This window comes from Streptococcus halitosis, assembly GCF_003143695.2.
Classification (GTDB): Bacteria; Bacillota; Bacilli; order Lactobacillales; family Streptococcaceae; genus Streptococcus; species Streptococcus halitosis.
Genome location: NZ_QEMY02000002.1, coordinates 57,672 through 115,342 on the forward strand (window position 1 = coordinate 57,672; position 57,671 = coordinate 115,342).

General features: G+C 41.2%; 50 protein-coding genes, 1 tRNA gene and 1 riboswitch (2 of these 52 cut by a window edge). Of the genes, 10 read left to right on the plus strand and 41 right to left on the minus strand.

Features of this window, described 5'->3' with window-relative positions:
- The 3 genes in view from DB729_RS06840 to DB729_RS06850 are tightly spaced (at most 30 nt apart) and all read left to right on the plus strand, a layout consistent with a single transcriptional unit that may run on beyond the window.
- A protein-coding gene (locus DB729_RS06840) for an RpiB/LacA/LacB family sugar-phosphate isomerase (protein ID WP_109289870.1) crosses the window boundary here: on the plus strand, nt 1-262 show its final stretch. The gene continues 380 nt to the left of window position 1, outside the view; 262 of the gene's 642 nt are visible here — the last part of the coding sequence; its start codon lies beyond the left edge, outside the window; the stop codon is at nt 260-262.
- A 30-nt stretch (nt 263-292) separates the two neighbouring features.
- Nucleotides 293-1,294, plus strand: a complete 1,002-nt coding sequence (locus DB729_RS06845; protein WP_109289871.1) for a sugar kinase — start codon at nt 293-295, stop codon at nt 1,292-1,294.
- Nucleotides 1,295-1,303: 9 nt separating this feature from the next.
- Nucleotides 1,304-1,933 (plus strand): bifunctional 4-hydroxy-2-oxoglutarate aldolase/2-dehydro-3-deoxy-phosphogluconate aldolase, encoded by a 630-nt coding sequence (locus DB729_RS06850; RefSeq protein WP_000167290.1) that lies wholly within the window; start codon nt 1,304-1,306, stop codon nt 1,931-1,933.
- 126 nt (nt 1,934-2,059) lie between these two features.
- On the opposite strand, the gene DB729_RS06855 is transcribed toward DB729_RS06850, so the two are convergent.
- Nucleotides 2,060-5,263 (minus strand): LPXTG-anchored hyaluronate lyase, encoded by a 3,204-nt coding sequence (locus DB729_RS06855; protein WP_165442244.1) that lies wholly within the window; start codon nt 5,261-5,263, stop codon nt 2,060-2,062.
- 222 nt (nt 5,264-5,485) lie between these two features.
- On the opposite strand from DB729_RS06855, the gene DB729_RS06860 reads away from it, so the two are divergent.
- Together DB729_RS06860 and DB729_RS06865 are read left to right on the plus strand one after the other, a co-directional pair.
- Entirely contained in the window at nt 5,486-5,962 is a 477-nt protein-coding gene (locus DB729_RS06860; protein ID WP_033585815.1) for a glutathione peroxidase, read from the plus strand.
- Nucleotides 5,963-6,304: 342 nt separating this feature from the next.
- Nucleotides 6,305-12,346 carry an alpha-L-fucosidase gene (locus DB729_RS06865; RefSeq protein WP_125080841.1) on the plus strand — a complete coding sequence of 2,014 codons (6,042 nt, stop codon included), beginning with the start codon at nt 6,305-6,307 and terminating at the stop codon, nt 12,344-12,346.
- A gap of 143 nt (nt 12,347-12,489) precedes the next feature.
- Here DB729_RS06865 and DB729_RS06870 read toward each other — a convergent pair whose 3' ends face one another.
- The 17 genes from DB729_RS06870 to DB729_RS06950 form a co-directional block, all read right to left on the minus strand.
- Entirely contained in the window at nt 12,490-12,645 is a 156-nt protein-coding gene (locus tag DB729_RS06870) for an ADP-ribosylation/crystallin J1 (RefSeq protein WP_109289874.1), read from the minus strand.
- Between the two features lie 63 nt (nt 12,646-12,708).
- Nucleotides 12,709-13,002, minus strand: a complete 294-nt coding sequence (locus DB729_RS06875; RefSeq protein WP_000196996.1) for a DUF5960 family protein — start codon at nt 13,000-13,002, stop codon at nt 12,709-12,711.
- Nucleotides 12,995-13,357, minus strand: coding sequence for a hypothetical protein (locus DB729_RS06880; RefSeq protein WP_009730658.1), 363 nt, complete (start codon nt 13,355-13,357; stop codon nt 12,995-12,997). The genes DB729_RS06875 and DB729_RS06880 overlap by 8 nt, the downstream gene beginning before the upstream one ends.
- On the minus strand, nt 13,354-14,769 hold the full coding sequence (locus DB729_RS06885; protein WP_109289875.1) for a Y-family DNA polymerase: 1,416 nt from the start codon (nt 14,767-14,769) through the stop codon (nt 13,354-13,356). The genes DB729_RS06880 and DB729_RS06885 overlap by 4 nt, the downstream gene beginning before the upstream one ends.
- A 3-nt stretch (nt 14,770-14,772) precedes the next feature.
- Entirely contained in the window at nt 14,773-15,459 is a 687-nt protein-coding gene (locus DB729_RS06890) for an XRE family transcriptional regulator (protein WP_109289876.1), read from the minus strand.
- A 404-nt stretch (nt 15,460-15,863) separates the two neighbouring features.
- Nucleotides 15,864-18,506, minus strand: a complete 2,643-nt coding sequence (locus DB729_RS06895) for an AAA family ATPase (protein WP_109289877.1) — start codon at nt 18,504-18,506, stop codon at nt 15,864-15,866.
- Nucleotides 18,503-19,198, minus strand: a complete 696-nt coding sequence (locus tag DB729_RS06900) for an ABC-three component system middle component 1 (protein WP_109289878.1) — start codon at nt 19,196-19,198, stop codon at nt 18,503-18,505. Before DB729_RS06900 ends, DB729_RS06895 begins: the two co-directional genes overlap by 4 nt.
- Nucleotide 19,199: 1 nt before the next feature.
- Entirely contained in the window at nt 19,200-20,579 is a 1,380-nt protein-coding gene (locus DB729_RS06905; protein WP_109289879.1) for an ABC-three component system protein, read from the minus strand.
- Between the two features lie 623 nt (nt 20,580-21,202).
- Nucleotides 21,203-21,595 carry a 30S ribosomal protein S9 gene (gene rpsI / locus DB729_RS06910; protein ID WP_000075969.1) on the minus strand — a complete coding sequence of 131 codons (393 nt, stop codon included), beginning with the start codon at nt 21,593-21,595 and terminating at the stop codon, nt 21,203-21,205.
- A gap of 18 nt (nt 21,596-21,613) precedes the next feature.
- Nucleotides 21,614-22,060 (minus strand): 50S ribosomal protein L13, encoded by a 447-nt coding sequence (gene rplM, locus DB729_RS06915; protein WP_002876943.1) that lies wholly within the window; start codon nt 22,058-22,060, stop codon nt 21,614-21,616.
- Between the two features lie 210 nt (nt 22,061-22,270).
- Nucleotides 22,271-23,470: an ABC transporter permease gene (locus DB729_RS06920; protein WP_109289880.1), complete on the minus strand. Its 1,200-nt coding sequence runs from the start codon at nt 23,468-23,470 to the stop codon at nt 22,271-22,273.
- Nucleotides 23,467-24,360: an ABC transporter ATP-binding protein gene (locus DB729_RS06925; RefSeq protein WP_109289881.1), complete on the minus strand. Its 894-nt coding sequence runs from the start codon at nt 24,358-24,360 to the stop codon at nt 23,467-23,469. Before DB729_RS06925 ends, DB729_RS06920 begins: the two co-directional genes overlap by 4 nt.
- A gap of 250 nt (nt 24,361-24,610) precedes the next feature.
- Nucleotides 24,611-27,016: a phenylalanine--tRNA ligase subunit beta gene (gene pheT, locus DB729_RS06930; protein ID WP_000961539.1), complete on the minus strand. Its 2,406-nt coding sequence runs from the start codon at nt 27,014-27,016 to the stop codon at nt 24,611-24,613.
- A 129-nt stretch (nt 27,017-27,145) separates the two neighbouring features.
- Entirely contained in the window at nt 27,146-28,192 is a 1,047-nt protein-coding gene (gene pheS, locus DB729_RS06935) for a phenylalanine--tRNA ligase subunit alpha (protein ID WP_007519670.1), read from the minus strand.
- Between the two features lie 273 nt (nt 28,193-28,465).
- On the minus strand, nt 28,466-29,116 hold the full coding sequence (locus DB729_RS06940) for a phosphatase PAP2 family protein (RefSeq protein WP_109289882.1): 651 nt from the start codon (nt 29,114-29,116) through the stop codon (nt 28,466-28,468).
- Nucleotides 29,106-29,669, minus strand: coding sequence for an ECF transporter S component (locus DB729_RS06945; protein ID WP_000185817.1), 564 nt, complete (start codon nt 29,667-29,669; stop codon nt 29,106-29,108). The genes DB729_RS06940 and DB729_RS06945 overlap by 11 nt, the downstream gene beginning before the upstream one ends.
- 153 nt (nt 29,670-29,822) lie before the next feature.
- A riboswitch (FMN riboswitch) is annotated at nt 29,823-30,040 on the minus strand.
- A gap of 40 nt (nt 30,041-30,080) precedes the next feature.
- Complete coding sequence (locus tag DB729_RS06950; protein ID WP_000181354.1) at nt 30,081-30,584, minus strand: tRNA (cytidine(34)-2'-O)-methyltransferase; 504 nt, start codon at nt 30,582-30,584, stop codon at nt 30,081-30,083.
- Between the two features lie 401 nt (nt 30,585-30,985).
- Here DB729_RS06950 and trkA point away from each other — a divergent pair, with 401 nt between their 5' ends.
- The gene (gene trkA, locus DB729_RS06960; RefSeq protein WP_109289883.1) at nt 30,986-32,335 is read left to right on the plus strand and encodes a Trk system potassium transporter TrkA; all 1,350 of its coding nucleotides are present in this window, start codon (nt 30,986-30,988) and stop codon (nt 32,333-32,335) included.
- 3 nt (nt 32,336-32,338) lie between these two features.
- Complete coding sequence (locus DB729_RS06965) at nt 32,339-33,778, plus strand: TrkH family potassium uptake protein (protein ID WP_033585524.1); 1,440 nt, start codon at nt 32,339-32,341, stop codon at nt 33,776-33,778.
- 88 nt (nt 33,779-33,866) lie between these two features.
- Here DB729_RS06965 and DB729_RS06970 read toward each other — a convergent pair whose 3' ends face one another.
- From DB729_RS06970 to DB729_RS06990, 5 genes are all read right to left on the minus strand, one after another.
- Nucleotides 33,867-34,796, minus strand: a complete 930-nt coding sequence (locus DB729_RS06970; RefSeq protein ID WP_001291314.1) for an ATP-binding cassette domain-containing protein — start codon at nt 34,794-34,796, stop codon at nt 33,867-33,869.
- Between the two features lie 10 nt (nt 34,797-34,806).
- Nucleotides 34,807-35,874 carry an ABC transporter ATP-binding protein gene (locus DB729_RS06975; protein WP_000159803.1) on the minus strand — a complete coding sequence of 356 codons (1,068 nt, stop codon included), beginning with the start codon at nt 35,872-35,874 and terminating at the stop codon, nt 34,807-34,809.
- An 8-nt stretch (nt 35,875-35,882) separates the two neighbouring features.
- Nucleotides 35,883-36,809 (minus strand): oligopeptide ABC transporter permease OppC, encoded by a 927-nt coding sequence (gene oppC, locus DB729_RS06980; RefSeq protein ID WP_000103693.1) that lies wholly within the window; start codon nt 36,807-36,809, stop codon nt 35,883-35,885.
- Nucleotides 36,809-38,305 carry an ABC transporter permease gene (locus DB729_RS06985; protein WP_000759887.1) on the minus strand — a complete coding sequence of 499 codons (1,497 nt, stop codon included), beginning with the start codon at nt 38,303-38,305 and terminating at the stop codon, nt 36,809-36,811. The genes oppC and DB729_RS06985 overlap by 1 nt, the downstream gene beginning before the upstream one ends.
- 66 nt (nt 38,306-38,371) lie before the next feature.
- Nucleotides 38,372-40,348 (minus strand): peptide ABC transporter substrate-binding protein, encoded by a 1,977-nt coding sequence (locus DB729_RS06990; protein ID WP_109289884.1) that lies wholly within the window; start codon nt 40,346-40,348, stop codon nt 38,372-38,374.
- Between the two features lie 306 nt (nt 40,349-40,654).
- On the opposite strand from DB729_RS06990, the gene DB729_RS06995 reads away from it, so the two are divergent.
- Nucleotides 40,655-40,725 (plus strand) — tRNA-Cys (locus DB729_RS06995).
- A 134-nt stretch (nt 40,726-40,859) separates the two neighbouring features.
- Here the strand turns inward: DB729_RS06995 and DB729_RS07000 are convergent.
- The 11 genes from DB729_RS07000 to DB729_RS07050 form a co-directional block, all read right to left on the minus strand.
- Entirely contained in the window at nt 40,860-42,191 is a 1,332-nt protein-coding gene (locus DB729_RS07000) for a hemolysin family protein (RefSeq protein WP_109289885.1), read from the minus strand.
- Between the two features lie 135 nt (nt 42,192-42,326).
- Nucleotides 42,327-43,151: a DNA/RNA non-specific endonuclease gene (locus tag DB729_RS07005; protein ID WP_045616474.1), complete on the minus strand. Its 825-nt coding sequence runs from the start codon at nt 43,149-43,151 to the stop codon at nt 42,327-42,329.
- 40 nt (nt 43,152-43,191) lie between these two features.
- Entirely contained in the window at nt 43,192-43,386 is a 195-nt protein-coding gene (locus DB729_RS07010) for a DNA-directed RNA polymerase subunit beta (protein WP_000739701.1), read from the minus strand.
- Entirely contained in the window at nt 43,373-44,656 is a 1,284-nt protein-coding gene (gene murA, locus DB729_RS07015; protein WP_084852082.1) for a UDP-N-acetylglucosamine 1-carboxyvinyltransferase, read from the minus strand. The genes DB729_RS07010 and murA overlap by 14 nt, the downstream gene beginning before the upstream one ends.
- Before the next feature lie 23 nt (nt 44,657-44,679).
- The gene (locus DB729_RS07020; RefSeq protein ID WP_080619411.1) at nt 44,680-44,910 is read right to left on the minus strand and encodes a DUF1146 family protein; all 231 of its coding nucleotides are present in this window, start codon (nt 44,908-44,910) and stop codon (nt 44,680-44,682) included.
- Between the two features lie 55 nt (nt 44,911-44,965).
- Nucleotides 44,966-46,003 (minus strand): SepM family pheromone-processing serine protease, encoded by a 1,038-nt coding sequence (locus DB729_RS07025; protein ID WP_096753361.1) that lies wholly within the window; start codon nt 46,001-46,003, stop codon nt 44,966-44,968.
- Nucleotides 45,987-46,475 (minus strand): pantetheine-phosphate adenylyltransferase, encoded by a 489-nt coding sequence (gene coaD / locus DB729_RS07030; RefSeq protein WP_109289886.1) that lies wholly within the window; start codon nt 46,473-46,475, stop codon nt 45,987-45,989. Before coaD ends, DB729_RS07025 begins: the two co-directional genes overlap by 17 nt.
- A complete protein-coding gene (gene rsmD / locus DB729_RS07035; protein WP_109289887.1) occupies nt 46,465-47,004 on the minus strand; it encodes a 16S rRNA (guanine(966)-N(2))-methyltransferase RsmD in 540 nt (179 codons plus the stop codon). Before rsmD ends, coaD begins: the two co-directional genes overlap by 11 nt.
- Nucleotides 47,005-47,068: 64 nt before the next feature.
- On the minus strand, nt 47,069-48,061 hold the full coding sequence (gene asnA, locus DB729_RS07040; RefSeq protein WP_109289888.1) for an aspartate--ammonia ligase: 993 nt from the start codon (nt 48,059-48,061) through the stop codon (nt 47,069-47,071).
- A gap of 109 nt (nt 48,062-48,170) precedes the next feature.
- Nucleotides 48,171-48,854, minus strand: a complete 684-nt coding sequence (locus DB729_RS07045) for a Bax inhibitor-1/YccA family protein (RefSeq protein ID WP_084932852.1) — start codon at nt 48,852-48,854, stop codon at nt 48,171-48,173.
- Between the two features lie 54 nt (nt 48,855-48,908).
- Complete coding sequence (locus DB729_RS07050) at nt 48,909-49,649, minus strand: TrmH family RNA methyltransferase (protein ID WP_084852076.1); 741 nt, start codon at nt 49,647-49,649, stop codon at nt 48,909-48,911.
- 33 nt (nt 49,650-49,682) lie between these two features.
- Here DB729_RS07050 and DB729_RS07055 point away from each other — a divergent pair, with 33 nt between their 5' ends.
- Nucleotides 49,683-49,961, plus strand: a complete 279-nt coding sequence (locus DB729_RS07055; protein ID WP_001174619.1) for an acylphosphatase — start codon at nt 49,683-49,685, stop codon at nt 49,959-49,961.
- 77 nt (nt 49,962-50,038) lie between these two features.
- Entirely contained in the window at nt 50,039-50,968 is a 930-nt protein-coding gene (yidC, locus tag DB729_RS07060; protein ID WP_109289904.1) for a membrane protein insertase YidC, read from the plus strand.
- A 71-nt stretch (nt 50,969-51,039) separates the two neighbouring features.
- Here the strand turns inward: yidC and pflA are convergent, their stop codons facing one another.
- From pflA to rpe, 7 genes are all read right to left on the minus strand, one after another.
- The gene (pflA, locus tag DB729_RS07065; RefSeq protein ID WP_001288284.1) at nt 51,040-51,834 is read right to left on the minus strand and encodes a pyruvate formate-lyase-activating protein; all 795 of its coding nucleotides are present in this window, start codon (nt 51,832-51,834) and stop codon (nt 51,040-51,042) included.
- A 121-nt stretch (nt 51,835-51,955) separates the two neighbouring features.
- Nucleotides 51,956-53,212: a diaminopimelate decarboxylase gene (locus DB729_RS07070; protein WP_109289889.1), complete on the minus strand. Its 1,257-nt coding sequence runs from the start codon at nt 53,210-53,212 to the stop codon at nt 51,956-51,958.
- 66 nt (nt 53,213-53,278) lie between these two features.
- Complete coding sequence (purR, locus tag DB729_RS07075) at nt 53,279-54,106, minus strand: pur operon repressor (RefSeq protein ID WP_109289890.1); 828 nt, start codon at nt 54,104-54,106, stop codon at nt 53,279-53,281.
- 104 nt (nt 54,107-54,210) lie between these two features.
- The gene (locus DB729_RS07080; RefSeq protein ID WP_109289891.1) at nt 54,211-55,152 is read right to left on the minus strand and encodes a 3'-5' exoribonuclease YhaM family protein; all 942 of its coding nucleotides are present in this window, start codon (nt 55,150-55,152) and stop codon (nt 54,211-54,213) included.
- Nucleotides 55,142-56,398 carry a DNA recombination protein RmuC gene (locus tag DB729_RS07085; RefSeq protein ID WP_000450907.1) on the minus strand — a complete coding sequence of 419 codons (1,257 nt, stop codon included), beginning with the start codon at nt 56,396-56,398 and terminating at the stop codon, nt 55,142-55,144. The genes DB729_RS07080 and DB729_RS07085 overlap by 11 nt, the downstream gene beginning before the upstream one ends.
- Before the next feature lies 1 nt (nt 56,399).
- A complete protein-coding gene (locus DB729_RS07090; RefSeq protein ID WP_109289892.1) occupies nt 56,400-57,062 on the minus strand; it encodes a thiamine diphosphokinase in 663 nt (220 codons plus the stop codon).
- Nucleotides 57,025-57,671, minus strand: the 3' portion of a protein-coding gene (gene rpe / locus DB729_RS07095) for a ribulose-phosphate 3-epimerase (protein ID WP_109289893.1). 10 nt of this gene lie beyond the right edge of the window; 647 of the gene's 657 nt are visible here — the last part of the coding sequence; the start codon falls outside the window, past its right edge; the stop codon is at nt 57,025-57,027. The genes DB729_RS07090 and rpe overlap by 38 nt, the downstream gene beginning before the upstream one ends.

Below are 57,671 nucleotides of genomic sequence, written 5' to 3' on the forward strand. Positions count from 1 at the left end.
CAAATTGATGTTTGAACGCTTATTTGCTGAAGAAATGGGTGGTGGCTACCCAAGAGAACGTGTGATCCCTGAACAACACAACGCTCGTATCTTGAACGAGGTGAAACAAATCACCCACAATTATTTGATGACCATCCTTAAAACAATCGACCAAGACTTCCTCAAAGACACCATCTCTGGCAAATACTTCCAAGAATACTTCTTTGAAAACTGCCAAGATGATGAAGTCGCTGCTTATTTGAAAGAAGTATTAGCCAAGTAAAGCTATTCTAAACCAGAAAGGAACTAATGGATGACGAAAATCTTACTGTTTGGCGAACCATTAATTCGAATCTCACCATTAGATGCCACCAGTATCGGCGATCATGTTGCCAGTTCGACTTATTTTGGCGGATCAGAAATTAATATCGCTTGTAATTTGCAAGCTCTGGGTATCTCAACGAAAGTCTTTACCGCACTCCCTGCCAACGAGATTGGAGATCGTTTTCTCACATTCTTGAAACAGCACCAAATCGATACCAGTTCAATCTATCGGCTTGGCGATCGAATCGGCCTCTACTATTTGGAGAACGGCTTTGGTTGTCGTCAAAGTGAAGTTTTCTACGATCGTAAGCATACGAGTATCAGCCAGATTCGGCCAAACATGCTAGATATGGATTCTCTCTTTCAGGGGATTAGCCATTTTCATTTTAGTGGAATCACCGTAGCTATCGGTCAAGAGGTTCGTACGCTCCTTCTCCTACTCTTAGAAGAAGCCAAGCGCCGAGGGATTATCGTTTCAATGGATCTCAATCTGAGAACAAAGATGATTTCAGTCCTAGAAGCCAAGTATGAATTTTCTAAGTTTGCTCGTTTCGCTGACTATTGCTTTGGTATTGATCCTCTCATGATTGATGACCGAAATCTAGAGATGTTCCCAAGAGACAGTGCCAGCCTAAAAGAGGTGGAAAATCGCATGCGACTTTTAAAAGAAACCTATGGTTTCAAGGCCATTTTCCATACCCTCCGCTCTAGTGATGAGCAAGACAAAAATGTCTATCAAGCCTATGCTCTGGGAGAACGATTTGAAGAGTCTGTCCAACTAAAAACTGCAGTCTATCAACGAGTTGGTAGCGGGGATGCCTTTATCTCTGGTGCCCTTTACCAACTACTCCATCATTCCTCCCTAAAAACTAGCATTGACTTTGCAGTTGCCAGCGCAACTCTCAAATGTACTCTTCCAGGAGACCATCTCTCCACTCCCGCAGCTAGTATTGAAAAATTACTGGAAAATGCACAAGATATCATTCGTTAGGAGAATTACATGACCAAATCAGATACGATTATTGAACTAAAAAAACAAAAAATTGTCGCTGTCATTCGAGGAAATACAAAGGAAGAAGGACTACAAGCCTCGATTGCTTGTATCAAGGGCGGTATCAAAGCTATTGAAATTGCCTATACCAATCAGTATGCAGGGCAAATCATCAAGGAACTTGTAGACTTGTATCAGGACGATCAGAGTGTTTGTATCGGTGCAGGTACTGTGCTTGATGCCGTAACTGCTAGAGATGCCATTCTAGCCGGAGCAAATTACGTTGTTTCTCCATCTTTCCATGCTGAAACTGCAAAAATGTGCAATCTTTACAGCACACCGTACATTCCAGGCTGTATTACCCTCACAGAGATAACGACTGCACTTGAAGCCGGTAGTGAAATCATCAAACTCTTCCCAGGTAGTGCTCTCAGTCCATCATATATCTCTGCAGTCAAGGCGCCAATCCCACAAGTTTCCGTAATGGTAACCGGAGGAGTCGGCCTAAATAACATTCCTCAATGGTTCGCTGCTGGTGCAGACGCCGTTGGAATTGGTGGCGAACTCAATAAACTCGCTTCCCAAGGCGACTTTGACCGCATCAGCGAGATTGCCCAACAGTATGTTACACTCAGATAAAATGAAGTGAAAAAGGATAAGTGTTAACTTACCCTTTTTTAAAAGAAAAATCCGAAGATGTTTGACCTTCTTCGGATTTTTTCTATTTTCCACAGTTTCATGTGATTCATCTAGATGATGAACAAATCAGTTGTTCTTTCCTCTGCGGAACAGATAAACCGCCCCAAGTAGCAAGAGCCCTAGACTTGCTAAGACTGACTGATCTTCTCCTGTATGAGGGAGATTCTTTTGATCCGAATGGTTCTTTTCTTCTTCAGATTTTTCCTTTTCTTTTGAATCCTGAGTTTGTGGCTGAGCTGCTTGTTCTAACTTTTTAAAGACTTCCTGATCTGGCGCTGATTCCTGGGTTTCAGGATTGTAGTAGGCAATCTTATAGTTCTCCCCTTCTTTTCGAATGGTATAGACTCCACGTTTCAAGACTTGGAATTGGTTGGAAATAGTAGAGACAGAATCATCATATTTCACAATGCCCCAAACTCCTTGTTTGGCATCATAAACAGACTGAAGGGTTTCGTTATTTTCGATGAGGCTACTTTCTAACTCTTTTACCATTTGATTGAAGGTGGCACGATCCACGTTAGGGATGAGCATATAGCCATAAGAATCCCCATTTTGCTTATGAGCCTGACTAATCGTAAGAAATTCATTTTCAACTTCCTTGTCTGACTGTCCTTCATTGATATCCTTCCAAGATCCCTTTTGGACAGCCTTACTCATACTGATTGAACTCTTCTTAAAGAAAAAGTAACCAATATTCTTTTTCGAATTGGACGATTCTAAAAAGACACTTTGGGTTTCAGGATAATCCTTTTCTTGTTCTGTAAAGGAGGTTTCTTTATCATTGACATAGACTTTATATGGATCACTTGATTCCAGTTTTCTCTGGTCAATTATAGTTGCAGCAGCATCTGTTGAAGTGTTTTGAATATTGCTTCCTAAAAAGGCGATCTTATCCTTCAGCATAAACCAGCTCTTATGAGCAGTCAGTGTTTGATTCCAGTTGGTGAAATCCATGGTTGCTGTTGCATTGGTCTCATCTAGTTTGCTCGTTCCAACGAAAGCAGACGGTAGAACTTTACCTGTATCGCTATCCGATCTCTTAGCGTCCGTCTCTGTCGTACCAGGCATCTTATACGGATTGACTGTTGGCCAGTAGCCATCGCTATAGTGACCCAAATCACCATTGTAAAGATAGAACATCCCATCACTCGTATACCAACCACGTTTGTTTTCCTTGTTCATGTGCTCGTAATTCAAGGTACGACTGGAAAAGAGCGACAAGCCAAATCCAAACCCTTTCTCTGCATTGTACATGGCTGTTTTATCCATCTTATTAAAGGCAGATAGGTAACTTGTTCTTGGAACACTTGCGACTCCTGCATCACTTAATACGGATTGCATCAAACTGATATCCTTATAAGTCTTCAAATTCTTAAAGACATCATAATAAGTATCCGATTGAACAATGGTCTTCACAAGACTCTGCAAACGTTGTTTGGTTTCTCCTTCAGACATATCCGCTATCCGGTGAATCCCCCTTAGCACTTCTACTGCGGCAACATGCCCCTCGCTATTTACACGACTGATAGAGCGTCCACGACTCATATCCATCAGCTCTCCATTCACTAGTAAAGGAGCAAACGATTTATCAATCCAGTGGTACATGGTTTGCATTTTATCTTTATCGATTGGGCTCTTGGTCTTTTGAATGACTGGCAATAGTTGAGACAGGCCATCAATCAAGACATTCCCATAAGCACCCGTATAGGCAACATTGGTGTGGTCGATATAGGATCCATCCTGATAAAAACCTTCACCTTGGTCTACCAACTTAAACACTTGCTCAATCGAACGAATGGTCGAAGAAATTTCTTGATCATCCTTGCGCAGTAAACCAGCTATTACTTTTACCCTTCCCATATCCACTAAGTTTCCACCTAGGGCCTTAAATGGGTTATCAGTCGTCTTTCGGAAATGTTCGGGATCTGGCACAAATTTTTCAATCACATCTGTATATTTTTTTATTTCCTCATCAGAGAAGTATTCTTTCATCAGAGACAAGGTATTGTTGATGGCACGAGGTGTACCGATTTCATAATCCCACCAGTTCCCAACAATGCTCTTTTCACTATTGTAGACATGTTTATGCATCCATTCCATGGAATCCCTAACTGTTCGAATGACGGTTTCATCTTGATAATAACGAGAAGAAGGATTCGTCACTTGCTTGGCCAGCTCCTCCAATTTGCGGTAGGTAGCAGTCAGATTTGCAGAAGTTTTATAATTTGAAAATTTCTCCCACAAATAGGTACGATCTGCTTGAGTAGAAAGACTGGCTAAGCTATCTGCCACCTTTCCTTCTAGCTCCTGGTTTAGTTTGGCCATCTGTTCATTTTTAGAATCATAGTATTGATTCCCAGCGATGATGCCATTCCAGTCATCGAGACGGTCTGTATACTCATCTCTAACAGACGACAAAACCTTCAAAGGAACCTTTTTCACTTCCTTTCCATCTTTGCTAACAATGACATTAGTTGTCCCTTCCTTAAGAGGTTCTAACATTCCATTTTTGACTGAAGCAACGTCAGGATTTTCTACCTTATAAGTATAGTCCGCAAGAGCAAAAACATGTTTTTTCCCAATTGGTAAATCAATCTTTTCCTCAAGCTGTTTATCTATTTGAGAATCCTCAGAAGGCTGGTCCGCTACCTCTACCAGCTCAATATCCTTAAAGGAAACAGTCCCAGTTCCTGTTTCATAGAATAACTCCAGCTTGATTTTATCAACATCTAAAGTCGGGCTATAGTCTGCTTCAATGGTCTGCCAGTCCTTTGTTCCTGACGTCGTTGCAGAATTCCACAATTGCTTGTCCTTACCACTTTCCTCAATGATGCGAACCTTGGCAATCCCGACTTTATTATCTGTTTTAATCTTGAAACGCAGTTTATACTTTTTCTTAGCTTCAATAGGGACCATACGGTGAATCACTGCCCTTAGTTTCTCAGAACTTGAGATAGTGACAGCCCCATCCTTGGCTTCAATGACTCGAGTTGAGGCACCTGAAGAACTATTCTTCTGGTCTACCCAAGCTGACCACCCCTGGGCTTTGCTTCCTGTCCAAGGATTGCTTCCGTTCTCCGTCTGACTAAAATCACCATTTTCAACTAAATTCTTGGCATCCCTTTGCTGATACTGAACTTCCTTCTGGCTTTGCTGAATGGTATTCGTAGTCGTTTCTTCCGCTCCAACTGTCATATAATGGTTTAATAAAAATCCTGATAAAACAAGTGAAGACAAACTCACAATGAGTTTCTTTGTTTTTGTTTGCATGTATACACTCCAATAAACATATTGTAAAATCAATAGGAACTAAATCTCAAATTAGAGATTTATAGCAGCTAAGTAAACCGGTTTAATTAAATCATACCATTTTAAAAGTTATTTGTAAACGATTTCTATCATATCAGGGGCCTATTTTTCAACAACTTCTTCCATCCGACTCGACGAAAAGGGTAAAAACTGTTACAATGTAGAAAAAGAAAAGAGGCCCTCATGACCAGTATATATGATTTTTCCGTTTTGAACCAAAACAACCAAGCAACTCCCCTGGAGGGCTATCGTGGCAAGGTTCTCTTGATTGTCAACACTGCTACAGGATGTGGTTTAACGCCCCAGTACCAGGGACTTCAAGAACTCTATGAACGCTATCAAGATCAGGGCTTTGAAATCCTAGATTTCCCTTGCAATCAGTTTATGGGACAAGCACCCGGCAGCGCAGAGGAAATCAATAGCTTCTGCAGTCTACACTACCAGACCACTTTTCCTCGCTTTGCCAAGATCAAGGTCAACGGCAAGGAAGCAGATCCTCTTTATGTTTGGCTAAAAGACCAGAAGTCTGGCCCGCTAGGAAAACGAATCGAATGGAATTTTGCTAAATTTCTCATTGGTCGAGATGGGCAAGTCCTTGAGCGCTTCTCCTCCAAAACAGACCCCAAAACTATTCAAGAGCCTCTCCAAAAGATCCTCTAATTTCTTTTTAAAACGTGTCCTTTCATTTAGTTTGAGACTTGAAAGGATGCTTTTTTTCTTTAAAAAGTAACTGATTTTCTTTAATTTATACTTATTTTTTGCTTTTTCGCTATTGCAATTCTTTTATTAATTTAGTATATTTGTTATATTAAAAGTTTTCAGTCATTTTAAGGGAGAAATGACCTTTTAAATTTTTTTATCTTAAAATGAAAGCGCTTTATAAACAGGAGGTAAGGTGGCTTACAAATTATCAGAGAGTTTTTTCATTAAATCAAGTTGTAACCAAGTCAGACTTGGGCTTGGGCAGTAGCTGACTGCCTTTCTAAAAACTAGGAGTATATTATGAATCGATACCTTTTTGAAAAAGGGCAAACATTTAGCATTCGGAAGTTGACTGTAGGTGTGGCCTCTGTTATCGTGGGACTGGCATTTTTTGCTTCTGGAACCGTGCGTGCAGACGAAATGTCTCCTGCCACGACATCCAATTTAGATCAGCAAATGAAACAAGTCGCAGATATAGAAGAGACCAAGGCTGAACCAGTCAAAAAAGAGGGTCGTGTAGAAGCTGAAAAACAAGAAACACCTGTTGCCGATACCAACAGTGCTGACTTGCTCCCTGAAGACATTCAGGACCGTGCCTATCCAGACACACCTGTCAAAGAACTCGATACGGCTACTATCGTTGATCAGAAAGCTAGTCCAAGAGTAGAAACTAAGAGCATTCTAAAGAACAAGGAAGAAGCTCCAAAAGAAACTGAGAACGGAAACCGGGCTATTATTAACGGTGGTCAAGACCTCAAACATATCAACTACGAGGGACAACCTGCTACTGCTGCTACTATGGTTTACAGCACTTACAATGCAGGGGAACAACGCTACCTCGTTTCAGGCTCCGGAATCTTTGTAGCCCCTAACCTGATCCTTACCGTTGCTCATAACTTCCTAGAGGCCAATAAAGAAACGGGCGAAGGCCACATTCGTGGTGGAAAATCTGCCCAATTCTACTATAACGTTGGTTCAAACAGCGAAAAGAAAAACTCACTGCCATCTTCTGGAACTACGGTTTTATTCAGAGAAAAAGACATCCATTTCTGGAACAAGAAAGAATTTGGAAAAGGCTATAAGAACGATCTTGCTCTTGTAGAAGCTCCTATTCCTCTTCCGATTGCTAGTCCAAACAAAGTAGCAACCTTTGCGCCTTTAGCGGATCATAAGACGCATCAGCCTGGAGAAGCCATCAGTACGATTGGCTACCCAACTGACTCGAGCTCAAAAGAACTGAAACAGCCTATCCTAGCCGGTCAGCTTTACAAGGCAGATGGGACCATCCGATCTGTTGAGTCCTATGATGATAAGGGAACGACTGGTATCACCTACAAAACCACTTCTGTATCTGGTTTGTCTGGTGGCGGGATTGTCGATAGCCAAGGAAAAGTTCTGGGGGTTCACCAACACGGAACCGTCGACAATGGTGTCGCTGAAAAGGATCGCTTTGGTGGCGGACTCGTCCTTTCACCTGAACAACTGAAATGGGTTAAGGACTTGATTGCCAAACATGGTGTGAAAGGCTGGTACCAAGGTGATAACGGAAATCGTTACTACTTTACCGATGAAGGACGTATGCTTCGGAATGAGAAAGCTGTTATCGGAAGTAACGAATATTCCTTCAACCAAGATGGGATTGCTACCTTGACCAAGGGAGTTGAATACGGACGTGTGGTTATCCAACACGAAGACGAAGAAGGAAATCCTGTCAAAGATAATGACACCTTTATCGAACAGACAGCTGTTGATTCGCCATTTGACTATAATTTCAAAAAAGAAATTGAGAAGACGGACTTCTATCAGAAGAATAAAGACAAATACGAAATTGTATCCATTGATGGCGTAGCAGTCAATAAACAGCTAAAAGATACTTGGACTGAAGATCACAATGTTGTCAGCAAAGCGCCTGCCGGTACACGTGTCATCAAGGTGGTCTATAAAGTCAACAAAGGCTCCTTCAAAGTTTACTACCGTCAAAAAGGAACCACTACTGAACTAGCGGAAGCGACAGTTGATAACAATGAAGGCCAAGAATATGAGGTTTCCTTTGTCAACACCTTCCATGCAAAAGACATTGCTGGCTACCGTCCAGTTAAAGCTAGCTTGGAAGCAAGGATCCAGCAAAAAGGTGTGAATGAGGTCGTCTTTGAATACGAACCAATCGCTGATACAGCCAATCCAACAACTCCGACTCCTCCAGTCGCTCATCCAGAAGATAAAGAAACTGAGATTGGCAACCATGGACCTCTTCCAAGCAAGGCCCAACTCGATTACCACAAGGAAGAATTGGCAGCCTTCATCCACTACGGAATGAACACTTATACCAATTCTGAATGGGGAAATGGGAAAGAAGACCCTCGATACTTCAATCCAACCAACTTGGATACAGACCAATGGATTCGCACGCTGAAGGAAACTGGCTTCAAACGGACCATTATGGTTGTTAAACACCACGACGGTTTCGTTGCTTACCCTTCTAAGTATACGGATCATACCGTAGCTGCTAGCCCATGGAAAGATGGAAAGGGTGACCTTCTCGAAGAAGTTTCCAAATCTGCTAGCAAGTACGACATGAATATGGGTGTTTACCTATCACCATGGGATGCCAACCATCCTAAATACCATGTCGCAACCGAAAAGGAATACAACCAATACTATCTCAACCAACTGAAAGAAATCCTTGGAAATCCGAAATACGGAAATAAAGGCAAATTCATCGAAGTTTGGATGGACGGTGCGCGTGGTAGCGGTGCCCAAAAAGTAACCTACACCTTTGATGAATGGTTCAAATACATCAAAGAAGCTGAAGGAGATATCGCCATCTTCTCTGCTCAACCGACAAGCGTTCGCTGGATCGGAAATGAACGTGGCATCGCAGGTGACCCTGTCTGGCATAAAGTCAAGAGAGCCAACATCACAGACGATGTGAAAAACGAATACCTCAACCATGGTGACCCAGATGGTGATATGTACTCTGTAGGGGAAGCTGACGTTTCGATCCGTTCAGGCTGGTTCTACCATGACAACCAACAGCCGAAATCACTCAAAGAGTTGATGGATATCTACTTCAAGTCTGTTGGTCGTGGAACCCCACTCCTTCTCAACATTCCACCAAATAAAGAAGGAAAATTTGCAGATGCGGATGTGGCTCGCTTGAAGGAGTTCAAGGCAACTCTAGACCAAATGTATGCAACTGATTTTGCCAAAGGTGCCACTGTAACAGCAAGTTCTACTCGTCAGAACCACCTCTACAAGGAAAGTCACCTGACAGACGGTAAAGATGATACCAGCTGGGCACTCTCAAATGATGCCACAACTGGTAGCTTTACAGTCGATTTAGGGCAAAAGAGACGCTTTGACGTCATTGAACTCAAGGAAGACATCGCCAAAGGTCAACGTATCTCTGGTTTTAAGATTGAAGTTGAAATCAACGGACGCTGGGTGACTTACGGGGAAGGTTCAACTGTTGGTTACCGTCGCTTGATTCAAGGTAAGCCTGTAGAGGCACAAAAAATTCGTGTGACCATCACAGGAGCACAAGCTACACCAATCTTGAACAACTTCTCTGTCTACAAAACACCAAGTAGTATCGAAAAGACAGACGGCTACCCTCTTGGACTTGAATACCACTCAAATACAACAGCGGATACAGCCGGTACAACTTGGTACAATGAATCTGAAGGTGTTCGTGGCACTTCTATGTGGACCAATCAAAAAGATGCCAAAGTAAGCTATACCTTCACAGGAACCAAGGCCTATGTCGTCTCTACAGTCGATCCAGGTCATGGAGAAATGTCCGTTTATGTTGATGGCCAAAAAGTTACGGATGTGCAAACTAAGAATGCTAGCCGTAAACGTAGCCAAAAGGTCTTTGAAACAGATGATTTAGCTCCTGGACAACACACCATTACTCTCGTTAATAAAACAGGTGAACCAATTGCTACAGAAGGGATCTACACCCTAAACAATGATAGCAAGGGAATGTTTGAACTCGAGTCTACCAACTACGAAGTCGAAAAAGGAAAACCAGTCACTGTTAAAATTAAACGTGTTGGTGGAAGCAAGGGAACTGCTACTGTTCGCTTCATCACGGAACCTGGAACTGGGGTTCACGGTAAAGTTTACCAAGATACAACTCAAGATGTGACTTTTGAAGATGGAGAAACAGAAAAGACTGTGACCATCCCAACGATTGACTTTACAGAACAAGCCGACTCTATCTTTGACTTTAAAGCCAAGCTCACTTCTGTTTCTGATGGTGCCTTGCTCGGTTTTGCTACCGATGCAACAATCCAAGTGATGAAAGCTGAATTGCTGATTAAGGATCAAACAAGCTATGATGACCAAGCTAGTCAGTTGGATTACAGTCCTGGCTGGAACCATGAAACCAATTCCGCAGATAAGTACCAAAAGACGGAGTCTTGGGCTTCCTTTGGCCGCTTAACTGATGAGCAAAAGAAAAAGACAACCGTAACAGCTTACTTCTACGGTACTGGTCTTGAAATCAAGGGCTATATCGATCCAAATCATGGTATCTACAAAGTCTTTCTAGATGGCAAAGAAGTTCCTTATCAAGATGGCATGGGAAATGCTTCAACTATTGAGGGCAAGAAATACTTTAGCGGTCGTGCAGCCCAACGCCAAGGCAATCAAACTCTGGTTAGCCTAAAAGGTCTGGACGAGAACTTGCACGCAGTCACCCTTCAACTCGATCCTGATCGAAACGATTTGTCTCAAAATATCGGTATTCAAGTGGACCAATTTATCACTCGTGGCGAAGGTAGCGAACTCTACAGCAAGGCAGATATCATCCAGTCTATCTCTAAATGGAAAGACGATCTGTCCAACTTTGACCCAGCAGGCTTGAAAAATACGGCCACTGCACGCCAAGCTTTCCAAGCAAATCTAGAAAAATTGAGAAACCAACTCAGTGCTGATGCAGTGGATGTTCAAGAAGTCATGTTGACAGTCAGTGCCCTACAAGATATCCTATCCAAGGATGAGAACTATCAAAGAGGCCAAGAGGAGCCTAGTCCAGAGCAACCGGAACAGCCAGAAGAACCTGAGAAACCTGACCAGCCTGAGAAACCTGACCAGCCTGAGCAACCAGCCGAACCAAAACAACCGGAAATTGAGTACGATAAGGCTATGGACAGCTTGACGAAAGCTATCGAGAAAAAAGTCGCTGAACTTGGATCCAACAAGGAAGCTAAGAAGCAATTGTTAGCAATTGCTGACCAAGCCATTGCTGCAATCCAAGAAGCTAAAACTCAGGAAGCAGTCAATCAAGCGCTAGAAACTGCTCTCGAACAAATCAGCAAGCTCGAAGCAGCTCAGCCTGAGAAACCTGCTCAACCTGAAAAACCAGTTCAACCTGAGAAACCTACTCAACCGGAAAAGCCTGCTGAGCCCGAAAAGCCTGCTCAGCCTGAGAAACCGGCGCAACCGGAAAAGCCTGCTCAGCCTGAAAAACCTGCTCAACCTGAGAAACCTGCTCAGCCTGAAAAGCCAGCTCAACCTGAGAATCCAGTTCAACCTGAAAAACCTGCTCAACCGGAAATTCCAGCTCAACCGGAAAAGCCGACTCAACCTGAGAATCCAGTTCAACCTGAGAATCCAGTTCAACCTGAACAACCTGCTCAACCGGAAATTCCAGCTCAACCGGAAAAGCCGACTCAACCTGAGAATCCAGTTCAACCTGAACAACCTGCTCAACCTGAGAAACCTGACCAGCCTGAAAAGCCAGTTCAGCCTGAGAAACCTGCTCAGCCTGAAAATCCGACTCAACCGGAAACTCCAGCGCAACCTGAGAAACCAATTACTTCTTCAAGTCCTGAGGAAGGAGTTAAAGACCTTGTCTTTACACTTCCAAGCTTGGAAATCGTCAATAAGGTCGTACCGTTTAAGACGATTCGTCGCGAAAACCCACAATTAGACAAAGGAAAAGAGCAAGTTCTATCAGAAGGGAAAGACGGTCTCTTAGTCGAGTATGTTGAAGTGAACGGTAACAATCGCAAGGTTCTCCAAACAGAAGCAACTCCAGCACAAGATCGAGTGATTGAGGTAGGTAGCAAACAAAGCTCAGTTGGAACAGAAGCGCCACCAGTTGTGACTCTTCCTGAGTATATTCTCCCAAGAGAGACTGAAAAACCTGCTCCAGTCGTAACAGATAATTCACCAGCAAAAGATGAAAAAGCTCCTGTTACAACTACAGTCAAAGAAGACAAGGAAAGACAACTTCCAGCAACTGGGGAACAAGAAGCAACTGCCTTCCTCTACTTGGCAGCAATCACTTCTATCTTGTCTCTCCTTATCTTCCAAAAGAATTTCAAAGACTAATAACCCTCTTTGATTGATTCTTTCTAATTATTCAGTTCCCCCGTAGAGAAGACCATTTGGTCTTCTCTTTTTCTATCTGTAAAATTAAAAAACATCCACAAATATACATGGATGTTTTGGTATGACTCTATAAAGTAAGATGATCATTGAGAATAGGTGTTCTCAAATCCAACCACATTTTCAAATAAACGCTCATCCAAAAAAGAGTGTGCCCCTTGCCTTATCTCATCAGAACATCCATCATAAGTTCCTGCAAGAACTCCACAGATATAGGATGGTGTTTCGAATTCCAATACCATGAGATTTTCTGACGCTCACAAGCAATCTCCCCTAAGTCAGACTTCCCTCTCCCACATCTAGATCTACTGACTACTATTTTTGAGTCCAGCGTACGCATAGGTTCGATTTCTGGGGCACTCTTTTTCTGTCACTAGCCTAAAATAAAAGCGATGCTCCCGCCCATCCTTGGCATTTTCCTTGTTCAAGACGAAGTAGTTCTTCTGATTCATTGCCATGGTTCGTAGGATATCATCGATCAAAAAAGTCAAGGGAACATTCATGGCAGAGTATTTTTGGAAATCCTCTTCAAAGCGGATGTAACTATCTGAAAAATAATCCATCTGTAGTTTGTTTTCATACAGCTCTTTTCTAGTCATAAACTTCCTCCTCCCACAATCGAATTTCGAGGACATCTACAATCTCTACCAGCCTATATCCCTCATTTGTCCTAATAGATAGAGTTTGAGGTGATAATTCGCTCACCTTACCGATGATCGTCATTTTTTGCTTTCTTTCCTTGACAACAAAACATCCCTTTAATTGACCAACATAAAGCTGAGAAAGCAAGCGTAGCTTCTCAACTAAATTCAAATTCGTCGAAAAATCAACACGATTTTTTTCTTCACCAAGCGAGCTAGTATGCTCTGAGAGGAAAAAGCCCATCCACTTCTGCATCCCTGGATCTTGATAGTCTCGCGCAGATTGAAAAGGTAAATAAGAACGATCAATCATTGTAATCCATCTAATCCTCCAGCAGAATGCCCACCAATCAGCTTGCTTCTGGCAAGACTCCTAGAGGCTTCTTCCAGTGCATTGGCCTTTAAGAGAGAGGTAAAACCAAATTGTTCCCGAATGGCATCAATAGCCGTCTGGAGCCTTTCTTCTTTTTCTAACTTGTCAACATCATCAAAGAGGGAGATCAAGCCAAAGGACTCATCCACAAATCCTGAATAGTTGACTCCGACACTTCTGACCGCTCCAGAAGTGTATTTGCTATGAAATAGCTTCAAAACATAATCCGTTAAGACAGCTGTATTATTGGTCGGTTCGACCTTCATTTGTGTATGAATAGACGGCCTGACCTCCTGTTTAGAGAAACCAACATAGAGAGATACAAGGGTTGTTTTCTTTCCCGCCCTTCTCAGTCTAATAGCCACCTGCTCCGCCATTTCTCGGAGAATAATTTCGATATCCCGTAGCTTCACGTAGTCTCTCGGCAAGATTTGAGAATTTCCTAATCCCTGAGACTTGGCTTTATAGGACCTGTGAACATTGCTTTCATCAATCCCGTTAGCATGAAACCACAAACGCAGGCCAGCCTGACCCAGAGCTTTCTTTAATTGGTCGGGATTGCTGGTTGCCAATTCCTTGATGGTAAAAATCCCCAGAGCATGCAAGCGTTTCTCCATCAGCCTGCCAATCCCCCAAAAATCCGTCATCTTGGGAATGGCCCAAACCTTCTCTTCCACGTCTTGGTAAGACCAGTTAGCCCTCATGGTCGGGGTGTGCTTGGCCTCATTATCCAGTGCCAACTTGGCCAGTAAGGGATTGGCATTGGACATACCCACCGTAGAGTAGATCCCTGTCTGCCTCCAAATATCCCTCTGGATACGAGCAGAAAGCATATCTAGCTTGTCTTTGCGAGAGAGATTCTTGTCTGGGATGAAATAGTTGAGCGAACTAGTCAGGTCAATAAAGCCCTCATCGATAGAGTAAGGATAAATATCCTCTGGACTCCCATAGTTTTGAAAGATTCGCTGGATTTCCATATTGACTGCGATATACTCGTCCATCCGAGGAGGGACAATCAAGGTGACTTGAGCCCAATCTTCAATATAGCGCACATAGTCTGAATCTGTAGGCAACCCCTGCTTTCTGGCGTTATAGTAGGAAAATTTGCGGGTCTTGATATCAAAGGGCAGATCATAGGCCCGACCAACATTGGACTTGCCAAAAATCTTCTTAAACATGGGAGAGGAGGCTAGGATAAGGCCAGTTGAATTATCCGCGCGACTCATGACACAAAGCGAAGTCTTCAGCGGATGCAAGCCCCTTTTCACACACTCGACACTGGCATAAAAAGATTTCATATCGACAAAGGCAATATCACTCTTGGGCTCTCTGGAATAATCAAAGTAGCCCATAGACTAACCCTCCATCGGCACAAAATTCCCAACGATAATCCCTACAATCCGAGGATCATCCTCATAGGAGATGAAAATGTCCTTGTATTTTGGATTGATCGATACCAGACGCAAGCCATCTTCCTCCCGATAAACCCGTTTGATATAGGTCTGGTTGTTGCAGACCACTGCATAAACCGCCCCATCATAATCAAATCCTGTTTCCCGGATCAGAGCCACGGATCCATTTTGATATTTAGGTTCCATGGAGTCCCCAGACACCCAGGAAGCAAAATCGTGGGCTAGTTCCTCATTAAAGTAAACCGTATCAAAATTCTGGTCATCGTAGACCGAAGCCCCTATCCCTGCTGACATGCGTTCATAGACACGGTACTCATAGAGGCGCTCTGGCATGGTCGTCACTTTCTGAGTTTGTTCTTCTTTAGCCAGGTTGCGAGCATAGAGCACAACCTTGTCCTTCCCTTGCTTGGAGAGGCTATTGTAAAGACGAACAATCTCAATCTGAGTAAAATAGCCTTTTACCACTTTTAAAATCTTCTCCAGCTGAGCAACCTTCTCCTTGGATGGTTCCTTAATCCCGCGTTCCCAAGCGGAGTAAGCCTGAAAACTAATCCCTAATTCCTCTGCAATTTCCTTCTGTGTCAATTTTAACTCTTTTCTCCGAGCCTTGAGCTTTTCTGGCTGATACATGATTCTCCCCCTAGTGTGATGTTTTATTGAGAATACCTCTCTTAGAAAGACAAATCGACGGTTGAGCTTACACCTCTAAAACTCAACCAATTTGATTTAATTTTATTATATAAAAAAAGTGGACGATTGTCCACTGGGAAAATCAAATTTTAACAGACACAACTGGAGGTTCTGAACAAAAAAACATCCAAGAAAACATTCTTGAATGTCTGGAAAGATTGATATATCCCAGATAATTAATGTTTAGAGAACTGGCTAGCTTTACGATCTTTCTTAAGACCTAATTGGAAACAATTCATTTAAAGTAATTTTAGAATAACTTTATAGCATTATCCACCGTTTTTTACTTTTTCTATCAAAGAATAGAATCAAACTATATCAATTCTTCTTACCACGTATTTTATTTATACTTCATAATCCTCCAATAATATGTTCTTTATATTTTTTAGCCCTACATTTGATATTTCAGAATCTGAAAATAGTTCAAATTTATATTTTATAAACATAGCACTACCATCGTTATGTGTGGACATAATAATTTGATAATCTGATAATGAATGTCTTATTAAATCAATTAAAGCATATACATTCATAGAATCCATATCTTGAATCGGATCATCAATTGATAAAAATTTGAACTCTTTGGAAATCTTAAATGTAGTATTTAGTGCTAAAGTGAAAGCAAATGAAATAACAGCTACTTGTCCAGAACTCAATTGATACATCACATCCTGCTCACTATTGCTATTTGCTATAAACCTGATATTAGAATTATTTTGAGTAGTTAGTAGAACTCCCATTCCTTGTTGGTAATTTTGTAAAATTTTAGCAGTATACATATAGAAGGGAAGCTTCAACTTTCGAATCATCTGTTCTTGGTAAAATTTTATATTATTATTTAATTTCCTAACACGATCCTGAAGATAGGTAATAGTTTGTTCAATTATTTGAAGACGTTTCTCAATTTGGTTAGACATTGTTAAACTTTGTAATTCAAACTGGTTAATAATATACTCTCGTTTTTGATTGATACTTTCTATAGTACAGTTCTCAAAAGTTTTCTCATTAGATGCAAAGTACTTATCAAACAGATTTTGTAAATCTAAACTTTTAGAATTATCAAATACTATTTGTGATTTAAGCTCCTCTAAAAATACTAATAACCCGTCTTTGTTCTCTTCAAATTTATGCAAGGAAATGGGTAAGTGTTCAAAAGAAATTCTAAATTTCCTTATTGATTCTCCAGCTAAAATAGAATATTTCTCTAAAAGTTTTTCAAAATCTACTCTCTTATTTACAACTCTAAGGAAAGTACCATAGACTTCATTTGGAATCAACAGTTTTTCTTGCAATGAACTTATTAACTCTTTTTTCAAAATCTCAAACTTTTGTAGCGAAGTACTTTTATCAACTAACATAGGCGTAATCTCTGAGTTCATTACAACCAAGTTGCTAAAAGACTCAGGAAAATTATAATTACCTATGGATCGTATCACCTCTAAAAAATCATCAGGAAGAACAAAGAGTTTCTCTTGCTTAATTTGAATTTGATTGTATAACTCCATTTTTAATTGATTTAATTCTTCAACTAAATTTGAAACTTCCATTTCAAATTTAGTCAAATTTTTACGCAGTTGATTCGTTGTTTCTTCATAGGCTACCAGTAAATTCTCGCTTTCAATCCAATCATAACCACAAAACACACATTCTGAATTTTTTTTATCAGTATGTTCTTTTAGACGACTTCTTATCTCGAGTAACTTGTTAATCGAATTTGTACCATCATCCAGTTGCTCTTTTTTAATCTTGTAATTTGTTAACTTGGAATCAAACGTTTCAAGCCATACTTGACCAAATTCCCAATTTGGAAAACCGTTTAAAGAATTCTTAATTGTCTCTATATTAAGTTTATCAATTTCGACATCAAGCAGACTCTCTAGAATTTTTCCACGTTTAAACATTCTACTGTCATTTTCCAATGACTCTAGTTGTCCAATATAATTTTTAAGTAAAAAATAGGAATAATTCTTATCATTTGAAATTAAAGTATGATTTTGTTCAATATACTCTATATTTTCCTGATTTTCAAGTATTTCTCTAACTATTAAGTAAATAGTAAAATCTTTATCATCCAGCACCTCTCGCTCAAACTGCTCACTTTGTTTTCTGAGGAAGTAATCCTTTGGAGAAAATGAATTTCGAAATTCTTGTAATTTATCAATTTCTGATAGATATATATTTAAACTTTCATTTGATAATTCATCATCAAAAACAATCGATTTATTGTTAAAAGCAAAGTCAGTATCTGCTCTAAGAGATAATTTAGAATATGGAGTGTTATTCTTAATTGGGGAATTTTTTAGCTTATTCTTTTTTGCTTTTAGTTCCTTTTCACTAGAGGATAAAACACTTCTTAAACGCTCTAATCGATTTTTTCTATTAACATAGTTTCCAATATTTAATAAAAAGTTCAATTGCTCCTTTCTATCTTTCTCCTTTTGCTTCAAATAATAAGCTGTTTCATCCTGTTGAATGTAATGAAACAAATCAAAAGTATCACCTAAGCTGTAATTTTCTGATTCATATCCTAAAAACTGACTAATGTCCTTTTGTATATCTCTTTCACTCGAACCCTCAAAGTCTTCATCAGATTGAAATGAGATTTCTGGACCAACCCGAACTCTTCTTTGAAATTTAGAAAATGAAAACTTTGGTACATTGCGATCCTCAGTATTCATACTACTCTTATAGAGACTAGATACTATCAAAGAATTCCCCTCATCATTTGTCAACATAAGCTCAATGAATGTATCTTCATTAGGATTATTTTGAAAATAAGGAGTACTAAAACTACTTCTACCGTCACTATAATCGGACTCTTCAATTCGACGGATTTTTCCAGTTAATGATAACTCTATTGCGTCAAAAATTGTAGTTTTTCCAAATCCATTTGGTCCAACAAACAAAGTTACATTCTCTTGAAAATCAATAATTCGAGTTCCCTTTATATTTTTAAAGTTTTTTATTAAGATTTTTTTGATTTTCATGGTAATAATTCTCCTATTTGTAGTAAATCAGAAACATTTTCATCATCGGTAGAAATATCTTTTAGTGATTCTGATAAAATCTCATCAGTGTTCTTAGTATAAAAATCCAATAATCTATTATCTAATTCATCTTTATTGTCCTGATACTGATTTTCTATACTTTGATAAATATCATTTCTTTTAGGGAGTGTGAAAAACGGTAATTTTACTCCAATTTCCATCGCCATAAAATACGACTCGCTAAAAAACATATCCTCTTCAAAAGCATCAATATTAAATTCCAAGTAATTATAGAGTGCTTCATTAGTGGCTTTGTCTCGTAAATCCGATAACCCATTTCGAGTGTATAATATTATGAACTTTCTAAAATAATAATAGTCCTCTTCAATCAATAAAATTGATTTTTGAATTTTATCGTCTTCAAATGCTTCCTTCAAATTATCAACTTCTACCAAAATAAACAAAGAGGTATTTTTCTTTATATTCTCGTGCTCAGATATTTTTGACTGTCTTTCAAATTTATCTATTATTTGTGATGTTTTATCATTTTCAAAAAAATCATGCAACTCTTCTTGACTATATTGACTAACTATAAAATACTCTGATTTTAATTGATTAGTATATAAATTAAAATCTGTGTCTACACAATCAAAATGATTATGTTTTAACAAATTTACAATGATGTTTTTCATACTACTCCTCTGAAATTCTTAACTCTTTTTCAAGAGCTGTATCAATTTTAATAAACTCCATATTAGCATTAAAAATACTATTTTTTATACCAGTATCCCATTCTTCTTTATATCGAATATTCTCAGGTACATCTGATAATTCATCAATCCTCGAATCAATAGAAATATCATTTATTGATCTATTAATCAAAAAATCATGATTGAAAGTTGCTTTTAAAAACTCTGAATTATTTATAATTTCTTTAATTATTTTAGCAATCTTGCCAGGTCTATTCTGAATATCTATCAAAGAAACTCTGTAACTTTTATCATTACTATCTAAATAATTATAACCTTCAAATGAAAAACTTTTAGTTTTTTCTAGTAACAGATAAAATATATTTTCTAAAGAAGTAATAGGAAATAACTCCAGAATATTTTCGTCTGATGTTTTATCAGGTAAAATCATCTTTACAAACTTATAAAATTCATCTTTAGACATAGATAGTAATTTTTTTATTATCTTATCCATTTGAATGAAATCATCTTCACAGATATCATCTGCATAACCTTGGTGATACTGCTCCCAGCTATAAATTAACTTATTTTTTAATTCAAATATTTTATCTTTAGGGAATGCATTTTTAATAATTGCAATTATCTCTCCAAAGGATATTTCTGGGAAACCAGATTCACTGTGTGCTGTTCCGATACTATGATCCAATAACGATCCAATATATCTATGATATACTTGTTCAAGATGAGAACTATTCTCTTCTAAAGGATTTTTTTCTATCTTTAAAATTTCTTTAATTTCAGCTATACAATAGTCTTTAATAGTATCATTATTATCATCTTGAGAAAGTGGGCAATAAAATAGATTTTCAGATTGATTATACTCATAAAGTTTGATACAAGAATCATTATCTGTATATTTTGTTCGCCCAGTATATTTTTTCAAATAATCATCCTTTGATAGTTTAAAATCTGGCACATCTACAATCACATGTAAAAATCTGCCGTCACAAGGAACCACCTCTCGTACTGTATTTCCTTTACCATCAAATTCATGAATCTGAAATCCCTTTTTGTCTATTTTTTCCTTTTCATCTTCAAACTTCCTCGTTTGTATATTAAATAAATCTGAGTAATCTTCTCTCTCATTTCCATTAATATATGCTTTCACTTGATGCCTCGACAATACTTGACCGTCATTGCCAATAATATCAAAGTCCTCAGCATTTTCATATCTAATGGTATACCCTTCAAAATTCTCTATTCCGCTTTCAATACACTGTCGTAACTGCCTTAATGCTACTAAAAAGCCAACTTTTCCTTGATGAATATAGCCACTCCAACTTGGGGTTGCATTCCTATTTTGGTCAACTCTCGAACTCGCCATTTAACCTCCTTATGTATACACATTTAAATAACATTAATACCCGAAATCACATAGTTAACATCATTATATAATTTATCAAGCAACTCGTCAACTCAATATCCACACACTATAACACTTACCAAGTATGTACTCTTCATCAAAAAAATTTTTTCTCCTTAATGCATTCTTCTTGTATCATTTATTCCAAAATTTTATTCATCACATATTATTTGATGTATGATAATTACCAATAGTAGTATTGGTATTCTTGTAGCTTCATACTAACTAACTTGAAGAATATTAGAACCTACAAAAAATAGTCAAATAAACTGCTAAATCTGAACACTCTTCAAATAGAACAATTTTATCATTTATCTCAGTAGTGAATCTAAATGATAAACTTGATAATTGATATTTATCAGCTTTTAGCAATAGAATAACTAGTAAATCATACAAATAAAGCATTAATTGAAGACGCTCTTAAAAACTCTATTTTTATATAAAAGATTCTATACAACTCAGTACTGATTTTAAATTTACAAAAATTTCTCTAAAAAATAAGGTTAACTTTTTCAAAAAACATAAAAAAAGCACCCATAAGGTAAACTTTTGAGTGCTTTGAAACGTTGATATAATCGTATTGATTAACGTTTTGAGAATTGTGATGCTTTACGAGCTTTCTTAAGACCTGGTTTCTTACGTTCAACTTTACGTGAGTCACGTGTAAGAAGTCCTGCGCGTTTCAATGAATCGCGGAAGTCTGGATCTACTTGAAGAAGGGCACGAGCGATACCGTGACGGATAGCTCCTGCTTGACCAGCATATCCACCACCTACAACGTTAACGAAAACATCGTATGAACCTACAGTTGAAGTAACTGCGAATGGTTGGTTGATGACCAAACGAAGGTCAGCGTGTGGGATGTACTCTTCAACATCTTTTTTGTTAACAGTGATTTTACCAGTTCCTGGAACAAGGCGAACGCGTGCAACAGCGTTTTTACGACGTCCAGTACCTGCATATTGTGCTTGTGACATACTTTATTGTTCCTTTCCTTAGATAAGTCCTGAAATATCAAGAACTTCTGGTTGTTGTGCAGCGTGAGTGTGCTCAGCTCCAACGAATACTTTCAATTTCATACCTTGAGCGCGGCCAAGAGTATTGTGTGGAAGCATACCTTTAACTGATTTTTCGATCAAACGTACTGCATTTTTAGAACGAAGTTCACCAGCAGAGATTGATTTCAATCCACCTGGGTGGTTTGAGTGAGTGTAGTAGATCTTATCAGTTGCTTTTTTACCAGTCAATTTAACTTTTTCAGCATTGATAACGATTACGAAGTCACCTGTATCAGTGTGTGGTGTGAATGTTGGTTTGTTTTTTCCGCGAAGTACGCTAGCAACAACTGCTGAAAGGCGTCCAAGAGGTACATCAGTTGCGTCAACAACGTACCATTTGCGTTCTACTTGGCCTGGTTTAGCCATGAATGTAGTTTTGTTCATGATTTCTCCTATATGAATATCGTTTTTGTTTACAGGGCGGATGTTCCGGTCCGCGGGGTATTTGAAAGGTTCCGGGGCCTTACAAATGGGGTAAACAATACCGTCTACTATCATACCAAATTTTACTACTAAAAGTCAATAGATATGAAAAATATTTTTGCCGATTTCAGTGTTTAACATCTAGAAAAACCTCGCTTTTGCGAGGCTCTCCTATTTGTAAGCTAAGGCACGTTTAAAGGTTTTCCAGATTCCCAAATCATCCGTTTGAAGGACTAGACTAGCATACATGCGTCCGATAAAGGCTGTTGCAGTTACTGCAAAAACAACCGTTATGGCAAGTGAAATCCAAGCTTCTAGACCACTTGCATACCCATTAATAGCTCTAAATGGCATAAAGAAGGTCGAGATGAAAGGAATATAGGAACCAATTTTCAAAACCAAATTGTCTCCTGCAGCACCTAGAGCAGTCACTCCAACGAATCCTGCGATAATCAAGATCATCAGTGGCGACAAGGCCTTTCCTGAATCCTCAGGACGAGAAACCATAGAACCTAGAAAGGCTGCCAAAACAACATACATAAAGAGACTAACCAAGACAAACAATAAGGTATTGAGCGAGAAGGCATCTCCTAGATGATTTAAAATACCAGATTGAGCCAAGATTGGTAGGTCTTTAAAGAGCAGAATCGCAGCCAGACCACCCACGACGTAAATGCCAATATGGGTCAAAATCACAAGGAGCAGAGCCAGCATGCGAGCGTAGAAATAATGGCTAGCTTGAATACTAGAGAAGACCACCTCCATGATTTTGGTTCCTTTCTCGCTAGCCACTTCCTGAGCAGTGACACTAGCATAAGTAATCAAGATCATATAAAGGAAGAAACCAAGCCCCGCAGCCGCAATGGTTTGGACCATCTTTTTATTTTCTTTGGATTCATCAATCTTCTCAGTAAAGTCAACAGTTTGAGCCAAGCGTTTTTCCTGTTCTTGAGACAAATTGGCTGCCGAACGATTGAGTTGGTATTGCAGTTCATTTAGCTTATTGGTTACTGCTAGTTTGATACCTGTTTCAAGAGAAGTTTCACCATGATAGACGGCCTTGAGGACGCTGTCCTCTTGATCAATAGTTAGATAACCCTTGATTTTCTCATCCTTGATAGCAGCTTGGGCACTGGCTTCATCCTTATAATCAAAGTTGATACCATTGGTACCCTTGAGCCCTTCTTCCACAGATGGCACAGTTGTTACTACTGCTATCTTACTATTCTTGGCCATAGAAGACCCTTGGAGATAGCCGATTCCTACAGATAAGGCTAAAAAGAGGAACGGCGAAATCACCATAAAGAAGAAACTCCACGACTTGACATGTCGAAGATAGGTTTCCTTCATTACAACCCACATATTTCTCATACTTCCACCCCTGATTCTAGTTTAAAGATTTCATCGATTGTTGGAGCTTGTTGGTCAAAGGTCGCGATATATTGACCTTGAGTGAGGATGGTGAAGAGTTCCCTTCCAGCGTCCTCATCATCCAGGATTAATTTCCAACTGCCTTGCTTAGTCAAGCTCACCTGTTTGACGTGAGGAAGTTTTTCCAGTTCTTCCTTGCTTTGTTCACTTGAAACGAAAAGACGTGTTTTCCCATATTGATTACGGACATCCTGAACAGGTCCATGCAAGACCACACGCCCATCTCGAATCATCAGAATATCATCGCAAAGTTCCTCAACATTGGTCATGACATGGTCAGAAAAGATAATGGTTGCACCACGCTCTTTTTCTTTTAAGATGACCTGCTTGAGCAACTCAGTATTGACTGGATCCAGTCCACTAAAAGGCTCATCCAAGATAATCAAGTCAGGCTCATGGATCAGTGTGATAATCAGCTGAATTTTCTGTTGATTCCCTTTGGAGAGGCTCTTGATTTTATCAGTCAATTTGCCCTTCACTTCCAATTTTTCCATCCATTGAGGGAGTTTTTCCTTGACTTCCTTAGCATCCATGCCTTTTAGAGTCGCCAAGTAGCGAACTTGCTCAAGGACTGTCAGCTTGGGCATAAGGCTGCGTTCCTCAGGCAGATAACCAATCCGAGCATAGGTTTCCTGACGAATCTCCTGTCCATCCAGACTGATCTCTCCTTGATACTCTAAAAATTTCAACATACTGTGGAAAATCGTTGTTTTCCCAGCACCATTCTTCCCGACCAAGCCCAGAATCCTTCCTGGACTTGCCTGAAAATCGACACCAAACAAGACTTGCTTGGGACCGAAACTTTTCTCTAGATTTCTTACTTCTAACATTTTCCACCTCCGAGATATGTTGCACTTATTATACTCCTTTTTGATAGCCTTTACAACGATTTATGTCCATTTTATCGGATTATAAGTAGCAAAAGTATCCTATCTCTAATAAATTTAAGTGCTTCAGCGATAGCTTTAGTATAACTCATTAAAGACTTTCTGAGATGGCTTCCTCCTCAACTATCGCTTTTCTCTTCTGAACTGTCCTTTTGAAACTAAAAATCCACCCCGAGGGATGGATTTTAGACTATTAACGCACTTCTGCATTCACTTTTTCTTCGAGTGATGCTTGGATTTTTTCCATATAGCGTGCGACTTCTTCGTCTGTTAAGCTATCTTCTGGATTTTGGAAGGTCAAGCTATAGGCCATTGACTTCATGCCAACTCCCAGTTTTTCGCCTGAGAAGACGTCAAAGAGTTTGATATCTGTCAAACGTTTCACGCCTGCAGCTTGGATAGCGTCTACAACTTCTTGATGAGTGACTTCTGCCTTGAGGAGTAGAGCCATGTCACGACTGACTGCTGGGAATTTAGTGATTTCTACAAATGGAGCAGCTGGTTGAAGGGCAGCTTCGATGCCTGAAAGGTTGAGCTCAGCTACATACGTTTCTGGAATATCGTAGGCCTTGGCAGTGACTGGATGCACTTGGCCAAGGAAACCAAGAACTTGGTCGCCGAGTGAAATCACGGCTGTACGTCCTGGATGGAGACTTGCAATCTCAGCTGTTGCTGTATAAGTCACTTCTAGTCCCAAGCGAGTAAAGAGCGCTTCAAGGATTCCCTTAGCATAGAAGAAATCAACTGGAACTGCTGCTGTTTGGAAGTCTTTTTCTGCAACCAAGCCTGTCAAAGCAAGGGCAAAGCTGTTGATTTCGTTTGGTAGGTCTTCTTTCGGATTGCCTGTTTGTTCAAAGACTTTTCCAATCTCATAAAGAGCCAAGTTTTTGTTCTTACGAGCCACGTTGTAGGCCACTGTATCAAGAATACCTGAGACCATATTTTGACGGAGAACGGAACGGTCCACTGTCATTGGCCACATGAGTTCTGTAAGGTTACTTGGTTGAGCTGTAAACTCAACTGCTTTTTCAGGAGTTGTCAGAGCGTAGGTGATAATTTCTGTCAAACCTGCTCCTTCAGCGATGGTACGAACTTGGCGACGCAATTTTTGTGTCGCAGTCAATTCACCAGCTGTACCGTCATCTTTTGGAAGACTAGTTGGCAAGCGATCATAACCATAGATACGGGCGATTTCTTCAAAGAGGTCAGCTTCGATAGTGATATCCCAACGACGACGGGGTACGCTGACTGTAAAGCTTTCTGCATTGCCAGAAAGGCCAAAGCCAAGACGACGGAAGACATCTTCCACATCAGCATAGGAAAGCTCCGTACCAAGGACGCGGTTAACGTCTGCAAGGGTTGAAGAAACTTCCACATCTGAAGTGTCAAGCTCCCCCGCTGAAACGATGCCCTTACGCACCGTCGCACCTGCAAGATCAGCAATCATGCTAGCCGCCGCATCAAGGGCTTCATTAACAGTTGCCACATTGATGCCTTTTTCAAAGCGAGAAGACGACTCAGAACGAAGGTTGAGGTGTCCGCTAGTCTTGCGGATCGATTTGCCATTGAAAACAGCTGCTTCAAGGACAACACGACTAGAATTTTCAGAGATTTCTGTTGCTTGACCACCCATGACACCTGCAAGGGCTACTGGCTTGTCTGCGACAGTGATGACTAAGTCATTTGCTTCCAAGTCACGCTCTTCACCGTCCAAGGTCACCAATTTTTCACCAGCACGCGCTTCACGCACACGGATGTCGGTCCCTTCAAAAGTATCCAAGTCAAAGGCATGCATCGGTTGACCAAAGTAAAGCAGGATGTAGTTGGTTACGTCTACGACATTGTTAATTGGACGGATACCTTCGTTCATAAGGAGGTTTTGCAACCATTGTGGACTTGGTGCGATGGTCACATTATCCAAGATACGGGCCGCATAGTAAGGCGCCTTGTCTGTCTCAATGCCTACAGAAAGGGCGTCTGCTGCAGCTTCATTTGTTTCTGTTAAACTGAATTCTTTAAAGTTGACTGCATTGTCATAGATGGCTGCCACTTCATGAGCCACCCCACGCATAGATAGAGCGTCTGCACGGTTTGGTGTGATAGAAAGTTCGATGATTTCATCATCTAAGTCTAGATATGAGAAGACTTCCTCACCTGGTACTGCATCTTGAGGCAAGATTTGAATACCATCTGCGAATTCCTTCGGTACGACCGAGTCAGAAATTCCCAGTTCACCAAGTGAACAGATCATTCCAAGTGACTCCAAACCACGGATTTTCCCTTTTTTGATTTTGTAATTGTCCGCGATACGAGCTCCTGGAAGAGCTACCATGACCTTGATTCCAGCACGTACATTCGGTGCACCACAAACGATCTGACGGGCTTCTTCTTCGCCAACGTTAACCTGACAGACATGCAAGTGTGTTTCTGGCACATCTTCGCAAGACAAGACCTCACCGACGACAATTTTTGAGAGACCGGCAGCCGGTGATTCGACACCTTCGACCTCAATCCCTGTAGTTGACATTTTCTCAGCCAACTCTTGTGATGGCACATCAATGTCCACCAATTCTTTTAACCATTTATAAGATACAAGCATAATTCTGATTGTAAGATCTCACCGAATAAGACCTTTTCAATTCCTTTCTTTTTCTTCGAGTCAGTCCTCACCATTCTCATCAAGAGAAAATAACTAGGACTGTATAGGACTGTGTTTTAGGTTTCAATCTTATTTAAACTGTTCTGAGAAGCGGACATCTCCTTGATAGAATCCGCGGATATCGTTGATTCCGTAACGGAGCATAGCGACACGCTCTTGTCCAAGACCAAAGGCAAAGCCAGAGTAAACAGTCGCATCGATTCCACTCATTTCAAGGACACGTGGGTGAACCATACCGGCACCCATAATCTCAATCCAACCTGTTTTCTTACATACGTTACAGCCTTCTCCACCACACTTGAAGCAAGAAACATCCACTTCAACAGATGGCTCTGTGAATGGGAAATACGATGGACGCAAACGAATTTGGCGCTCTTCACCAAACATTTTTTGCACAATCAACTGAAGGGTTCCTTGAAGATCTGCCATAGAGATGTTTTTCCCAACAACCAAGCCTTCGATTTGGTGGAATTGGTGACTGTGGGTCGCATCGTCCGTATCACGACGGAATACACGCCCCGGTGAGATCATCTTCAAAGGACCTTTTGAAAAATCATGAGCATCCATAGCACGTGCCTGAACTGGAGACGTGTGAGTACGAAGCAAGATTTCTTCTGTGATGTAGAAAGTATCCTGCATATCGCGAGCTGGGTGATCTTTTGGAAGGTTCATACGCTCGAAGTTGTAATAGTCTTGCTCCACTTCAAAACCATCCACGACTTGGTAACCCATCCCAATGAAAATATCTTCGATTTCTTCACTGGTTTGTGTCAAAACGTGACGGTGACCAGTCGCAACTGGGCGACCTGGAAGGGTCACATCGATGCTCTCACTTGCTAGTTGAGCTGCGACTTTCTTTTCTTCCAAGAGCTTAGCTGTTTCTTCAAAGGCCGCTGTCAAGACATCACGCGCTTCATTGACGTGTTTCCCGATGACAGGGCGCATTTCAGCCGATACATCCTTCATCCCTTTGAGAATTTCAGTAAGCGACCCTTTTTTACCAAGGACAGAGACACGCAAGTCTTGCATCTCTTTTTCATTTTCAGCAGTAATCTGCTTCAAGCTAGCCAGTGTTTCTTCGCGAAGCGCTTTTAATTGTTCTTCAATAGTTGACATAATTCCTCCATCAGTCACTTATCAGATAAAAAGAAAACCACATGCCAAAAACTCCACTCGGAGCGTTGACACGCGGTACCATCCGTTTTCATCTGACAAGTCAGACCTTCATTTCTAAATCCATGCGCAAGTGAATTCACCCAGCTTTCATATAGAGAGCTTGCAGTCACGGCTCTCCTCCCTGATATACTTCCCTTGAGTTACTAGTCTTGCGGATTCCTATTCAATTACTACTTAGTTTATCAGATTTTTACCATTCTTGCAAGACCTATCTCACTTCTGCTTGCCTTTAAATCGCCATTGGAAGCGAAGCTTGTCATAGAAAGGAAATTCGATAAACAAGACTCCCAAGCCCACACAGAAACTGGCAAGAACATCTGATGGGTAGTGAACTCCCAGATAGACCCGAGATAGCAACACACTGACTAGGTAGAAGCCAAGGACGATTTGCACGATTTTTCTCCAAACCGGATCTTTAATCCGTTGACTGAGAATGACAATCAGAGTCCCTACCATCAGAGTCACTGCCAGAGAATGGCCACTTGGAAAAGAAAATCCCTTCTCCTCTACCAAGTGTAAAATAGCTGGCCGTGGGCGCTGGTAGATATTTTTAAAGGACACGATTAAAAGACCAGCTATTGCTAGATTTCCCGCCATGAAGAAGCTTTCTAACTTCCACTGCTTACGATAAAAGATAAAGGCTGCGATGGCAACCCAGGTGATAATCACCGGGATATCAATCAAATGCGTAAGGGCACGGAACAGAACTGTCAAATAATTTGGCAAGTCTCCACGAAGGGCAGTCTGAATCGGTTGATCAAAACCGACCAACGTTTCAGGATAGAATTTAACCATATAGCCAAGAAGGACGAAAAGTAAAAGGGCAAAACTGCCCTTCATTAAAAATGTTTGTTTATCTCTCATAATATTTTAAGGTTGGTTTTAAGAGGACATACAGCAACCAGAATGAAACGGCAAAGATTACACCCTCAATCAAGTTAAAAGGTAAAACCATGGTCATTAGGTAGTTGGAAAGTCCCAAAATTTTTCCAATATCAAAGTTGGCAAACTGCGCGTACAAAGGAACCGCATAAACATAGTTGAGAACCAACATAGCAGCAGTCAATCCAATAGTTCCCGCTAGAGATGCTAGTAGGAAACGAAGAGTGCTACGTTCCTTTTTCCAAATCAAACCAAAGGCGATAACAAAAACTCCCAAGGCTACGATATTCATTGGCAAACCAATGTAGGTATTCACGCCCTGGCTATTCAGAAGCAACTTCAAGAGTGAGCGAAGCAAGAGGATTCCTAGTGCAGCTGGCAAATCCATCACCACCAAGCCCACAAGGACTGGCAAGATACTAAACTCGATCTTGAGGAAGGCCGCCGCTGGCAAGAGCGGAAAGTCAAAGTACATCAGCACAAATGAAATGGCTGATAAAATCGCAATGGTCGAAAGTCGACGTGTGTTTGTCATAACAGGTTCCTCCAATTTTCTATAAAATCAGAAGAAGTTGGAAAGGATCCCTCTATCTATTCTCACTTTTTATATCCCAAAAGCTCCCTCTCACTCTTTTGAGCAAGCGGTTGCAATTCATCTATAAACTCATCAGAACAGACAAAGCTATTCTTTCGTCTTCTCCCATCCAGACTATACTGTCGGTTGTGGAATCGCACCACATCAGCTTGCGCTCGCGGACTTCTTTAACTAAGATATTTTGGATTAATCTAGGCGTCGCAGTCGAAGATAATACTTGAGTATATCGAGACAAGACAACGAAGAGTAAGCCAAAATAGCTAGTTAAAGTCACCGCCGGTCGGGAATCTCACCCAGCCCTGAAGACCCTTTAATCATAACAAAAAACGCTTGCAAGTGCAAGCATTTTGATTATTTCAATTTATCTGCTTCATAGGTGTGAACAAGATCAAGACCTGCAAAATTCTGCTGGCGAAGAGCCTCATATACAATCATGCAGACGGTATTCGAAACATTGAGACTGCGGACGTGTTCATCGTTCATAGGAATACGGAGTGCTTTCTCAGGATGTTCTCGCATAAAGTCCTCAGGCAAGCCCTTGTCTTCACGTCCAAAGAGAAAATAATGGTCCTCGTCAGTCGATAAATCTACCTCAGAATACACCTTCTCAGCAAATTTCGAAATCAGATAGAGTTTTCCCTTCATCTGAGACATGAAATCTTCCAAGCTGTCATAAAAATAAATATCTAACTTATCCCAATAATCTAATCCAGCTCGCTTCATCTTGCGATCATCAATAGGAAATCCCATCGGTTTGATGATGTGAAGGGGAGAATTGGTCGCAGCGCAAGTACGCGCAATGTTACCTGTATTTTGTGGAATCTGAGGTTCAAATAAAACAATGTGATTTGTCATAATTGGCTTCCTTTTATCATTGCAAAAAAATAGCCACACTGCCCGGAGTCAAGCTCAGCAAACAGCGTGGTTAAGGCGTCGTTAACTTACCTCACAACAGGTTTGAAGTAAATCAGCGAAACTACTTTCTTAGTATAACACTTTCAGAACCAATGTCAATAGAAATGACTTGATTTTTTTATTTTTTTGATAATATTTCCATACTTAGTCATTCTTTTTCTGAGAAAGGATATTAAATGAGCGAAATCATTTCATATGATAGACATTTCTATGAAAGGTGACCGATTTTATCTTTAAACACTTAAAAAAAGGCTTTTCTTATCCTCTAAAATGCCTTGGCAAGTGCATTTTTTGCGAAAAAAGGGTATGATAGTTACATCATGAAAAAGTAGGGTTTTTATATGAAAATTGTCCTTGTTGGTGGAGGGAAAGTCGGTTTCGCCCTCTGTCGTTCACTGGTTGCAGAAAAACACGACGTTGTCCTCATCGAACAAGATGAGGCTGTTCTCAATCATATTGTCAGTCGCTTTGATATCATGGGACTCCTTGGAAATGGAGCAGACTTTGCTATCTTAGAGCAAGCCGGCGTTCAAGAGTGTGATATCTTTATCGCTCTAACGGAACACGATGAAGTGAATATGATTTCAGCAGTACTTGCTAAAAAAATGGGCGCTAAAGAGACTATCGTTCGAGTGCGAAATCCTGAATACTCCAATACCTATTTCAAAGAGAAAAATATTCTTGGATTCTCACTTATCGTTAACCCAGAACTCCTAGCCGCCCGTGCTATCTCAAATATCATTGATTTTCCGAATGCACTCTCAGTTGAGCGGTTCTCAGGGGGAAGGGTCAACCTGATGGAGTTTGTTGTCAAAGATTCCAGTGGTCTCTGTCAAATGCCAATCTCAGATTTTCGTAAAAAATTTGGCAATATCATTGTCTGCGCTATGGAACGAGACCATCAACTTATGATTCCGAGCGGTGATATCACCATTCAGGATAGAGATAGAATTTTTGTTACTGGGAATCGTGTGGATATGATGCTTTTCCATAACTATTTCAAATCACGTACAGTGAAAAGCTTGCTCATCGTTGGTGCTGGAAAAATTGCTTATTACCTACTTGACATTTTAAAAGATAGCCGTATTGACACTAAAGTTATCGAGATTAATCCTGAGAGAGCTCGTCTCTTCAGTGAAAAATTTCCAAATCTCTATATCGTACAGGGAGATGGAACTGCCAAAGATATCTTGCTTGAGGAAAGTGCCCCCAACTATGATGCAGTTGCAACTTTGACTGGGGTTGATGAGGAAAACATCATTACCTCTATGTTCTTAGACCGTGTTGGTGTCCATAAGAATATCACCAAGGTGAATCGAACTAGCCTTTTAGAGATTATCCATGCACCTGATTTTTCAAGTATCATCACACCAAAAAGCATCGCAGTGGATACCATTATGCACTTTATCCGTGGTCGAGTGAACGCTCAGTACTCAGACCTTCAAGCCATGCACCATCTAGCAAACGGTCAAATTGAAACTCTTCAATTCCAAATCAAGGAAGCTAATAAAATGACTGCCAAACCTCTTTCACAGTTGAAATTGAAAAAAGGGGTTCTCATCGCAGCCATTATCCGAAAAGGAAAAACAATCTTCCCTACTGGAGAGGATAGACTTGAGGTAGGAGATCAGTTACTCGTGACGACCTTATTGACAAATATCACCAAGATTTATGATCTGATTGAGAGGTAAAAGATGAATAAAAGTATGATTCGTTACCTCCTCTCAAAACTTCTCTTGATTGAGGCGGTTCTCCTCCTAGTGCCTGTTAGTGTAGCAATCTATTACCAAGAATCCAGCCAAGTATTTACAGCTCTCTTTACAACAATTGGAATTTTAATACTTCTTGGTAGCTTGGGAATTTTACGGAAACCCAAAAATCAGCGAATTTATACTAAGGAGGGAGTCTTAATCGTCGCCCTCTGTTGGATTCTATGGTCTTTCTTTGGAGCGCTTCCCTTTGTCTTTTCAGGACAAATCCCAAGTGTCATCGATGCCTTGTTTGAAATCAGTTCTGGTTTTACAACTACAGGAGCAACCATTCTGACAGATGTCTCCGTTCTCAGCCGTTCCCTCCTCTTCTGGCGAAGTTTTACTCACTTGATTGGAGGGATGGGGGTACTCGTCTTCGCGCTTGCCATTATGGACAATGCCAAGAATAGTCATTTAGAGGTGATGAAGGCTGAGGTCCCTGGGCCTGTCTTCGGTAAGGTTGTATCCAAACTAAAAAATACTGCCCAGATCCTCTATCTGCTTTACTTAGGGCTCTTCTCACTTTTTGTAGTCATCTACTATCTAGCTGGTATGCCTCTATTTGATAGCTTTGTCATCGCTATGGGAACGGCAGGAACCGGAGGCTTCACCGTCTATAACGACGGGATTGCCCACTACGGCAGCTCACTCATCACCTATCTAGTTAGTATCGGAGTTCTGGTTTTTGGGGTTAACTTCAATCTCTACTACTACCTCATGCTCCGTCGAGTTAAGGCTTTCTTTGGTGATGAAGAACTTCGCACGTATGTAATCATTGTCCTAGTTTCTACCGGCTTGATTACGCTCAATACGCTCCATCTCTACCAAGGTGTCTCTAAGAGCTTTGAAATGGCCCTCTTCCAGGTGTCCAATATCATCACAACAACTGGTTTTGGTTATGGAGATATTACCAACTGGCCCCTCTTCTCCCAATTTATCCTCCTCTTCCTCATGGGAATCGGCGGCTCTGCTGGATCAACCGCAGGTGGACTCAAAGTTATCAGAGGGCTCATCCTTTCAAAAATTGCAAAAAATCAGATCTTGTCCATCTTATCTCCTCATCGCGTATTGACTCTACATGTCAATAAAACTGTGATTGATAAGGATACTCAGCACAAGGTCCTAAAATATTTTGTCATTTATGTGATGATTTTACTGTCACTTATCTTCATTGTCAGTCTAGATAACAATGATTTTCTAGTTGTGACCAGTGCTGTCTTCAGTTGTTTCAATAACATCGGACCTATTCTAGGTACAACTTCTAGTTTTGCCATCTTTAGTCCCATCTCTAAAATACTTCTCTCATTTGCAATGATTGCAGGTCGTCTAGAGATTTATCCCATTTTGCTTCTCTTTATGAAACGTACCTGGTCCAAACGCTAATTATAATACAACTCCCCCTTTACTAGCTAGTAAAGGGGGAGTTTTTCTATTAAAAATGAGAAGACCTTTCGGTCCTCTCCTAATCTGTTTATTTTTTAAGTGCTTCTTTGTAGCGAGCAACTTCCGCTTGATTAGCCCAAACATAGTGACCTGGACGAATTTCCACCATAGATGGTTTGTCTGTCTCATAGTCATGTTGGCTAGGATCATAGACTTTCAAGACCTTCTTACGTTCCAAGATTGGATCTGGAATCGGTACAGCAGATAGAAGTGCTTGAGTGTACGGATGAACAGGATTGTTAAACAACTCCTCTGTCTCCGCTACTTCAACGATAACACCCTTATAGATAACTGCGATACGATCTGAGATAAAGCGAACAACTGACAAGTCATGCGCAATAAAGAGATAGGTCAAGCCCAATTCTTTTTGAAACTTCTTGAGCAAGTTCAAGACTTGCGCACGAACAGACACGTCCAAGGCTGAAATCGGCTCATCCGCAATAACAAAATCAGGTTCCATCACAAGAGCACGGGCAATCCCAATACGTTGACGTTGACCACCAGAAAACTCGTGTGGGTAACGAGTCAAGTGCTCTTTCAAAAGACCAACTTCATGAATCATCTTTTGAACTTTTTCTTTTCGCTCTTCTTCATCTTTGAATAAGTGGTAGTTGTAAAGACCTTCAGAGATGATATAGTCAACTGTCGCACGTTCATTTAAACTGGCCGCAGGGTCTTGGAAAATCATCTGGATACGGCGGATCAACTCTGAAGATTCCTTATGAGATTTTTTCCCATTGATCTTATGACCGTCAAAGATGATTTCACCTTTACTAGTATTATTCAAACCAATAATGGCACGACCAATCGTCGTTTTCCCACTACCAGATTCACCAACGAGAGAGAAAGTTTCTCCCTTGTTGATAAAGAAGTTAGCGTTTTTAACGGCAACAAACTTCTTACTTCCTTCACCGAAGGAAATTTCTAAATCTTTAATTTCTACTAATTTTTCAGACATTTCCTTCCTCCTAGTCTTCTAGATGAGCAAAGCCCATTTTATCACGAATTTTATCATGTAAATCTGCGATGATTTCTGGTTTTTCAACCTTAGGAGCATTCTCATGAAGCAACCAAGTCTTAGCCCAGTGAGTATCAGTGACTGAAAACTGAGGTGCTTTCTGTTCAAAGTCAATTTGCATCGCATAATCTGAACGAAGGGCAAAGGCATCACCTTTCAACTCCGTATAAAGAGACGGCGGTGTTCCTGGGATAGAGTACAATTCCCCTTTATCATCAGCGAGCTGTGGCAAGCTAGACAAGAGACTCCAAGTATATGGATGACGTGGGTCGTAGAAGACTTCCTCAACAGTACCATATTCTACAATTTCACCAGCATACATAACCGCTACCTTGTCCGCAATACTTGCTACCACACCAAGGTCATGGGTGATAAAGATAATGGTGAAGTGGTACTCATTTTGCAAAGTTTTAAGCAAATCAATGATTTGCGCTTGAATGGTTACGTCAAGGGCCGTTGTTGGCTCATCACAGATCAAGATATCTGGACGACACGCAAGGGCAATGGCAATAACGATACGTTGGCGCATCCCTCCAGAATATTGGAAAGGATACTCGTCAAAACGTTTTTCAGCGTCTGGAATTCCGACCTTGTTCATATAGTCGATTGCCATTTCTTTGGCTTCCTTAGCTGTTTTCCCTTGGTGTTTAACGATAACTTCTGTGATTTGGCTACCGATTGTATTGATTGGGTCCAAACTTGTCATTGGGTCTTGGAAGATGGTCGCAATTTTAGCACCACGGATTTTCTCCCATTCTTTGTTCGAAGTCAAGGCTGTCAAGTCTTGTCCACGATAGTCGATGCTTCCTTGGGCAATGCGTCCATTATCTTCTAACATCCCTGTAAAGGTTTTTGTTAATACAGATTTACCAGAACCAGACTCACCTACCAAGGCAAGAACTTCTCCTTCAATCAGTTCTAGAGAAACGCCTCTGATAGCTGTTAGAACTTTGTCACGAACGTCAAATTCCACGACGATATCGCGAGCAGTCAAAATTACATTACTTTCTTTTGTCATGTCTACTCCTATCTATGTGTACGTGGATCACTAGCATCCGCTAAGTTCTGACCAACAACGAATAGAGATAGGGATACCAAAATCAAGGTTGTCAATGGAATCCAGAACAAGTACGCGTTGGTCGTAACGTTTTGTGAGTAATCTGAGATCAAACGTCCCAAACTTGGCACTGTTACAGGCAATCCCAATCCAAAGAAAGAAAGGAATGCCTCATAAGAGATAAAGCTTGGCAACATCAAGGTCATCGTAGAAACAATAACAGATACCAATTGTGGCATGATGTTTTTCACGATAATCTTAAAGGTTGGTGTTCCAAGTGTTTGAGAAGCAAGGTTGTATTCCAAGTCACGGTAACGCATGATTTGAATACGAATTGAATAAGCAATACCGATCCAAGTCGTCACACTCATAGCGAAGATCAAATTCCAGAAACCAGCACCAATTGAGTAAGTCAAGACGATAACAATCAAGAGAGATGGAATGTTTGAAATAATGTTATAAACTTCCATCATGACGCGGTCAACAGATTTGGAAATCCCCCAAATTCCACCAACAATCACCCCGATCACAAGGTTGATAAAAGTAGCAATTACAGAAATGAGGATAGAATTACGCGCACCAAACCAAACGCCATCAAACAAGGATTTACCATTGCTATCCGTACCAAACCAGTGTTCGGCATTGGGCTTAATAAAACGAGCGCTAAAATCATTAACCTTACTTACATCGTTAAAGTCAAAGTCTGAAAACATCGGATAGATAAAACTCATCAAAATAATAGCTACCAATATTCCCAACATAATGACTGTTGATTTTTTCTTTAAAAACTGTCTAAATACAGAACCCCAGTATGAATAGGCAGGAGCATCAATCGTTTCAGAGGCAAAATCATCACGTTTTACGAACTGAAATTTTTCTTTATCAATTGTTGACATTATTTGCCTCCTTTCTCTGTCAATTTAATACGTGGGTCAAGCATAGTCATCCAGATATCTCCTACAAAGAGTGAGAAGATAGAAATACATGTAAAGATGAAGACGAGACCAACTACCATTGAGTTATTTGATGCCTTAACAGAGTCAATCAACATTTTACCCATACCTGGGAAGGCGAAGACTGTTTCTGTCAATGTTGCACCACCAATAACCCCGATTACGGCACCTGGAATACCTGAAACCAAAGGAACCATGGCATTTTTAAAGACGTGTTTATTTGAAATTTCTTTTTCAGATAAACCTTTTGCACGAGCAAAACGGACAAAGTCCTGAGATTGCAAGTCAATCATGTAACGACGAATCCAGATTGCTGTACTTGGTGCTCCCAGCAAACCTAGAATGACTGCTGGCAAGACATAGGAACGCCAATCTCCAGCACCTAGGATAGGGAATGAGTCTGGAAGACCAATAGATGAGCCAATCAAACGCACGATATAAACCAAGGCAATCGTTGGAAGGGCAAGCAAGAAGGTTAGAACACCTGTTGAGAAGCTATCAATCCAAGTATTCTTGTGGCGAGCCATAGCAGATCCAAGAGGAATCGCAATAGCATAAGAAATAATCAAACCAATCAAACCAGCAACAGCTGAACTTGCAATCATAGATGGATATTGGTAGTTACTTTCTGTAGCTGTATATGGATCGTCTTTACCATAGTTAGCTATTTCACGCGCATCTGCTTGACTTGGAGATTTGTAGGTACGAGAGTAAATATCTACAGACGAAGTCTTTTTACCAGTAGGGAATTGAACTTCTGATGTCTTAGTTTGTCCTTGACCTTGTGTGATAACTTGAAGCACTGGCGTGTTCGCATAAGTTGGGTAAGAGTCACCCAAGTTAATGTTCACAAAGTTTTGGTGTACAAACGGGAATTGATTGTTGAAATACAAAAGGTATTTATGTTTGGTACCTGAACCAACCAATGACCAACCGATAGCAGGGTCATTTTCAAAACGAAGATAACGTTCCAAGTTTGGATTTTCAGGGTCTTGAATCTTGTTTGTATGATCAATATCAAGTAAGTTCGCATAGAATTTGAAAACACGTTCAAAAATTGGAATTTCACGCGTAGCATAGAACTGACCACTCTCTGAAAAGACACCTAACGTCCAACCATTACCGAGTTGGTTGATGTATTTTTCGTAGATTGCCTTATTGGTGTCATTGGCATCTACTGTTACAGATGAGTCCATTGTGCTAGCTTTTTCTTGCAACTCCTTGGTATCGTAATACTCAATATAGCCCATACGTTCATAAACGGTATTCTCATAATTATCCCGCTTATCTGGAGTCGTTGCAATCTTGTTGTAGTTGGTATCCTGCTTGAAAATCAGTTTTCGAGGAACCATCGTATAGATAATCGTGTAGGTCAAGGTTGTCACCAAGAAAATAGACAACAATGAGCGCAAGACACGCATAAAAATATATTTTTTCATATCGTTTCCTTTTAAAATCCCAAAAGAACCTTCTCCTCATGGAGAGAAAGTTCTCTTGAGAGTTATTTATTTAACGTGATTCGTCAATTCTTTTTGAACTTTTTCGTTTGATTCTTTTTTCTCTTTGAGCCATTTCTCACGAGCTTGTTCGTAATCAGCTTTCGTTACAACCTTGTCTTGCAACTGAATATACTTGAAGTATACATCTGAGCTCTTATCTCCAGACTGGCTGTATGATGCAGAGAATGGTACAACACGAGAAATGAATGGTGCAGCACCACTTGATGACATAGCTGGCAAGAAGAGTGAGCTATCTGTCAACCAAGCTTGAGCAGCCGCGTATTTTTCATAACGAACATTCAAATCGCTTGTTTCTTTAGCAGCTTCATCAACTAGCTTATCGTATTCTTTCAAACCAACTTGAGCAGCCGCAGCGTTATCTGCACCTTCGTAACCCATATATGTTTTTGTTTGTTCAGCATTCGTTGTTTTTAAGATATCAAGGTAAGTTGATGGATCTTCGTAGTCTGGGTTCCACCCAACTGCTCCTGAGAGATCCCAATCTTCTGCCGCAGCGCTTGCAGCATAGTAAGTGATATTGTTCAACTCATCTTTAGAAACTTGTTGGATATCAATGATTACATTGCCTTCGCCAAGTACTGTTTCAACTGATTGTTTGAAAGATTGGATACGTGCGATATAGTTTTTAGATGTTTGGTCTACTGGAATATCCAAGTGGATAGGGAATTTCACACCTTCTGCTTCCAATGCAGTTTTAGCTTTGGTAAATTCGGCTTTGGCTTTATCGGCGTTGAAGAGTCCATCTTGACCATCCGCAAAGTTTACATTCTTCCACTCATCACCATAAGTAGCCATCTTTTCAGTTACCAAGTCACCGAAAGTTTTTTCACCTGCAGAGACAAAACCTGGTTTCACAAAGAGGTTACGAACTGCAAGAGGAGCACCTTCTTTACCATTGATTTGTGCTGAGTAAGAAGTACGGTCAAAGGCAAAGTTCAAAGCCTGACGGAAATCCTTGTTAAGAAGAGCTTTCTTAGTAGAAGTCTTCTCTTCATCAGTTGTCTTAGAAGTGTATTTGTAACCTTGACGGTCAATATTCACACCCAAACCAGCAATCCCTGGTCCTGATGGAGTGTAGAAGATGTTATCCTTATAGCTTTCTGCTACTTTAGAATAGTTTGAACTTGTTGGGAAAAGGCGAGCATAGCTGTATGCTCCACTTGTAAAGTTACGTTCAATGGACTCTTGGTCTGACCCATCATAGAAAGCAAGGGTAACTTTATCAAGGTGAACATTATCCTTATCCCAGTACTGCTCATTCTTAGCAAATTCGATAGAAGATTTAGTAGTCAAACCTTTTAGCAAGAACGGACCATTATAAAGCAAGGACGTAGGATCTGTTGCTTTGGCAAAATCTGATCCTTTTGATTTTTCAAAATCTTCGTTCAATGGCCAGAAGATTGAATAAGCCATCTTAGAGTTCCAATATGGTTCTGGTTGGTTCAAGGTATACTCAAGAGTATAATCATCAACTGCCTTCACACCTACCGTAGAAAAGTCTTTTGAATTTCCAGACAAATAATCAGACAATCCTTTAACAGAAGTTTCTGCTAGATATAGAGCTTCGGATTTCTTATCTGCTGCGTGTTTCAAACCATTTACGAAATCTTTAGCTGTTACTTCAGCGTACTCTTCTCCATCAGATGTCATCCATTTAACACCTTTACGGATTTTGTAAGTATAAGTCAAACCATCTTTTGAGACTGACCAGTCTTCTGCAACTGCGGGAGTCAAATTCCCATATTTGTCATTTGTGAAGAGACCATCAATACCGTTTGAAGTGGCAACCTTAGTACTTTGTTTACCTGAAATGAGGTAATCCAACGTTTCTGGGTCAGCTGAATAGATATAACCATAATTTTTTGGCGCCGTTGAATCAGATGATTTAGAACTGCAGGCAGCTAGTACGCCAGTCGCTAATAAGGCAACCCCTGCTACAACCAATACTCTGCTTTTTTTCATGTATATAACTCCTCTTGAAAAATTTAGGCTTATTGGAAATTATAACATATATCTTCTAAAAAGTAAACGAATTTTCAGAATATTTAGGCGTATATCTACAAAAAACTTCTCTTTGTCAGAATTTCCCCATTCTTTATTTGTATTTATAAGAAAAGAAAATTAATTTGTCTAGCTCTGTAAGCTTCATTTTTACAAGTTGCTTTTCCCTTTTTTCTTCACATGACATAATCTATCTTCTTAAATTGGATTTTAGAATAAGAAACTATTGACGGGAAATGATTTTCAAGGTATAATAATAAACGTTGAGGCGGTATAGCCAAGTGGTAAGGCACGGCTCTGCAAAAGCTTGATCGTCGGTTCAAATCCGTCTACCGCCTTTCAGTACCTGAATTAACAGGAATTATCCGAATAAAAAAGCCCGTAAAATCGGGCTTTTTTGTTATTCCAAATAGATAGGGATAACTGTATCTACCATATAGATTTACAAAAAGCAGCGACTCAAGTCACTGCTTTATTCTGTTTCTTCTTCAGTCTCTATTTCAGTGATTTGGACTTTTACCTTGGTAACACGTCCGTTTTTCACCTTGTCATTGGTTAGGATGATTTGTTTGTTTTGGCTGACCAATTCATAACTGAGTTTTTCAGTCGTTGGAATCATTCCCACACCCGTCAAATAATAACCGGCGATGGTATCCACATCATCGCTTTCTAGTTCGACACCAAAGTAGTTATTGAAGTCGTTAAGATTCATGGTTCCCTGTGCAATATAGGTGTCCTCACCGATTTGATGGACTTCAATTTCAGCCTTGTCAGTCTCATCATCAATCTCACCAACAATTTCTTCTAAGAGGTCTTCCAGAGTTACCAAACCAGCCATTCCACCATATTCATCTAGTAAGATGGCCATTTGATTTTGGGTATTTCGAAGTTCTTTAAGAAGATCGTCCACAAAGATAGTCTCAGGAACAAACAGTGGCGTTTGGAGAATTCGTTTCCAGACAATATTGTCAAAGCCATCCACAAAAGCGGCATTCAACAAGCGCTTGGTGTGGATCAAACCAATAACATTATCCTTATCCCCATCATAAACAGGGATACGTGAGAAATTTTGCTTTAAAATACTCTCGATAATCGTTTGACTGTCATCCTGAATATCCACCATAAAGGCATCTGTTCGAGGCACCATTACCTCACGAGCCATTAGTTCATCTAAAGAAAAGACTCCCTGTAGCATTTCAATCTCATCTGCATCCAGCGTTTCTTCACTATTGGTAAGCATATACTCAATTTCATCACGTGTCATCTTTTCATCAGCATCATCAAAGGTCATTGGCGTCACACGGCTCAATAGATTCGTTGAGGCTGACAAAAGCCAAACAAAGGGACTGACAATTTTCCCCAAACCAATAATGACTGGTGCTGTTCGGATAGCCAAGGTATCTTTCAGATTTAGAGCAATTCTCTTGGGATAGAGTTCCCCAAAAACAATGGAAATATAGGTCAAAAACGCTAAAGATAGAAAACTTGCAATAGCGGAAGCTGTTTCACTGTTCCCTATCCAAGATGCAATTTCGCGTCCTAGAGTCTCCGCTAAACTGGCCCCAGACAAAATGGTAATTAACGTGATACCAACTTGAATCGTTGATAAAAAGTGGTTAGGATTTTCAAGTACCTTTAACAAACGGATGTAACGTTTGTCTCCCTCTTCTGCCTTTTGTTCTACTCGGGAACGGTTTAGTGACACCATTGCCATCTCAGTGGCTGAGAAAAAAGCATTTAACAAGGTCAAGATAAATAATAATACAAACTGTAGCAACAAATGCTGACTGCTCGGGTCTTCCATAGTCCTTCTCCTAAAATAGTATCTTGTGTTCCATTATATCATAAAATCGATCAGGATTCACATTATTTTTCATTTAAAGAACAACTCCCCTGCCTCTAGAAGACAAAGGAGCTGTTTTTATTATATCTATTGTTTCTAATCTGTCACTGTTACTTGACCCGTTTGGTAATCAAGCTGGATTCCCTTTTGAACATTGGGGATTAGGACATTGAATTCCAATTCGCCATCTGAAGACTTGGCTTCGATTTGTGAAGCCGATGGAACTAGGTCCTCATTTGTCGCATAGTGGAGCGTCACCCGATAACGGATCCTCTTGTTTTGGTCCAAGGCTTTTCTGACCAAACTCTCATAGTAGTTCTGACCTGTCGAATCTTCAGCCTGTGCTTGGTTTGCCCAAGCTGTCTGGACTGCAATGTTCTTGGGATTGCTAGTAGAGGCATCAAAACCATCCAGACCTCCTATCAAGGCATAGCCCAGCAGGTGTCCTCTATCAACTGCATGTGTATAGGCTCCCTTTAGATTCTTGACCTGATGCCATCCTGGTGGCGTCCAAGAGGTTGAGCCATTTCCAGTCTCTTCACGATTCTTATACTGCCGAGTCGCTTTGGATAAGATGGCATTGGCAACAGTTGGAACTGTTTCTTTTCCCACTGTCTTTGTTTTATTATCCGCATAGGGTTTGCTGGAAACCTTGGCATCTAGATTGGTTTTATTGCCATTGACAATGAAGGCCCCTGCTCCATTCCACTCGAGCCCCCCCTTAATTTGATTTTTGATTGACTCGGTTAAGACACTTTCTGCCAACTCCTGACTAGGAGCTTCTGAAGCTTGTTTTTTCTGACTAACCTTTGTTCTAGGGGAGTTTGGCGCTGTCTGCATCTGCTTGATGTAGTAGCTTCCAGCAGCCAATAGCAAGAATAGAAGTAATCCTATCAGAGCTTGTCTTGTTTTTTTGTCCATTTTTCTCCTTATTTCTTTAGAAAAAGACTGGTCTCCCAGTCTAATTTCCTGTAAATTTGCTAATCAATTCCTGCCACTTTGCTGGAGACAAGATAGCCCATGGATCCTGTCCCTTTCCTAGGATGCCATAGCCTACCATCAAGCCGATTCCTAAAGCCAGAAAGCCTAGCAATAGTACGATAAAAATCAACAGTAAACGACGGAGTACATAGCGTAAGTTTTTATTCTTCTTCATCATTTGCCTCGATTCGCTGAATCTTCGCTCCTAGCTGAGCCAACTTCTCATGGAAGCGGTAGTAACCTCTATCAAGGTGGACTAATTTACCGACAACTGTTTCTCCTTGCGCCACCAAACCTGTCAAAATTAAAGCCGCACTAGCGCGAAGGTCCGTTGATAGAACTTCTGCCCCTTGCAAAGCCTGTCCCCCAACAATACGAGCTGTATCACGGATAATCTCTGAATGCAAGCCCATACGGCGCATTTCTTCCAAGTGTTGGAAGCGATTTTCAAACACCGTTTCCACCATGGTGGATTCCCCTTTTGCGACTGTCATCAGAGCTGTAAATTGTGCCTGCATATCTGTTGGGAATCCTGGATGTGGTAAGGTTTTTACATGAACAGCCTTGAGATTTTCAAGTTGAGAACGAACACGGATACCTTCTGACTCCTCTGTCACTTCAACACCCATCTCAAGTAGTTTTGAAATCAAGGGACGATTGTGCTCCCATACTGCATCACGAACGAGAACATCCCCACCAGTCATAGCTGCTGCTACCATAAAGGTTCCAGCTTCAATACGGTCCTGTACTACAGTATGAGTCGTACCATGGAGGTTCTCGACACCAGTCACTGTGATTGTTTCGGTACCAGCTCCCTTGACCTTGGCTCCCATTTCATTAAGGAAGATAGCGAGGTCAACAATTTCTGGCTCACGCGCAGCATTTTCAATGACTGTCACACCATCAGCTAAAGTTGCTGCCATCATCAAGTTTTGTGTTGCGCCGACACTAGGGAAGTCCATGTAGATATGAGCGCCATGCAAGTGGTCTGCCTTGGCTTCGATGTAACCAGCTGTCTGAGTGATTTTAGCCCCCATAGCTTCCAAACCTTTGAGGTGGAGGTCGATCGGACGACTCCCGATAGTGCATCCCCCTGGCATGGATACCTTGGCATGACCTACACGAGCAAGGATTGGTCCCAAGACAACGATGGATGCTCGCATCTTGCTGACATATTTATAAGGAGCTTCCTCCGTGATATCACCAGTCGCATCAACCTCGACAACATGAGCTTCCTCATCAAAGTCCACCTTGGCATTCAGACCACGAACTACTTGATTCATGGTGAACACATCTGACAAGATTGGGACATTTTGTAAGACGGTCTTACCCTTGCTTGCTAGAATAGTCGCTGCCAACAAGGGCAAGACTGCGTTCTTTGCTCCCTCGATTGTCACACTCCCAACCAGACGATTATCTCCGCCTTGAACCACAATTTTTTCCATAGTTATTTCCTTTACTTTTGATTTTATAATAGTCCTCTAAGTGCTTCTTGCCACAGTTGGTACAAACTGATAAAGAATGAACTCAAGATGTAGCCCATCACAATACTAAAGAAGCCGACCAACAAACGAACCTTTTTTGTGTTAGTAGCGTTCACTTTTAAAACCTTCTCCCATCTAACAAGATCCTTCAAAAGGTAAAAACTCAAATAAATAAAGAGTATATGACTACTTAGAGTGAATAATAATTGAACCATTTGACTATTATACCATCTTATCCGCTTGCGCGCTAGTTTTCTATTTTTCTACGAATTAGGGATTGTTTTTAAGGTAATCAATCGCATCCTGCAAGGTTTTAACCGGAACGATTTTCATCTCTGTTTTGATCGTTTTAGCAGCTTCTAGGGCTGTTTCATAGTTGCTTTTCGCATTGGGATCTGCTTTTTTTGCTTCCTCAGTGACTGGATTGTCAGGAGCAAAAAAGATGTTGGCTCCCTGGCGAGAGGCTGCAACTACTTTTTTGTCAATTCCACCAATGTCACCAACATTCCCATCACGATCAATAGTTCCCGTTCCCGCAACGATGCGGCCATTACGAAGTCCTGGATCTGCTATCTGGGTGTAGATAGCGAGGCTAAACATGAGACCTGCACTTGGCCCACCGATACCAGCTGTGGAGAAGCGAATTGGAACATCACTGGTTACTTCCGTACGGTCAATCAAACCAATCCCAATCCCGTTTTTTCCGTTTTCGAGAGTGATAATTTTACCTTCAGCAGACTTTACTTTTCCGTCTTCTTCATAGGTTACCTTGACCGTATCCCCTAATTGTTGAGAATTGACATAGTCGACCAAGTCTTTTGAACTGTCAAACGTTTTGTCATTAACAGCCGTCACGGTATCTGCAATGTTCAGAATGCCCTTAAAAGTTGAATTGTCCGTCACGGTCAAGACATAGACACCCAGGTACTTGAGTTCGATATCCTTTCCAGCCGTCTTCAGTCCTTGATACTTGGCCATGTTTTGGGATGTTTGCATGTAGAACTGATTGATCCGCATAAACTCCGCATCAGTAGAGCCACCCGTAGTCTCCTTGGCACTTCTAATATCCGTGAAAGGTGTTAACCAAGCATAGACAAGATGCGATAGAGTTGCATGCCGAATACCGACTGTTACAAACTGGTAAGCTCCTGCTTCTGTATCTTCTGTTTCATTGACTTTTAAAACTTGACGAATATCTTCCGCTCCACCTGGAACTTCTATGTAGTAGGGTAAAGGTACTACAAAGGCTAAAAAAGTCACTACTAGTGCTAGGATGACATATAAGGGCCATCTAGTTTTTTTCTTCATGTTCTAATTCCTCCACAACACTGTTTGGTACATATTGCTGAATCTCCTGACCAAACTTCAGAAGTTCTCTCATGGCTGAAGAGCTAATATAAAGATGCTCTGAGCGACTATATAGGTAAATGGTTTCGATTTCTGGAGCCAGTTGATGATTGTAGTAATCAAAACTAGACTCGTATTGCAAGTCGGTGGCATTCCGCAAGCCACGGACAAGGGTCTTAGCACCCAATCTTCTTGCAACATCGACGACTAGTTGGTCATGAGAAGCCAGCACCTCTACATTATCTAAATGCGCTACCGCTTTTTCGACTGCCCGTTTGCGGTTTTCAACAGGGAGAAAACCTTGTTTGTGGGGATTGTAGAACACCCCAACATAGAGCTTATCAAAGAGTTTGCTGGCACGTTCAATGATATCCAGATGTCCATTTGTCATCGGATCAAATGATCCTGTAAATAATCCAATTTTATCTGACATAGACTGTCACCTTACTAATCCCATATATTTTTTCCTTCCAGATGCCTAAGCAGGCGATTTCTTCTGGAAGTTCTACAGACTTATCGGTTTCGCAGACGACCATGACTTCTTGGGAGAAGAGATTTCTTTCTGCCATTTTTTCGATATCTGCAACGATTTGTTCCTTGGCATAGGGAGGGTCTAAAAAGACCAAGTCAAAGGGACCATTCACATGCTCCAAGGCTCGTTCAGCCTCCATCTTGAGGAATTGAAATTTTCCAACTTCCTTGGTCATCTGGATATTTGCAGCGATGATAGCTTGGGCTCTTCTATCCCGTTCCACTAGGACAGCATGGGACATCCCACGCGAGACTGCCTCAATAGATAAGCCGCCACTGCCAGCATAGAGATCCAATACACGACCACCATCAAAATAGGGACCTATCATGTTAAAGATAGCTCCACGCACCTTATCCGATGTCGGCCTCGTCGTCTTTCCTTCTAGCGTCTTGAGAGGACGCCCTCCGTAGATTCCTGATACGATTTTCATACCGTTTATTATACCAAATTATAGGCAAAAAGAGAAAGAAAACCGAACCTTGCGGTTCGATTCTCTACAAGATATTTTCGTAAGTATCGCGGACTTCTTGAGGCCAAACACTAGTCTGAACTTCTCCAATGTGTTTCTTGCGAAGTAAGAACATGGCCATCCGAGACTGTCCGATACCCCCACCGATTGTCAGTGGGAAAAGACCGTTAAGCAGGGCTTTATGCCATTCCAGCTCAAGCCGATCTTCGTCTCCTGTAAGAGCCACCTGGCGACGAAGTGTATCCTCATCTACCCGAATCCCCATTGAGGAAAGTTCAAAGGCACAACCAAGAGATTCGTTCCAAACTAGAATATCCCCATTCAACCATTTGTAGCCATTTTCAGACTCTGTTGTCCAGTCATCATAGTCAGGTGCACGGCCGTCATGAGGTTTGCCATCAGGCAACTCGCCACCAATACCAATCAAGAAGACAGCACCAAACTCTTTACAGATCGCATTTTCACGCTCTTTCGGTGTTAGGTCTGGATAGCGTTCCACCAACTCTTCTGTATGGATGAAGGTGATTTGCTTTGGCAAGATGGATTCGATATCGTAGCGGGCTTCTACGGCTAGCTCTGTTAGACGAATAGCCTTGTAAATCTTCTCAACGGTTTCTTTGAGATAGGCGATATTGCGTTGACCATTTGGGATAACCTTCTCCCAGTCCCACTGGTCCACATAAACAGAGTGAGTCGCATCAAGCGAATCTTCGTCTGGACGAAGGGCCTTCATATGGACAAAAAGACCTTCACCCTCACCGAAACCAAACCGAGCCAAGGTGTGGCGCTTCCATTTGGCTAGTGAGTGGACGACTTCATAAGTTTCATCTGGAATCTGCAAGACCTTTACGGATACTGGATGTTCGACACCGGACAAGTTGTCCTGCATCCCATCACCAACCTTGCTCAAGATGGGACCTTGAACTTCAACAACTTCTAACTTATCTTTCAAATACTGGGTAAAGGTGTTTTTGACAAAGGAAATTTCTTCTTGTTGATGAATAAAACTTTTCTTCATAAACAGCTCCTCAAAAATTAGTTAAAAGCATTATACACCTATTTCCAAGAAAAGAAAAGAGTAAATGAGAAAAAGTCAGTGCTCTTTCGAACACTGACTCCGTCATTCATTAATCGTTTCGACCAAAGATTCGTAAGATGCTAAGGAAGAGGTTGATAAAGTCTAAGTAGATGCTGAGTGCCATTGAGATGACCCAACCTGTCGCTACTTGTCCTCGTGACTGCTCATAAACATAGCGAATCTTTTGGTTGTCCCAAGCAATCAAACCTGAGAAAACCAAAACCATAGCAATACTAATCATGTAGTCAAAAAAGCTATTAGCTAAAAATAGATTCACAACCATGGCAATGATGAGGCCGACAAGCGCCGCCATCAAAGCTCGTCCCATGCCACTCAAATCTTTCTTGGTGAAAATTCCGATTACCGCCATGACAAAGAAGAGAAGGGCACTAGATACAAAGGCTGATAAGACGGTCCCAGGTGTATAGAAGGCTACGACAAAACTAAGCGTAAATCCATTTAAAACAGAATAAACTAAAAATACTGGGAGAGCTGCTGGGCTGTTCTTCGCAGCCATGCTACTTGCAACAAAGACTAGAGCAAGTTCTGCAAAAGTTGCAATCATCAACCAGAGACGACCATGCATTAAAAAGTAAATCAACTGGGACTGAAAAACTGTCAACATCAAAGCTGACACGAGAGCTGATAGACCAATCCCAAGTCCTACAAAGGCATAAACCTTGGCGTAAAATTGATTGAGACCTGAACGTTCTTGAATAATTGTTTGATTCATTCTGATTCTCCTTTTTCTATAAATATGTCTTGATTATAACAAAGATTTTATAAATCAGCTAAAATAAAACATCAATATACCTGCGGCAACTGCCACGTTGAGACTTTCTGCTCGACCTTTCATGCCAATATGAACCAGTTGATCAGCACTCTCAGCCATGACAGAACTAATCCCCTGCCCTTCATTTCCCATGACTAAAACAAAGTTCTCTAGTGAAAAAAGTTCACGATAATCCTTTGACTCTCTCGATAAGGTCGTTGCCAGAATGGGCAAATTGCTCTTCTTTGCCTCTTCTACAAAGGTGGCAAGAGGCAGACGATAGATGGGCAAGTGAAAATGACTTCCTTGCATGGAACGCAGGGTCTTGAGACTGTAGATATCTGCTGACTTGTCTGAAACAATAACCCCTGTAAAACCTGCCGCATCCGCCGTCCGAATCATGGTGCCCACATTCCCTGGATCTTGGACATCTTCTAAAAATAGAAACTTACCCTGACGAAAATCAGGCAGTCCTATTTCCTCTTTTTGAATCACTGCAACAATCCCTTGAGGAGTTTGCGTATCTGCCAAATCCAGCAAAATCTCCTCTGAAACCCAGATAGTTTGAGGAAAAGCGACTAGCTGATCTCGGTAACTTTCTAAAGCAAAAATCTTCTCAATCGTTACTCCTGCTTGAACAGCTTCTTCAAACAAGTGCCATCCTTCAATCAAATAAGCAGACTTTCGATATTTTTTTTGATGTAATTTCTTGGCATTTTTTACCACAGAATTGGCTTTTGAGGTTATAATAGTCATAGAAATATTATAACACAATCAAAGGGGTTTAGTATGCAAAAGGTTAGAATGATTGCCCAAGGTAGGGTGCAGGGTGTTGGTTTTCGCTGGGGTGTTTATACTTTAGCTCTTGAAATCGGTGGCATCACTGGTCGTGTCTGGAATAACGACGATGGCACAGTGGAAATTCTTGCTCAGGCAGACTCCTCTGCCACTATGGCAAAATTTATCCAAGAAATCCGAAAAGGTCCGACACCTTTTTCAAAAGTTACCTATCTAGATGTACAAATGAGCAACTTTTCATCCTATCCAGACTTCAAAGTCGCAAATTAGGTCTCTAGAACTATTGTATATTTTACAAAAAAACAGTAGAATAGAAAGGTATAATTTTTAAAGAAGGAATGAAAACATTGAAATCTATTAAACGTTTTGCCCTCTCTGCTATGGGAGTGGCTATGCTACTCGTCTTGTCAGGCTGTGTCCAAGTAGACAAAGCAACAGGACAACCTACTGGTTTTATCTGGAACACTATCGGATCGCCTATGGCAGAGGCTATCAAGTACTTCGCTACTGATAAAGGTCTAGGCTTTGGTGTGGCTATCATTATCGTAACCATTATCGTGCGCTTGATTATCTTGCCACTTGGTATCTACCAATCATGGAAGGCAACGCTTCACTCTGAAAAGATGAATGCCCTCAAACATGTCCTTGAACCACATCAAACACGCCTTAAAGAGGCAACAACTCAGGAAGAAAAACTAGAAGCACAACAGGCTCTCTTTGCTGCACAAAAAGAAAACGGCATCAGCATGTTCGGTGGTGTAGGATGCTTCCCTATCCTCATTCAGATGCCTTTCTTCTCTGCTATCTACTTTGCAGCCCAGTATACTGATGGAGTATCTAGCTCTACCTTCTTGGGTATCAATCTCGGTTCCCCAAGTATGATCCTTGTCGCCTTCGCTGGTATCCTCTACTATCTCCAATCACTCCTTTCACTTCACGGAGTAGAAGATGAGATGCAAAGAGATCAACTCAAGAAAATGATTTACATGAGCCCACTCATGATTGTCGTCTTCTCCCTCTTCGCACCAGCCAGTGTGACACTTTACTGGGTTGTCGGTGGTTTCATGATGATTCTCCAACAGTTCATCGTTAACTATGTTGTTCGTCCAAAACTTCGTCAAAAAGTACGTGAAGAATTTGCCAAAAATCCACCAAAAGCAAGTTCAGCATCAACTACAGGCTTGCGAAAAGATATCACTCCTAACCAAGCAACTGCAATTACGACTACTAAGAAACATAAAAAACGTAATGCTGGTAAACAACATTCTAGAAAATAAGGTAACGGCTTAGCTGAAAGGCTAAGCCTTTTTTGCATTACAAAAGCCTGATGTTCCCATCAGGCTTCTTTTTATCCATGTACACGCTTCATATAGTCTTGATAGCTTTCTGTGTCCATGAGTTTTTTGGCATTCTTGACACGATCTGCTGTTGGTGGTTTTACCCCTTCAAGTGAGTATGGAATTCCAAGTTCACGCCACTTGAATTCTCCCATAGTGTGATAAGGTAGGATTTCAAACTTATCAACGTTTTTGAGGGTTTTGACGAATTTACCGAGTTCAATCAAGTCCTCATCCCTGTCTGTCAAGCCTGGAACCAGCACATGGCGAATCCACACAGGCTTCCCAATATCTGATAGATATTTTGCACAGGCCAAGATGTTTTTATTGGTTTGGCTGGTAACAATCCTGTGTTGTTCATCGTTGATTTCCTTGATATCCAGGAGAACCAAATCTGTCACAGCCATGAGTTTATTAAACTTTTCGAGATAACGTGGTTTATTACGGAACGGAAGGGCACAAGTATCCAAGGTACAGTGGATTCCTTTTTCCTTGGCCTTGGTAAAAAGGGCAATCAAGAAATCAATCTGTAAGAGGGCTTCTCCTCCACTGACAGTGATTCCTCCCTTGTCTCCCCAGAAACCACGGTAGCGAAGGGCTTCTGACAAAACATCGTCTACTGTCCGTCTTCGTGATTTATTGGTCTCCATAGCCCATGTATCGGGGTTATGGCAGTACTGGCAACGCATCTGACAGCCCTGCAAAAAGACAATAAACCGAATCCCAGGGCCATCTACCGCCCCAAAACTCTCTGTCGAATGCACCATTCCTGTCACTTGTCCATAGTCAATTGTTTCTTCAGACATATCGTCACCTTCCTTGAAACCGTTTTATAGTTTTATTATATCACGAGTAAGGTGAAAAACAAGGTTTTTTTGTCTATTTTTTAGAAAGCAATCTGTTTTTCACTTTCATTTTCAATTTCTTTTAATGATCCGGTTCAAAATCAAAACCATACAAGGTTGCAAAATAGTCCTCAGGGCGCTCTGCACGGCGGATTTGGCGGGCTTTTCCTTCTTCGGTATAGAGGATTTCTGCCGAGCGTAGTTTGGCATTGTACTGATAACCCATGGAGAATCCATGTGCACCTGTATCATGAATCACTAGCAAATCGCCGATTTCTGTATGAGGCAGTTCGCGATTAATGGCAAATTTATCATTGTTTTCACAGAGTGAACCAACCACATCTACCACCTCAACTGGGCCATCTGGATGGGTCAGATTAGTGATATGGTGGTAGGCCCTATACATGGCTGGGCGCATGAGGTTGACTGCTGATGCATCCACGCCCAGATAGGTACGATAGGTTTTTTTCTTATGAGTGACTCTTGTGACCAAAGCTCCGTGAGGGGCTAACATAAAACGGCCTAATTCTGTGAAAATCTTAACCTGACCAAGACCTGCTGGCGTAAGGACTTCCTCATAAACCTTACGAACTCCCTCACCAATCACAGCAATGTCATTTGGCTCCTGGTCTGGACGGTAATTGACACCAATACCGCCAGAAAGATTGATAAAGTCTAGCGAAATGCACAACTTTTCCTTGATTTCAACGGCTAATTCAAAAAGCTGACGCGCCAACTCTGGGTAGTAGAGATGGGTGACAGTATTGGATGCTAGGAAAGAGTGAATCCCAAATGTCTTGGCTCCTTTTTCCTTTAAAACTGCAAAGGCTTCAAAAAGCTGGTCCTTGGTCATGCCAAACTTGGCTTCTCCAGGATTGTCCATGATATCTGTTCCTAGCTCAAAAACGCCACCAGGATTGTAACGACAAGAGATGATTTCTGGAATACCTGCTGCTCGCTCCAGATGTTCAATATCTTCAAAAGCATCCAAGTTAATGGTCACACCTAATTCACGCGCATAGGCATACTCTTGGTCTGGGGTATTGTTTGAAGAGAACATGATTTCAGAACCGGGGAAATCCAGTTTATGGCTCATCAAAAGTTCCACATAACTAGAACAGTCCACACCACAACCTTCCTCTTGGAGGATTTTCAAGATGGCTGGTGTTGGAGTGGCCTTGACGGCAAAATATTCCTTAAAGCCCTTGTTCCAGGAAAAGGCCTGGTTGACTGCTCTTGCTTTTTCACGAATCCCCTTCTCATCATACAAGTGGAAGGGAGTCGGGAACTCTGCAACAATTGTTTCCAAATCTTCACGGCTGATAAATGGTGTTTTCATAAGCATCCTTCTATTCTGTTTGCAAAGAAAGGCTGGGACAATCGTTCCAACCTTTAGTTCTATCTCTTATTTGTCTTCGTCAAAGATATTTCCAATCTCAACATCGATGGATTGGTTCTTAACATCAATATTAGTAACCTTCAAGAGCGACTTGTAATCGAACTGCTTTTCACGTTCTTCTTGGGCATTATCTGCAAAGACTGCGACACCAGCTAGTTCAGAATCGAACTCACGCAAGAGACTGATCATCCCGTTGACAGTTCCGCCGCCTTTCAAGAAGTCATCCACAATCAAGACACGACTGCCTGCCTTGAGGCTACGTTTTGAAAGGAACATTTTCTCAATTCGGTCACCGCTTGAACCTGAAACATAGTTGACGCTGACCGTTGAACCTTCGGTAATTTTCAAGTCACGGCGCACAATGACAAATGGAACATTGAGGACATTGGCAACTGCATTTGCAAGCGGAACCCCTTTAGTTGCTACTGTCATAACGGCATCGATTTTTTGGTTCATAAAGCTCTTGGCAATGATGCGCCCAATATTTTTCAAAATAGCAGGTGTACTGAGCAAATCAGACAGGTAGATGTAGCCACCTGGCAAGATACGGTCACTTTCTGAAAGTTTGTCACGCAAGTCTGCGATCATTTCTTTGGCTTCATGACTCGAGATTGATGGTGTAAAGATAACGCCACCACCTGCTCCAGTCACAGTCTGAATATGACCGATTTCAATTTCCTCAAAGGCACGCTTGATAATCACGATGTCCTCTGAAATCGATGATTTGGCAGATTCGTACTTTTCTGCAAAGGTATTGAGACTTGTTAGTTTGTATGGATTATTAATCAAATAGTTGGAAATGACAACCATCCGATCACTTCTTCTTAATTTCATTTTTATTTACCATTCCATTTAATTTTGATATTTTATCCATTATACCATATTCACATAAAAAAACGAACATTATTGCGTAAAAAATGCTCGTTTTTCTTAAATTATTAATCTAAATCTGGTTTATAGAAGGAACGATTGTCCATAGCGAAGATTTTATTGGTCATCTCTCCTTTGTCCACCAAAGCTAGAGCTGTTGACATCATCATCATGCTGGCATCTAGATTGTCAATCATATGGATAATCTCTGCCTCCATGATACGTGGACGAACCGGGCTTCCATACTCCAGTAAGCCATGATGACTGAGGATGACATGGCGCAGTAGCACCACTTCTTCCCTAGTATCATCGATGCCGAGTTCCATGACTGTCTTGGTAATTTCACTATCGATCAGGGCGATATGCCCAAGGAGATTGCCTCGCACTGTGTACTCCGTCTGGTCTGGTCCCGTCAACTCAATGACTTTGGCCAAATCATGCAGCATAATCCCAGCATAGAGCAGGCTCTTATTGAGCTGAGGATAGATGTCACTAATGGCATCTGCCAAGCGCACCATGGTTGCTGTATGATAGGCCAAACCCGTCTCAAAGGCATGGTGGTTGGTCTTGGCAGCTGGATAGGAGTAGAATTCCTTATCATACTTGGTGTAGAGACTACGAACGATACGCTGCCAGACAGGATTTTCAATCTTGAAAATCATTTGTGACATGTAGTCACGAATCTCCTTGACATCAACCGGCGATTTGACCTTGAAGTCAGCTGGATCGTTGGGTTCCCCAGGCTGAGGCAATCGAAGAGTAATTTGATTGACTTGAGGAGTATTATTATAGACTTCTCTGCGTCCCTGCATGTGGACTACTTTCCCAGCGGTAAAGGCCTCAACGTTATGAGGTTGGGCATCCCAGAGTTTCCCTTCAATCTCGCCACTATCGTCTTGGAAGGTAAAGGCTAGGTAGTTTTTCCCAGCACGCGTCTGTCTCAGGTCAGCTGACCTAATCAGGTAAAAACCTTCAAACAGCTCATCTTTTTTCATGTGACTAATCTTCATATTCTTCCTCATCTTCTTGGAAATGGAGTAGATCAAGCGCAGGCTCACCTTCTGATAATTCAATGTGACGGAGCGTCCGCTCGATAGCTGTGGTACGACGGTTTAATAATTCATCAATATTACCAGAGGCATGTTGGAGATGTTTTTGTGCCTTGACCAGAATGCCTCCGAACTTGCCAAACTCGGTCTTGACGCTGGCAAGAGTCTTGCTGATATGGTCAGCACTCTTTTGGATATTGAGAGTCTTGAAGCCAACTGATAGAGAGTTAAGCAGGGCTGATAAGGTACTTGGACCTGCGACAATAATCTGCTCCTCCCGTCTCAAATCATCAAAGAAGACCGGATTGCGAACAATTTCTGAGTAGAGACCCTCCGTCGGAACAAACAAAACTCCAAAATTTGTCGTCCGAGGTGGCGCTAGATACTTGCTCTTGATATCCTTGGCAAAGCGCTTGACGCTAGCTAGGAGTGACTTGCGACAACGTTCGATTTCGTCCTTATCGCCTGCTTCATAGGCTTCTTCTAAGCGGTAATAATCCGCCAGTGGAAACTTGGAGTCAATCGGCAAATAGACATATTCCTGGTCGCCTTGTCCAGGTAACTTGATAGCATACTCCACTCGCTCGCTAGAGTTTTCAACCGTTGCGTATTCTCGTTCATACTGGGCAGGAGTCATAATGTCTTCGATGATTTGCCCCAGTTGCAATTCTCCTAGAATCCCTCGTGTCTTGGTCCCAGAGAGAACCTTGTTAAGGGCACCGACATCGCGGGCAACTGTCTGCATCTCTCCCAAACCTCGATTGACCGACTCCAGTTGCTTGGAAACTGTCTCAAAGGAAGCCTGCAAGCGTGTCTGCAAGGTTTTTTCTAACTTTTCCTCAACCGTTTGACGCATTTGTTCTAGGCGTTGCTCATTTGATTCCTGCAAAGCTTGGAGACGTTGGTCGGTCTTGTCTCTGGTTTGCAAGAGATTATCTGTCATTTCTTGACGGACTTGAGTCAAGCCTTGATGCAATTCCATTCGTACTTCCTGCAAGCGGTCACTAACAGCCACTTCCAAGTCTTTTTGATCTAGCTGGCTAGCTTGTCTGGCTTGTTCAAAGCGATAATCCAGTTGATCTGAAAGATTGTCTGCCTGATCCTCCAAGCTCTTGGCTAGGTACTTGTCTTGCTTATCCTGCCTTTGCCAAATAAGAAAGAGGCCAGCTAGGTTGGCAATTAATAATAGTAGTAATACAGTCTCCATCCTACCTCCTGTCCTTGCTATGCAGCACGACTACATAGCCATCTGGGCAAGTCACCGAAACTTCCCTATCTATATATTCGTTAGAAGCGTACACTTTTTTAAAGAAAAAATTCTCCTCTGTCAACTCGTACTTAGCACCGAGAATAGTCAGCTGGCTATCCCGAACTGGCATAAAGGCTAGATAGTCATAGTCTGAACGCGGTTCAAGCTGACTGGTTCCTTCTGGACAATAGCTAATCACATTTTGCCCATCCTCAATCTCTATCTGGCGCATATAGGGTGCCAACTTGGGATTGCTAGGCAGAAAGACATTGGCCAACATATGGTCAATACGGCCACCCAAAGCACCGAAAATAGTGACCTGAGCCTGAGGATTTTGCTCAAAGACGGTTAAGAGAGCCAATTCCAGATCCGTATCATCCTTTTCTGGCTGGGCTTGAACAAAATGCTGGGCACTTTTTTGAATCACCTGTCGCTCTTCTGCAGTGACAGAATCAAAATCTCCAACTGCTAGAGCAAGAGGCAAGTCTTCTTCCAAGACCCAGAGCGATCCTCGATCCGCACCGACAAAGCAATCAAAATCCGTCCGATAATGACCTCGGTCTCCGCCTGCAAAAACGGCAACCCTAGTCCAGTTGTTTTCTGAGCGTTTGCACTCGTTCATTGACATCTCCCTTAAAGACATAGGATCCTGCTACAAAAACGGTCGCACCAGCTTCTTTAGCCTGAGAAATGGTTTGATCATCAATCCCACCATCCACTTCGATCTCAAAGTTCAAACCTTTTTCCTCACGAAGGGCAACCAACTCGCGAATCTTATCCATGGTTTCAGGTAGAAAGGCTTGCCCGCCGAAGCCAGGGTTAACCGTCATGACGAGGACTTGGTCCACTAGGTGAAGTACGTGTTTGATAGCCTCGACAGGTGTCCCAGGATTGATGACAACCGAAGGTTTAACACCAAGCAAACGAATCTTTTGAAGAGCTCCATGGATATGAGACGTTGCTTCTACATGGATACTGATGATGTCTGCACCTGCACGCACAAAATCTTCTAGATGATGCTCAGGATTTGATACCATCAAGTGGCAGTCAAAGACCATCTTGCTATGGGGGCGAAGAGCTTCGACCACACCTGCACCAAAACTGATTTGTGGCACAAAGTGACCATCCATGATATCGATATGGGCATACTCTGCCCCAGTTGCTTCTAGGCGTTTGATTTCACGTTCAAAGTTGGCATAATCTGCTGCCAGAATTGACGGAGCAATCTTGT

Bases quoted from the DNA above. Each gene is read 5' to 3' on its own strand.
- DB729_RS06845 (WP_109289871.1), top strand. From the start codon at position 293: ATGACGAAAATCTTACTGTTTGGCGAACCATTAATTCGAATCTCACCA.
- DB729_RS06850 (WP_000167290.1), top strand. From the start codon at position 1,304: ATGACCAAATCAGATACGATTATTGAACTAAAAAAACAAAAAATTGTC.
- DB729_RS06855 (WP_165442244.1), bottom strand. From the start codon at position 5,263: ATGCAAACAAAAACAAAGAAACTCATTGTGAGTTTGTCTTCACTTGTT.
- DB729_RS06860 (WP_033585815.1), top strand. From the start codon at position 5,486: ATGACCAGTATATATGATTTTTCCGTTTTGAACCAAAACAACCAAGCA.
- DB729_RS06865 (WP_125080841.1), top strand. From the start codon at position 6,305: ATGAATCGATACCTTTTTGAAAAAGGGCAAACATTTAGCATTCGGAAG.
- DB729_RS06870 (WP_109289874.1), bottom strand. From the start codon at position 12,645: ATGGTATTGGAATTCGAAACACCATCCTATATCTGTGGAGTTCTTGCA.
- DB729_RS06875 (WP_000196996.1), bottom strand. From the start codon at position 13,002: ATGACTAGAAAAGAGCTGTATGAAAACAAACTACAGATGGATTATTTT.
- DB729_RS06880 (WP_009730658.1), bottom strand. From the start codon at position 13,357: ATGATTGATCGTTCTTATTTACCTTTTCAATCTGCGCGAGACTATCAA.
- DB729_RS06885 (WP_109289875.1), bottom strand. From the start codon at position 14,769: ATGGGCTACTTTGATTATTCCAGAGAGCCCAAGAGTGATATTGCCTTT.
- DB729_RS06890 (WP_109289876.1), bottom strand. From the start codon at position 15,459: ATGTATCAGCCAGAAAAGCTCAAGGCTCGGAGAAAAGAGTTAAAATTG.
- DB729_RS06895 (WP_109289877.1), bottom strand. From the start codon at position 18,506: ATGAAAATCAAAAAAATCTTAATAAAAAACTTTAAAAATATAAAGGGA.
- DB729_RS06900 (WP_109289878.1), bottom strand. From the start codon at position 19,198: ATGAAAAACATCATTGTAAATTTGTTAAAACATAATCATTTTGATTGT.
- DB729_RS06905 (WP_109289879.1), bottom strand. From the start codon at position 20,579: ATGGCGAGTTCGAGAGTTGACCAAAATAGGAATGCAACCCCAAGTTGG.
- rpsI (WP_000075969.1), bottom strand. From the start codon at position 21,595: ATGTCACAAGCACAATATGCAGGTACTGGACGTCGTAAAAACGCTGTT.
- rplM (WP_002876943.1), bottom strand. From the start codon at position 22,060: ATGAACAAAACTACATTCATGGCTAAACCAGGCCAAGTAGAACGCAAA.
- DB729_RS06920 (WP_109289880.1), bottom strand. From the start codon at position 23,470: ATGAGAAATATGTGGGTTGTAATGAAGGAAACCTATCTTCGACATGTC.
- DB729_RS06925 (WP_109289881.1), bottom strand. From the start codon at position 24,360: ATGTTAGAAGTAAGAAATCTAGAGAAAAGTTTCGGTCCCAAGCAAGTC.
- pheT (WP_000961539.1), bottom strand. From the start codon at position 27,016: ATGCTTGTATCTTATAAATGGTTAAAAGAATTGGTGGACATTGATGTG.
- pheS (WP_007519670.1), bottom strand. From the start codon at position 28,192: ATGTCAACTATTGAAGAACAATTAAAAGCGCTTCGCGAAGAAACACTG.
- DB729_RS06940 (WP_109289882.1), bottom strand. From the start codon at position 29,116: ATGAGAGATAAACAAACATTTTTAATGAAGGGCAGTTTTGCCCTTTTA.
- DB729_RS06945 (WP_000185817.1), bottom strand. From the start codon at position 29,669: ATGACAAACACACGTCGACTTTCGACCATTGCGATTTTATCAGCCATT.
- DB729_RS06950 (WP_000181354.1), bottom strand. From the start codon at position 30,584: ATGACAAATCACATTGTTTTATTTGAACCTCAGATTCCACAAAATACA.
- trkA (WP_109289883.1), top strand. From the start codon at position 30,986: ATGAAAATTGTCCTTGTTGGTGGAGGGAAAGTCGGTTTCGCCCTCTGT.
- DB729_RS06965 (WP_033585524.1), top strand. From the start codon at position 32,339: ATGAATAAAAGTATGATTCGTTACCTCCTCTCAAAACTTCTCTTGATT.
- DB729_RS06970 (WP_001291314.1), bottom strand. From the start codon at position 34,796: ATGTCTGAAAAATTAGTAGAAATTAAAGATTTAGAAATTTCCTTCGGT.
- DB729_RS06975 (WP_000159803.1), bottom strand. From the start codon at position 35,874: ATGACAAAAGAAAGTAATGTAATTTTGACTGCTCGCGATATCGTCGTG.
- oppC (WP_000103693.1), bottom strand. From the start codon at position 36,809: ATGTCAACAATTGATAAAGAAAAATTTCAGTTCGTAAAACGTGATGAT.
- DB729_RS06985 (WP_000759887.1), bottom strand. From the start codon at position 38,305: ATGAAAAAATATATTTTTATGCGTGTCTTGCGCTCATTGTTGTCTATT.
- DB729_RS06990 (WP_109289884.1), bottom strand. From the start codon at position 40,348: ATGAAAAAAAGCAGAGTATTGGTTGTAGCAGGGGTTGCCTTATTAGCG.
- DB729_RS07000 (WP_109289885.1), bottom strand. From the start codon at position 42,191: ATGGAAGACCCGAGCAGTCAGCATTTGTTGCTACAGTTTGTATTATTA.
- DB729_RS07005 (WP_045616474.1), bottom strand. From the start codon at position 43,151: ATGGACAAAAAAACAAGACAAGCTCTGATAGGATTACTTCTATTCTTG.
- DB729_RS07010 (WP_000739701.1), bottom strand. From the start codon at position 43,386: ATGAAGAAGAATAAAAACTTACGCTATGTACTCCGTCGTTTACTGTTG.
- murA (WP_084852082.1), bottom strand. From the start codon at position 44,656: ATGGAAAAAATTGTGGTTCAAGGCGGAGATAATCGTCTGGTTGGGAGT.
- DB729_RS07020 (WP_080619411.1), bottom strand. From the start codon at position 44,910: ATGGTTCAATTATTATTCACTCTAAGTAGTCATATACTCTTTATTTAT.
- DB729_RS07025 (WP_096753361.1), bottom strand. From the start codon at position 46,003: ATGAAGAAAAAAACTAGATGGCCCTTATATGTCATCCTAGCACTAGTA.
- coaD (WP_109289886.1), bottom strand. From the start codon at position 46,475: ATGTCAGATAAAATTGGATTATTTACAGGATCATTTGATCCGATGACA.
- rsmD (WP_109289887.1), bottom strand. From the start codon at position 47,004: ATGAAAATCGTATCAGGAATCTACGGAGGGCGTCCTCTCAAGACGCTA.
- asnA (WP_109289888.1), bottom strand. From the start codon at position 48,061: ATGAAGAAAAGTTTTATTCATCAACAAGAAGAAATTTCCTTTGTCAAA.
- DB729_RS07045 (WP_084932852.1), bottom strand. From the start codon at position 48,854: ATGAATCAAACAATTATTCAAGAACGTTCAGGTCTCAATCAATTTTAC.
- DB729_RS07050 (WP_084852076.1), bottom strand. From the start codon at position 49,649: ATGACTATTATAACCTCAAAAGCCAATTCTGTGGTAAAAAATGCCAAG.
- DB729_RS07055 (WP_001174619.1), top strand. From the start codon at position 49,683: ATGCAAAAGGTTAGAATGATTGCCCAAGGTAGGGTGCAGGGTGTTGGT.
- pflA (WP_001288284.1), bottom strand. From the start codon at position 51,834: ATGTCTGAAGAAACAATTGACTATGGACAAGTGACAGGAATGGTGCAT.
- DB729_RS07070 (WP_109289889.1), bottom strand. From the start codon at position 53,212: ATGAAAACACCATTTATCAGCCGTGAAGATTTGGAAACAATTGTTGCA.
- purR (WP_109289890.1), bottom strand. From the start codon at position 54,106: ATGAAATTAAGAAGAAGTGATCGGATGGTTGTCATTTCCAACTATTTG.
- DB729_RS07080 (WP_109289891.1), bottom strand. From the start codon at position 55,152: ATGAAGATTAGTCACATGAAAAAAGATGAGCTGTTTGAAGGTTTTTAC.
- DB729_RS07085 (WP_000450907.1), bottom strand. From the start codon at position 56,398: ATGGAGACTGTATTACTACTATTATTAATTGCCAACCTAGCTGGCCTC.
- DB729_RS07090 (WP_109289892.1), bottom strand. From the start codon at position 57,062: ATGAACGAGTGCAAACGCTCAGAAAACAACTGGACTAGGGTTGCCGTT.